This window comes from Pseudomonas sp. Gutcm_11s (assembly GCF_028649395.1).
Classification (GTDB): domain Bacteria; phylum Pseudomonadota; class Gammaproteobacteria; order Pseudomonadales; family Pseudomonadaceae; genus Aquipseudomonas.
Genome location: NZ_JAQSUW010000013.1, coordinates 147,373 through 202,417 on the forward strand (window position 1 = coordinate 147,373; position 55,045 = coordinate 202,417).

General features: G+C 64.7%; 53 protein-coding genes and 2 tRNA genes (1 of these 55 cut by a window edge). 36 read left to right on the plus strand and 19 right to left on the minus strand.

What is annotated here, in order from left to right:
• Positions 1 to 101 precede the first annotated feature (101 nt).
• Positions 102 to 605: a hypothetical protein gene (locus PTT45_RS10520; protein WP_273813192.1), complete on the minus strand. Its 504-nt coding sequence runs from the start codon at positions 603 to 605 to the stop codon at positions 102 to 104.
• 310 nt (positions 606 to 915) lie between these two features.
• Between PTT45_RS10520 and mgtE the strand changes: the two genes are divergently transcribed.
• Positions 916 to 2,358, plus strand: a complete 1,443-nt coding sequence (mgtE, locus tag PTT45_RS10525) for a magnesium transporter (protein ID WP_273813194.1) — start codon at positions 916 to 918, stop codon at positions 2,356 to 2,358.
• A gap of 53 nt (positions 2,359 to 2,411) precedes the next feature.
• Here the strand turns inward: mgtE and PTT45_RS10530 are convergent, their stop codons facing one another.
• On the minus strand, positions 2,412 to 2,738 hold the full coding sequence (locus PTT45_RS10530) for an Arc family DNA-binding protein (RefSeq protein ID WP_273813305.1): 327 nt from the start codon (positions 2,736 to 2,738) through the stop codon (positions 2,412 to 2,414).
• Positions 2,739 to 3,113: 375 nt separating this feature from the next.
• On the opposite strand from PTT45_RS10530, the gene PTT45_RS10535 reads away from it, so the two are divergent.
• Positions 3,114 to 3,190 (plus strand) — tRNA-Arg (locus PTT45_RS10535).
• Positions 3,191 to 3,302: 112 nt separating this feature from the next.
• On the opposite strand, the gene PTT45_RS10540 is transcribed toward PTT45_RS10535, so the two are convergent.
• The 3 genes from PTT45_RS10540 to mobA form a co-directional block, all read right to left on the minus strand.
• Positions 3,303 to 3,379, minus strand: a tRNA-Pro gene (locus tag PTT45_RS10540).
• Positions 3,380 to 3,470: 91 nt separating this feature from the next.
• Entirely contained in the window at positions 3,471 to 3,689 is a 219-nt protein-coding gene (locus PTT45_RS10545; RefSeq protein ID WP_273813195.1) for a YgdI/YgdR family lipoprotein, read from the minus strand.
• A 57-nt stretch (positions 3,690 to 3,746) separates the two neighbouring features.
• Positions 3,747 to 4,325, minus strand: a complete 579-nt coding sequence (mobA, locus tag PTT45_RS10550) for a molybdenum cofactor guanylyltransferase MobA (RefSeq protein ID WP_273813196.1) — start codon at positions 4,323 to 4,325, stop codon at positions 3,747 to 3,749.
• Between the two features lie 66 nt (positions 4,326 to 4,391).
• On the opposite strand from mobA, the gene moaB reads away from it, so the two are divergent.
• Together moaB and PTT45_RS10560 are read left to right on the plus strand one after the other, a co-directional pair.
• Entirely contained in the window at positions 4,392 to 4,931 is a 540-nt protein-coding gene (gene moaB, locus PTT45_RS10555) for a molybdenum cofactor biosynthesis protein B (RefSeq protein ID WP_273813198.1), read from the plus strand.
• Entirely contained in the window at positions 4,928 to 6,124 is a 1,197-nt protein-coding gene (locus PTT45_RS10560; RefSeq protein ID WP_273813199.1) for a molybdopterin molybdotransferase MoeA, read from the plus strand. Before moaB ends, PTT45_RS10560 begins: the two co-directional genes overlap by 4 nt.
• Before the next feature lie 11 nt (positions 6,125 to 6,135).
• Here PTT45_RS10560 and gliR read toward each other — a convergent pair whose 3' ends face one another.
• Positions 6,136 to 7,164 (minus strand): AraC family transcriptional regulator GliR, encoded by a 1,029-nt coding sequence (gene gliR / locus PTT45_RS10565; RefSeq protein WP_273813201.1) that lies wholly within the window; start codon positions 7,162 to 7,164, stop codon positions 6,136 to 6,138.
• A 124-nt stretch (positions 7,165 to 7,288) separates the two neighbouring features.
• Between gliR and PTT45_RS10570 the strand changes: the two genes are divergently transcribed.
• From PTT45_RS10570 to PTT45_RS10590, 5 genes are all read left to right on the plus strand, one after another.
• On the plus strand, positions 7,289 to 8,884 hold the full coding sequence (locus tag PTT45_RS10570; protein ID WP_273813203.1) for an FAD-binding oxidoreductase: 1,596 nt from the start codon (positions 7,289 to 7,291) through the stop codon (positions 8,882 to 8,884).
• A 1-nt stretch (position 8,885) separates the two neighbouring features.
• Positions 8,886 to 10,472, plus strand: a complete 1,587-nt coding sequence (locus tag PTT45_RS10575) for a glycerol-3-phosphate dehydrogenase/oxidase (protein WP_273813204.1) — start codon at positions 8,886 to 8,888, stop codon at positions 10,470 to 10,472.
• Entirely contained in the window at positions 10,469 to 12,028 is a 1,560-nt protein-coding gene (locus PTT45_RS10580) for an FGGY-family carbohydrate kinase (RefSeq protein ID WP_273813205.1), read from the plus strand. Before PTT45_RS10575 ends, PTT45_RS10580 begins: the two co-directional genes overlap by 4 nt.
• Positions 12,029 to 12,110: 82 nt before the next feature.
• Positions 12,111 to 13,037: a lipid kinase YegS gene (gene yegS / locus PTT45_RS10585; RefSeq protein ID WP_273813206.1), complete on the plus strand. Its 927-nt coding sequence runs from the start codon at positions 12,111 to 12,113 to the stop codon at positions 13,035 to 13,037.
• Between the two features lie 77 nt (positions 13,038 to 13,114).
• The gene (locus tag PTT45_RS10590; RefSeq protein WP_273813208.1) at positions 13,115 to 14,041 is read left to right on the plus strand and encodes a chemotaxis protein CheV; all 927 of its coding nucleotides are present in this window, start codon (positions 13,115 to 13,117) and stop codon (positions 14,039 to 14,041) included.
• 17 nt (positions 14,042 to 14,058) lie between these two features.
• Here PTT45_RS10590 and PTT45_RS10595 read toward each other — a convergent pair whose 3' ends face one another.
• Positions 14,059 to 15,741 (minus strand): methyl-accepting chemotaxis protein, encoded by a 1,683-nt coding sequence (locus PTT45_RS10595; protein WP_273813210.1) that lies wholly within the window; start codon positions 15,739 to 15,741, stop codon positions 14,059 to 14,061.
• 122 nt (positions 15,742 to 15,863) lie between these two features.
• On the opposite strand from PTT45_RS10595, the gene PTT45_RS10600 reads away from it, so the two are divergent.
• On the plus strand, positions 15,864 to 16,667 hold the full coding sequence (locus PTT45_RS10600) for an MOSC domain-containing protein (protein WP_273813211.1): 804 nt from the start codon (positions 15,864 to 15,866) through the stop codon (positions 16,665 to 16,667).
• Between the two features lie 58 nt (positions 16,668 to 16,725).
• On the opposite strand, the gene PTT45_RS10605 is transcribed toward PTT45_RS10600, so the two are convergent.
• Positions 16,726 to 18,654, minus strand: coding sequence for a transglycosylase SLT domain-containing protein (locus tag PTT45_RS10605; protein WP_273813213.1), 1,929 nt, complete (start codon positions 18,652 to 18,654; stop codon positions 16,726 to 16,728).
• Between the two features lie 149 nt (positions 18,655 to 18,803).
• Between PTT45_RS10605 and PTT45_RS10610 the strand changes: the two genes are divergently transcribed.
• Complete coding sequence (locus tag PTT45_RS10610; RefSeq protein WP_273813215.1) at positions 18,804 to 20,717, plus strand: ATP-binding cassette domain-containing protein; 1,914 nt, start codon at positions 18,804 to 18,806, stop codon at positions 20,715 to 20,717.
• A 20-nt stretch (positions 20,718 to 20,737) separates the two neighbouring features.
• A complete protein-coding gene (locus PTT45_RS10615) occupies positions 20,738 to 21,424 on the plus strand; it encodes a DUF6901 family protein (RefSeq protein WP_273813216.1) in 687 nt (228 codons plus the stop codon).
• Positions 21,425 to 21,454: 30 nt separating this feature from the next.
• Here PTT45_RS10615 and PTT45_RS10620 read toward each other — a convergent pair whose 3' ends face one another.
• Complete coding sequence (locus PTT45_RS10620) at positions 21,455 to 21,898, minus strand: universal stress protein (RefSeq protein ID WP_273813217.1); 444 nt, start codon at positions 21,896 to 21,898, stop codon at positions 21,455 to 21,457.
• A gap of 83 nt (positions 21,899 to 21,981) precedes the next feature.
• Between PTT45_RS10620 and PTT45_RS10625 the strand changes: the two genes are divergently transcribed.
• The 7 genes from PTT45_RS10625 to PTT45_RS10655 all read left to right on the plus strand — a co-directional run bounded on the left by PTT45_RS10625 (position 21,982) and on the right by PTT45_RS10655 (position 30,043).
• Positions 21,982 to 22,419 (plus strand): hypothetical protein, encoded by a 438-nt coding sequence (locus tag PTT45_RS10625; RefSeq protein WP_273813218.1) that lies wholly within the window; start codon positions 21,982 to 21,984, stop codon positions 22,417 to 22,419.
• Between the two features lie 355 nt (positions 22,420 to 22,774).
• A complete protein-coding gene (gene fadB / locus PTT45_RS10630; RefSeq protein ID WP_273813226.1) occupies positions 22,775 to 24,922 on the plus strand; it encodes a fatty acid oxidation complex subunit alpha FadB in 2,148 nt (715 codons plus the stop codon).
• 30 nt (positions 24,923 to 24,952) lie between these two features.
• On the plus strand, positions 24,953 to 26,128 hold the full coding sequence (gene fadA / locus PTT45_RS10635) for an acetyl-CoA C-acyltransferase FadA (protein ID WP_273813227.1): 1,176 nt from the start codon (positions 24,953 to 24,955) through the stop codon (positions 26,126 to 26,128).
• Between the two features lie 62 nt (positions 26,129 to 26,190).
• A complete protein-coding gene (locus tag PTT45_RS10640) occupies positions 26,191 to 26,445 on the plus strand; it encodes a DUF1653 domain-containing protein (protein ID WP_273813228.1) in 255 nt (84 codons plus the stop codon).
• Between the two features lie 90 nt (positions 26,446 to 26,535).
• Entirely contained in the window at positions 26,536 to 29,145 is a 2,610-nt protein-coding gene (topA, locus tag PTT45_RS10645) for a type I DNA topoisomerase (protein ID WP_273813229.1), read from the plus strand.
• Positions 29,146 to 29,220: 75 nt separating this feature from the next.
• Positions 29,221 to 29,739, plus strand: coding sequence for a DUF6586 family protein (locus PTT45_RS10650; RefSeq protein ID WP_273813230.1), 519 nt, complete (start codon positions 29,221 to 29,223; stop codon positions 29,737 to 29,739).
• 70 nt (positions 29,740 to 29,809) lie between these two features.
• The gene (locus PTT45_RS10655) at positions 29,810 to 30,043 is read left to right on the plus strand and encodes a hypothetical protein (RefSeq protein ID WP_192317222.1); all 234 of its coding nucleotides are present in this window, start codon (positions 29,810 to 29,812) and stop codon (positions 30,041 to 30,043) included.
• 60 nt (positions 30,044 to 30,103) lie between these two features.
• Here the strand turns inward: PTT45_RS10655 and sulA are convergent, their stop codons facing one another.
• Both sulA and lexA read right to left on the minus strand, forming a co-directional pair.
• Positions 30,104 to 30,571: an SOS-induced cell division inhibitor SulA gene (sulA, locus tag PTT45_RS10660; protein WP_273813231.1), complete on the minus strand. Its 468-nt coding sequence runs from the start codon at positions 30,569 to 30,571 to the stop codon at positions 30,104 to 30,106.
• 17 nt (positions 30,572 to 30,588) lie between these two features.
• Positions 30,589 to 31,200, minus strand: coding sequence for a transcriptional repressor LexA (gene lexA, locus PTT45_RS10665; RefSeq protein WP_273813232.1), 612 nt, complete (start codon positions 31,198 to 31,200; stop codon positions 30,589 to 30,591).
• Between the two features lie 243 nt (positions 31,201 to 31,443).
• Here lexA and PTT45_RS10670 point away from each other — a divergent pair, with 243 nt between their 5' ends.
• Genes PTT45_RS10670 through PTT45_RS10685 form a run of 4 tightly spaced genes read left to right on the plus strand, consistent with a single transcriptional unit; the run spans position 31,444 to position 34,484 of the window.
• Complete coding sequence (locus PTT45_RS10670; protein ID WP_273813233.1) at positions 31,444 to 32,151, plus strand: TetR/AcrR family transcriptional regulator; 708 nt, start codon at positions 31,444 to 31,446, stop codon at positions 32,149 to 32,151.
• Between the two features lie 40 nt (positions 32,152 to 32,191).
• Positions 32,192 to 32,716 (plus strand): L,D-transpeptidase family protein, encoded by a 525-nt coding sequence (locus tag PTT45_RS10675; protein WP_273813234.1) that lies wholly within the window; start codon positions 32,192 to 32,194, stop codon positions 32,714 to 32,716.
• A 19-nt stretch (positions 32,717 to 32,735) separates the two neighbouring features.
• Positions 32,736 to 33,734: a beta-N-acetylhexosaminidase gene (gene nagZ, locus PTT45_RS10680; RefSeq protein ID WP_273813307.1), complete on the plus strand. Its 999-nt coding sequence runs from the start codon at positions 32,736 to 32,738 to the stop codon at positions 33,732 to 33,734.
• A 12-nt stretch (positions 33,735 to 33,746) separates the two neighbouring features.
• A complete protein-coding gene (locus tag PTT45_RS10685) occupies positions 33,747 to 34,484 on the plus strand; it encodes an S-methyl-5'-thioinosine phosphorylase (RefSeq protein WP_273813235.1) in 738 nt (245 codons plus the stop codon).
• A 56-nt stretch (positions 34,485 to 34,540) separates the two neighbouring features.
• Here the strand turns inward: PTT45_RS10685 and PTT45_RS10690 are convergent, their stop codons facing one another.
• Both PTT45_RS10690 and mfd read right to left on the minus strand, forming a co-directional pair.
• The gene (locus PTT45_RS10690; protein WP_273813236.1) at positions 34,541 to 35,065 is read right to left on the minus strand and encodes a CsiV family protein; all 525 of its coding nucleotides are present in this window, start codon (positions 35,063 to 35,065) and stop codon (positions 34,541 to 34,543) included.
• A gap of 20 nt (positions 35,066 to 35,085) precedes the next feature.
• On the minus strand, positions 35,086 to 38,517 hold the full coding sequence (mfd, locus tag PTT45_RS10695) for a transcription-repair coupling factor (protein ID WP_273813237.1): 3,432 nt from the start codon (positions 38,515 to 38,517) through the stop codon (positions 35,086 to 35,088).
• A 153-nt stretch (positions 38,518 to 38,670) separates the two neighbouring features.
• Here mfd and PTT45_RS10700 point away from each other — a divergent pair, with 153 nt between their 5' ends.
• Positions 38,671 to 40,122 carry a glyceraldehyde-3-phosphate dehydrogenase gene (locus PTT45_RS10700; protein ID WP_273813238.1) on the plus strand — a complete coding sequence of 484 codons (1,452 nt, stop codon included), beginning with the start codon at positions 38,671 to 38,673 and terminating at the stop codon, positions 40,120 to 40,122.
• A 71-nt stretch (positions 40,123 to 40,193) separates the two neighbouring features.
• Here the strand turns inward: PTT45_RS10700 and PTT45_RS10705 are convergent, their stop codons facing one another.
• Positions 40,194 to 40,934 (minus strand): sterol desaturase family protein, encoded by a 741-nt coding sequence (locus PTT45_RS10705; RefSeq protein ID WP_273813239.1) that lies wholly within the window; start codon positions 40,932 to 40,934, stop codon positions 40,194 to 40,196.
• A 15-nt stretch (positions 40,935 to 40,949) separates the two neighbouring features.
• Positions 40,950 to 41,252 (minus strand): DUF962 domain-containing protein, encoded by a 303-nt coding sequence (locus PTT45_RS10710; protein WP_273813240.1) that lies wholly within the window; start codon positions 41,250 to 41,252, stop codon positions 40,950 to 40,952.
• A gap of 217 nt (positions 41,253 to 41,469) precedes the next feature.
• On the opposite strand from PTT45_RS10710, the gene PTT45_RS10715 reads away from it, so the two are divergent.
• Together PTT45_RS10715 and sthA are read left to right on the plus strand one after the other, a co-directional pair.
• Positions 41,470 to 42,393, plus strand: coding sequence for an FAD:protein FMN transferase (locus PTT45_RS10715; protein ID WP_443218174.1), 924 nt, complete (start codon positions 41,470 to 41,472; stop codon positions 42,391 to 42,393).
• 154 nt (positions 42,394 to 42,547) lie between these two features.
• A complete protein-coding gene (gene sthA / locus PTT45_RS10720; protein ID WP_273813242.1) occupies positions 42,548 to 43,942 on the plus strand; it encodes a Si-specific NAD(P)(+) transhydrogenase in 1,395 nt (464 codons plus the stop codon).
• A 167-nt stretch (positions 43,943 to 44,109) separates the two neighbouring features.
• Here sthA and PTT45_RS10725 read toward each other — a convergent pair whose 3' ends face one another.
• From PTT45_RS10725 to PTT45_RS10735, 3 genes are read right to left on the minus strand one after another with little or no spacing between them, the layout of a single operon-like run.
• On the minus strand, positions 44,110 to 44,829 hold the full coding sequence (locus PTT45_RS10725; RefSeq protein WP_273813243.1) for a glycerophosphodiester phosphodiesterase: 720 nt from the start codon (positions 44,827 to 44,829) through the stop codon (positions 44,110 to 44,112).
• Positions 44,826 to 45,125 carry a phosphodiesterase gene (locus tag PTT45_RS10730; RefSeq protein WP_273813244.1) on the minus strand — a complete coding sequence of 100 codons (300 nt, stop codon included), beginning with the start codon at positions 45,123 to 45,125 and terminating at the stop codon, positions 44,826 to 44,828. The genes PTT45_RS10725 and PTT45_RS10730 overlap by 4 nt, the downstream gene beginning before the upstream one ends.
• Positions 45,122 to 45,697, minus strand: coding sequence for a PilZ domain-containing protein (locus PTT45_RS10735; RefSeq protein WP_273813245.1), 576 nt, complete (start codon positions 45,695 to 45,697; stop codon positions 45,122 to 45,124). Before PTT45_RS10735 ends, PTT45_RS10730 begins: the two co-directional genes overlap by 4 nt.
• A 98-nt stretch (positions 45,698 to 45,795) precedes the next feature.
• Between PTT45_RS10735 and PTT45_RS10740 the strand changes: the two genes are divergently transcribed.
• From PTT45_RS10740 to PTT45_RS10750, 3 genes are read left to right on the plus strand one after another with little or no spacing between them, the layout of a single operon-like run.
• Entirely contained in the window at positions 45,796 to 47,052 is a 1,257-nt protein-coding gene (locus PTT45_RS10740; RefSeq protein WP_273813246.1) for a lipoprotein-releasing ABC transporter permease subunit, read from the plus strand.
• Positions 47,045 to 47,728: a lipoprotein-releasing ABC transporter ATP-binding protein LolD gene (lolD, locus tag PTT45_RS10745; RefSeq protein ID WP_273813247.1), complete on the plus strand. Its 684-nt coding sequence runs from the start codon at positions 47,045 to 47,047 to the stop codon at positions 47,726 to 47,728. Before PTT45_RS10740 ends, lolD begins: the two co-directional genes overlap by 8 nt.
• Before the next feature lies 1 nt (position 47,729).
• A complete protein-coding gene (locus tag PTT45_RS10750; RefSeq protein ID WP_273813248.1) occupies positions 47,730 to 48,974 on the plus strand; it encodes a lipoprotein-releasing ABC transporter permease subunit in 1,245 nt (414 codons plus the stop codon).
• 31 nt (positions 48,975 to 49,005) lie between these two features.
• Here PTT45_RS10750 and PTT45_RS10755 read toward each other — a convergent pair whose 3' ends face one another.
• Positions 49,006 to 49,536: a DUF2062 domain-containing protein gene (locus PTT45_RS10755; RefSeq protein ID WP_273813249.1), complete on the minus strand. Its 531-nt coding sequence runs from the start codon at positions 49,534 to 49,536 to the stop codon at positions 49,006 to 49,008.
• Positions 49,537 to 49,632: 96 nt separating this feature from the next.
• Here PTT45_RS10755 and PTT45_RS10760 point away from each other — a divergent pair, with 96 nt between their 5' ends.
• The 7 genes from PTT45_RS10760 to PTT45_RS10790 all read left to right on the plus strand — a co-directional run.
• Positions 49,633 to 51,858, plus strand: coding sequence for a DNA internalization-related competence protein ComEC/Rec2 (locus PTT45_RS10760; protein ID WP_273813250.1), 2,226 nt, complete (start codon positions 49,633 to 49,635; stop codon positions 51,856 to 51,858).
• A gap of 72 nt (positions 51,859 to 51,930) precedes the next feature.
• On the plus strand, positions 51,931 to 52,602 hold the full coding sequence (locus PTT45_RS10765) for a MotA/TolQ/ExbB proton channel family protein (RefSeq protein WP_273813251.1): 672 nt from the start codon (positions 51,931 to 51,933) through the stop codon (positions 52,600 to 52,602).
• On the plus strand, positions 52,599 to 53,030 hold the full coding sequence (locus PTT45_RS10770) for an ExbD/TolR family protein (protein ID WP_273813252.1): 432 nt from the start codon (positions 52,599 to 52,601) through the stop codon (positions 53,028 to 53,030). Before PTT45_RS10765 ends, PTT45_RS10770 begins: the two co-directional genes overlap by 4 nt.
• The gene (gene lpxK / locus PTT45_RS10775; protein WP_273813253.1) at positions 53,027 to 54,031 is read left to right on the plus strand and encodes a tetraacyldisaccharide 4'-kinase; all 1,005 of its coding nucleotides are present in this window, start codon (positions 53,027 to 53,029) and stop codon (positions 54,029 to 54,031) included. The genes PTT45_RS10770 and lpxK overlap by 4 nt, the downstream gene beginning before the upstream one ends.
• Positions 54,032 to 54,066: 35 nt before the next feature.
• Positions 54,067 to 54,252, plus strand: a complete 186-nt coding sequence (locus PTT45_RS10780; RefSeq protein WP_137971807.1) for a Trm112 family protein — start codon at positions 54,067 to 54,069, stop codon at positions 54,250 to 54,252.
• Entirely contained in the window at positions 54,253 to 55,014 is a 762-nt protein-coding gene (gene kdsB / locus PTT45_RS10785; RefSeq protein WP_273813254.1) for a 3-deoxy-manno-octulosonate cytidylyltransferase, read from the plus strand.
• Positions 55,014 to 55,045, plus strand: the beginning of a protein-coding gene (locus PTT45_RS10790) for a low molecular weight protein-tyrosine-phosphatase (protein WP_273813255.1). Its footprint extends 433 nt past the window's final position; 32 of the gene's 465 nt are visible here — the first part of the coding sequence; it begins with the start codon at positions 55,014 to 55,016; the stop codon falls past the right edge of the window. The genes kdsB and PTT45_RS10790 overlap by 1 nt, the downstream gene beginning before the upstream one ends.

Consider the following 55,045-nt stretch of genomic DNA (forward strand, 5'->3'; position numbering starts at 1 on the left):
TGGATAGAGTACCCGGCTACGAACCGGGCGGTCGGAGGTTCGAATCCTCCTGAGTGCGCCATAAATCAAAAGGCTCGCAGAAATGCGGGCCTTTTGTCTTTTCAGTGTCTCTTCTTTTCTTGCACGCAACCACCTTCATCGAAGGTGACCTGGCGCTTGTTGCCCTTCTCATCGGCGTAGTGATAGCGCGTCATGCCATCGTTGCTGGAGATCCTGTCGGGCTCGCCCAGGGCGCTCTCCACGTCGCGTTGGCTCATGCCGCCTCGTACCTGTTGGCGTATCACTGCGCGACGCTTCTCGCTGCTGGTCAGCTTGTTGCCGCAACCGTCTTGCTTGCTTCCAACCACTACCAGGCTTTGGTGTGTGTCCTTCTTGCCTCTGCTGCTCTTGGTCTTGCTGGCTTTGGCTAGCGGTACGGCCTTTCCTTTGCCGGGGGTAGGGTTGTATGCATCCTGAAGGTCCTGGTTGCTGCTCTCGGGGCAGCCGTGAAGCGTGTAGGTGATATGGCCTCTGTCGTCTTCACAGCGGAACACCGTCGAAGCGTGAGTGTCGGTAATGGGGTGGATCAGGAGCGCGCAGATTCCCGCGCAGATTGGCCGCAGCATGGTTCGTCCTCCTTGACGATGCCACCCCAGCCTAGCCTGGATTTTTTGTCGCGCCAGCGTGCCTTGTGACATGGCGCATGCGTCGGAAAACTAGATTGCGCGGCGCTCTAGAAAAGCGCTGCAAGCGCTTGTTCTGGGGCTGATTTTTTCGCTTCGAAATGAGTTGGGGTGCTATCATTCCCCTGTCAGCCTCGCCGAGGCTTGTGGATTGCCACCATGGACTTACCCAGTAGTTACTCAAAATTCCTTTCGCCCGATCTGACTGATTGAGCCCTGCGGCGCGCCCTGCTGCTGGGGTGGAGCGTGCCGTATGACTGAAGTAGAAGCCAAAAAGCCGCAAGAGAGCCTGCAGGACCGCCTCGCTCAGGTGGTCGACCTGCTGCACCGCCACAGGCTGGTGGAGAGCCTGACGCACCGTCAGGAGGGGCAGCACCACGATCGCGTGGAAAACCTGGTTCACCGTCAAAATCTCGCTGAACTGCAGCGCAAGCTCGATGAGCTGCACTCTGCAGACGTCGCCCACATTCTCGAAGCTCTTCCTCTGGGTGATCGCCTGACCGTCTGGCAACTGGTCAAGGCGGAGCGCGATGGCGACATCCTCCTTGAGGTCTCCGACTCCGTTCGTGAATCTCTAATCGCGGACATGGATGACCACGAGATTCTCGCCGCAACCAGGGATATGGATGCGGATGAGCTGGCTGACTTGGCGCCCGAGCTGCCGCGCGATGTAGTGCTCGAGCTGATGGAGTCCTTAGATGCCCAGCAGCGCGAGCGTGTGCGTTCGGCTCTCTCCTATGAGGAGGATCAGATCGGTGCGCTGATGGACTTCGAGATGGTCACCATCCGCGAGGACGTCAGTCTGGAAGTGGTGCTGCGCTATCTGCGTCGTCTCAAGGAGCTGCCGGGGCATACCGACAAGCTGTTCGTGGTTGACTACGACGGTGTGCTCAAGGGTGTGCTGCCGATCAAGCGCCTGCTGGTCAACGATCCAGACAAGCAGGTTGGCGAGGTAATGGCCAGCGACCCTGTGAGTTTCCATCCCGACGAGGATGCTCACGATGCGGCTCAGGCTTTCGAGCGCTACGACCTGATCTCTGCGCCTGTGGTGGACAAGGATGGCAAGCTGATCGGGCGTCTGACCATCGACGAGATGGTCGACCTAATTCGTGAGGAGAGTGAGAGCGAAGTGCTGAACATGGCGGGTCTGCGCGAGGAGGAAGATATCTTCGCCTCGGTGTGGAAGTCGGTCGGCAACCGCTGGGCCTGGCTGGCCGTCAATCTGGTAACAGCCTTCATTGCGTCGCGAGTGATCGGCTTGTTCGAGGGCTCCATCGAGAAGCTGGTGGCTCTGGCGGCGCTGATGCCCATAGTGGCGGGCATTGGCGGCAACTCGGGCAATCAGACCATCACCATGATCGTTCGCGCGCTGGCGCTGGATCAGGTCAGTACTGGCAATACCTCGCGCCTGCTGCGCAAGGAGCTGAGCGTGGCGCTGATCAATGGCGTGCTCTGGGGTGGGGTGATCGGTGTCGTCGCGTACTGGCTGTACGGCAGCTGGTCGCTGGGCTTGGTGATGACTGGCGCAATGACCCTCAATCTGCTGCTGGCTGCGCTGATGGGGGTGCTCATCCCTATGACCTTGATGCGTATGGGGCGCGATCCGGCGATGGGGGCCAGCGTGATGATCACTGCCATGACCGACAGCGGTGGTTTCTTCATCTTCCTTGGTCTTGCGACGTTGTTCCTGCTCTGATCGATGGGCACAAAAAAGCCGGCTTTAAGCCGGCTTTTTTATTGGGTCGAGAATCAGGCCTCTTCGGCGGTCATCTCTGCATCGTGAGCGATCAGGGAGACCAGGGCATTCTGCTGGCGGCGCGACAGTTGGCGGAAGCGTTGCAGTAGTTCGCGCTCGTGCAGCGACAGCTCGGGGCTGTCCAGGCGCAGGCTCAGCTCATCGCTCAGCGAGCCTTCTTGAACCAGGCTTTGCTCCAGGCGAGCAATTATTTCCGAGTTCATGCTGCGGTGGTGGTTGCGCGCCACATCGGCAATGCGCTCACGCATTCCGTCGGGCAGGCGGACTACAAACTTGTCAGCCGTACGGCTGGAATAGATGGCCTGTTTCATAGGGCGTATACATTAAACCGGTTAGTTCAGGAAAGCGATGCTGGCATTCAGCTACTGATTGTCGCTGCTTTGACCATGTTAGGCGCTAGCCGTTCAGCCGGTAACAGCATCGGTTCGTTTTAAAGTCGTTTGGTCGACTATTTGACGCCAATTGCACGACGTTGATTGTGGGCTTAATACAGGCTCTTTGCCAGCACCAGTTATCCGAAATGCGTGCAGTTAGGCAAAACCACCATGGCGAGCCGAGTAGGAATGACGTGTGAAGGTGCACGCTAGAGCTGTTTTGATGTGTCGGCTGGGGGCTGATATTGCTGGAGGGGTGCCGAGGGCGGGGAGGGGAATGGCATGACAAAAGGCGACATGCTCGTTAACATGCCGCCCGCTGTCCCAGTAGCTCAATTGGATAGAGCATCCCCCTCCTAAGGGGAAGGTTGGAGGTTCGACCCCTCTCTGGGACGCCATCATAGAAAAGCCCGCAAGTCATTTGGCTATGCGGGCTTTTTCGTGGGGCGGAAATGAAAAAACCGGCCACTATGGCCGGTTTTTAGATCGACTTTCGTCGATTCGGGAATTTGGTCGGAGCGACTGGATTCGAACCAGCGACCTTCTCGTCCCGAACGAGACGCGCTACCAAGCTGCGCTACGCTCCGAAGGATGGCGCGCATTCTACCGAAAAAGTTTTGCTGCACAAGGGGTTAGCTGGAAGTTTTTTGCGTTCCCACTTCCTTGTGGGCACTCGGGTCAGAGTTCCTTGACGGTGATGACCTGGTCCTTGTTCACGCGTGCCGGCTTGCCATCCAGCTCCTCGAATTCATAGAAGCCGGAGTCTTCGTCGAACTCGGGGACGTCCACGGTCTGGATCCGGGTACCGTCGTTGAGGGTGATGACGCTGGGGGTGGAGCACCCTGTCAGAGTCAGCAGGCTGGCAGTCAGCAGGGCGAGCAGGAGTCGCTGGGTCATGGATACCTCCTTGGTCTTGGGGTACGTATGACGAGCCGGGAGCCGGTGGGTTCCGCGTTAGCCGCGTAAAAGCTCGGGCGTGTTCAGATTGGTGAGACGCGGATCGTCTTCCGCACATGGACAGGGCCGTGCGCCCAGCTGCAGCAGCGCCCGCAAGGGGCTGCGCTCGCCGGCCTGCCAGAGTTGCTGTAGGGAAGGCAGCAGTTCGCGGGGAATCATGCTGAACATGGGCTGCCACTGCTCACCCTGGCGCACGATGATCGGGCTGTCGGGATGGCTCAGTGCTTCTTGGTGCAGGCTCTGCAGAAGTGCCTGGTCGATCAGCGGGGCGTCGCAGGGCAGCACCAGCAGCCAGTTGTGACGAGCGGCGCTTAGGCCTGCGAGTATGCCGGCCAAGGGGCCAGGGAAGTCGGCCTCGGCATCGCCCGTCAGCTGATCGGCAAAGGGTGTATAGCGCTCGGGATTGCGATTGCAGGAGATGATCAGATCATCGGTCAACGGCCGCACTACCCGGTGCAGATGAGCGACTAGCGGGGCGCCGCGCCACTCGATCAGCCCCTTGTCGCATCCGCCCATGCGCTGCCCGCGGCCGCCGGCCAGCAGCAGGATGGAGCAGGGGGGCAGGGCAGTGGTCATGGCGGCGCTCGGGGGTGGGGGCTGTGATATAACACCGGCCTGTTTTCGCCACAACCGGACCCTGCCATGAGCCACAAGGCCGAGGCGGCTTTCGTGCCGCTGAATATCGCCGTTCTTACCGTCAGCGATACCCGTTCCCTGGACACCGATACCTCTGGTCAGCTGTTCGTCGACCGTCTCACCGCTGCCGGCCATAACCTGGCCGCGCGGGTGTTGCTGAAGGACGATCTGTATCGCATCCGCGCCCAGGTGGCGCAGTGGATCGCCGAAGATGAGGTGCAGGTGGTGCTGATCACCGGCGGTACCGGCTTCACCGGTCGCGACAGCACGCCCGAGGCGGTGGCCTGCCTGCTGGACAAGCAGGTGGATGGTTTCGGCGAGTATTTCCGACAGATTTCGGTGGCCGATATCGGCTCTTCCACCATGCAGTCACGCGCCCTGGCCGGCCTCGCCAACGGCACGCTGGTCTGCTGCCTGCCGGGTTCGACCAACGCCTGTCGCACCGCCTGGGATGGCATCCTCGGCGAGCAGTTGGACAACCGCCATCGCCCCTGCAACTTCGTCCCGCACCTGAAGCAGGTGGCACCTTGCGGTAGCCGCGGATGAGCCTGCTGCCGGTCGAGGAGGCTCTGCAGCGCCTACTGGCGTTGGCTGACGCGACACCCATCGACGAGCGCGAGATAGTGCCGCTGGCCGCCGCTGACGGCCGCGTGCTGGCCACCGATCTGGTCGCCGGGCTGGATCTGCCGCCCTGGTCCAACAGCGCCATGGACGGCTATGCCCTGCGCCTGTCCGACTGGCAGGGTGAGTCGCTGCCGGTCAGCCAGCGCATTCTCGCCGGCCAGGTGCCGCAGCCGCTGCAGCCGGGTACCTGTGCGCGCATCTTCACCGGTGCTCCGCTGCCGGCGGGTGCCGATACGGTGGAAATGCAGGAGAACGCCGAAGTTCTGGCGGATGGTCGAGTGCATTTTCATGAGCCACTCCAGCTCGGGCAGAACGTGCGTCCCCAGGGCCAGGAGACCCGTGCCGGTGAGCTGGTGTTGAACGCTGGCACGCGCCTGGGGCCGGTGGAGCTGGGCCTGGCTGCGACGCTCGGCTGCGGGGTGCTGGCGCTGCGGCGCCGGCCGCGGGTGGCGGTGCTCTCGACCGGTGACGAGCTGGTCGAACCCGGCCAGCCTCTGGGGCCGGGGCAGATATTCAACAGCAACCGCAGCCTGCTCTGCGCCTGGTTGCAGCGCCTGGGCTGCGAGGTGCGCGATGCCGGCATTCTGCCGGACGATCTGCAGCGCACGCGTGATGCCCTGGCTGCGCTGGGCGACGCCGACCTGATTCTCTCCACCGGCGGTGTGTCGGTGGGCGAGGCCGACTTCCTTGGAAAGGCTCTGCAGGAAGAAGGCGAGTTGACCCTGTGGAAGCTGGCGATCAAACCGGGCAAACCACTGACCTTCGGGCACTTCCGCGGCGTGCCGGTGCTGGGCCTGCCGGGCAATCCGGCGTCGACCCTGGTCACCTTCGGTTTGCTCGCGCGGCCCTATCTGCTGCGTCGGCTCGGTGTGCAGCGCGTCGAGCCGCTGGCGTTCACGGTGCCGGCCGGCTTTGCCTGGAGCAAGCCGGGCAATCGCCGCGAGTACCTGCGCGCACGCCTGGAGGGCGGCCGTGCTGTGCTCTATGCGAACCAGAGTTCCGGGGTGCTGCGCAGTGCCGCCTGGGCCGATGGCCTGGTGGAGGTGCTGGAGGAGCGGACCTATGTCGAGGGCGACATGCTGCGCTTTATCCCTCTGAGCGAAGTGCTGGGGTAGACCTCGCGATCCTAAAGCGGCGCGCCCTTGCGCCGCTCGCGGTACTCGCCCGGCGTCATGCCGGTCCACGCCTTGAAGCTGCGGTGGAACGAACGCGACTCGGTGAAGCCGAGGTAGCTGGCGATGTCCTGGATCGCCAGGTCGCTGCGTAGTAGGTAGTGCTCGGCCAGTTCCTGGCGCAGCTGGTCGAGGATTTCCTGGTAGCTGGTGCCGGCCTGCTGCAGGTGGCGCTGTAGGGTACGCACCGTCATGTGGAATTTCTCGGCGACCTTTTCCTTGCGCGGCAGGCCGTCCTTGAGCAGCAGGCGCAGGGCGTTCTTCACCCGTTGCGGCAGCGGCTCGTTGTCGTCCAGCCCGGCCATCATGGTCAGAGCGTGTTCTTCCAGGGTGCGCAGCAGGTTGGCGTCGGCCTGGCGCAGGGGAATGCCCAGGTAGTCCAGCGGCACCAGCAGGGCGTTGCAGGACTGGCCGAACAGGACCGGGCAGCCGAACACTTCCTCGTAGTCCGCCTGTGTCGCCTCGGCGGGGCGCTCGTGTTCGAGCCACACCTCGCGCGGCGACTTGTCCATCTCGGCGATCCAGCGTGCATAGAGCAGCCAGGACGCCAGCACGTTCTCCACCATGTGCCGACGGATTTCCGCACCCTCATGGCGGCAGTTCCAGATCAGGCGCACATGGTCCGGCCCCATTTCCACGCGACTGGTGCCCATGTCACCGACCAGTTTCTCGTAGGGCACGATGCGGCTCATGGCCTCGCCGAGGGTGGCGCAGTTCATGGTGATGTAGCCGAGCACGCTCCATGAGCCGGGCTGCACGTGGCGCGCCGAATGCAGGCCGAACAGCGGGTCGCCGGAGACCTGCATCAGATGCTGCAGCAACCGCTCGTGGGCCTCGCTGGGGATGCGCCGGCCGTTGTCGGCCAGGTCATCCAGCGTCACGCCGGCGGCGGCGCGCGCGGCCTCCAGGTCCAGGCCGAGCTGTTCGGCATGGCGCAGGTACTTGAGCAGGGCGGGGACGGAGGTATAGCCGAGGGTCAGCATCTTTTCTTGTTGTTCTGCTTGTCTTGATTGGCGACAGCGCCTGTCCTGATACGACAGTGACCGGGTCGGGCGGCTGGCTAGTATAGGCAGCCATTGAGAATGACCGGAATAGGTGGGAGCAAGCATGCGACGTTGGAACGGATGGGGCGACGAGGCCACTGTGGTGGAGCTGCCGGCGCATGGCGCGGCCTTCCTCGAGGGGCTGGTCGGCGCAGGCCAGCGCCTGCCGGACGCCAGCCTGCAGCAGGTGTTGGCGCAGGTGCCCGAGTCGCGCCTGGGCAGCCACGCGCTGATCAGTGTCGATGCCGAAGTGCGAGTGCGCCATGCCCGCGGCCAGAGCCTGCCGGACTGGCTGGCCATGCGCTCCGGCGAGTTCGGTGTATTTCCCGATGGCGTGGCCCTACCGGAGACCCCGGCGCAGATCCGCGAACTGCTGGCCTGGGCCAGGGAGCAGGACGTCATCGTCATCCCTTACGGCGGCGGCACCTCGGTGGCCGGCCATATCAACCCGGTCGAGTCCGCGAAGCCGGTGCTGACCCTGTCGCTGGAGCGCATGACCCAGCTGGTCGACCTCGACGAACAGAGCCAGATCGCCACCTTCGGCCCAGGCGCCAACGGCCCGCAGGTGGAGGCGCAGCTGCGCGCACGGGGCTACACCCTCGGCCACTTCCCGCAGTCCTGGGAACTGTCCACCCTGGGTGGCTGGGTCGCCAGCCGCTCCAGCGGCCAGCAGTCGCTGCGCTACGGGCGCATCGAGCAGTTGTTTGCCGGCGGCAAGGTCGAGACCTTCGCCGGTACCCTGGAGATTCCGACCTTCCCGGCCTCGGCGGCCGGCCCCGACCTGCGTGAGCTGATCCTCGGCAGCGAGGGCCGCTTCGGCGTGATCTCCGAGGTGCGCGTGCGGGTGACCAAGCTGGCCGAGCAGGAGCACTTCTACTCCGTGTTCCTACCCAGCTGGCAGCAGGCCCAGGCCGGCGTTCGCGCGCTAGTGCAGGCACGTATTCCGCTGTCCATGCTGCGCTTGTCCAACGCCATCGAGACCGAGACCCAGCTGGCCCTGGCCGGCCATCCGGAGCAGATTGCCCTGCTGGAGAAGTACCTGGCCCTGCGTGGCGCGCGTGCCGGCAAGTGCATGCTGACCTTCGGCGTCACCGGCAACCGCGGCCAGAATACGCTGTCGGTGAAACAGGCGAAAAAACTGCTCAAGGGTTTCGGCGGCGTGTTCACCGGCACCCTGCTGGGCAAGAAGTGGGCGGAGAACCGCTTCCGCTTCCCGTACCTGCGCCATGGCCTTTGGGAGGCCGGCTATGCGGTGGATACCCTGGAAACGGCCACCGACTGGAACAACGTGGACAACCTGCTGAACAAGGTCGAGGCCAGCCTGCGCCAGGGCCTGGCGGACGAGGGCGAGCGGGTCCATGTGTTCACTCACCTGTCGCACGTCTATGGCCAGGGCTCGAGCATCTACACCACCTACGTGTTCCGCCCGGGCGACAGCTACGCGGTGACCCAGGCGCGCTGGGCCAAGCTCAAACATGCGGCCTGTCAGACCATCGCCGGCAACCGCGGCACCATCAGCCACCAGCACGGCGTCGGTCGCGATCATGCGCCGTACCTGGCAGCGGAGAAGGGCGAACTGGGCATGGCCGCGCTCAAGGCGATGGCGCAGCACTTCGATCCCGAAAGCCGCTTGGCCCCTGGCGTGCTGCTGGAAGACTGAGATGAGCTGGAACGCGCTGTGGCGTGAAGCCGCGCTGCCGGAACTGGCGGCGCGTGACTGGGACCTGATCATTATCGGCGGCGGCATCAGCGGCGCCGGCATCCTGCGCGAGGCAGCGCGGCGCGGCTGGAGCTGCCTGTTGCTGGAGCAGCGCGACTTCGCCTGGGGTACTTCCAGTCGTTCGTCGAAGATGGTCCATGGCGGCCTGCGCTACATCGCCAAGGGTCAGCTGGGCCTGACTCGCGACTCGGTGCGCGAGCGCCAGCGCCTGCTCGGCGAGGCACCGGGCCTGGTCGATCCGTTGCCGTTCCTGTTCCCGCACTACCGCGGCAAGTTCCCCGGCCCCAAGGTGTTCGGCGGCCTGCTCGGCGTCTATGACGCCCTGGCCGGCCAGCGCCTGCACCGCTATCACCCGCTCAGTGAGCTGCGTTACCTGGCGCCGGGTCTGAACGACGCCGAGCTGCTCGGCGGCACCCTGTTCACCGATGCCGTCACCGACGATGCGCGCCTGGTCATGCGGGTGCTGGGCGAGGCGCGGGCCGAGGGTGGCGAGGCGCTCAATGGCATGCGCGTGGTCGAGTTGAATCGCGCTGGCGAGCGGGTGAACGGCCTGGTCGCCGAGGACAGCGAGAGCAGCCAGCGCTTCATCTTCCGCGCCCGCGCCGTGGCCCAGGCCACTGGCGCCTGGGCTGACGAGCTGAGAACCAGGAGCGGCCTGGAGCATATCCGCCCGCTGCGCGGCAGCCACCTGCTGCTGCCGGCCTGGTGCCTGCCGGTGGCCCAGGCCATCAGCTTCATGCACCCCGAGGACAAGCGTCCGGTATTCGTCTTCCCCTGGGAGGGCGCCACGGTGATCGGCACCACCGATCTGGACCATGGCGATGGGTTGAACAGTGATGCGCATATTACCGCCGCAGAAGTGGATTACCTGCTGGCGGCCTGCGCCAGCGTATTCCCGCATGCCGGCATCGGGCGTGCCGATGTGCTGTCCACCTGGGCCGGTGTGCGCCCGGTGGTCAGCGAGGGGCAGGGCGGCAGCAAGAAACCGTCGGACGAGAAACGCGAGCACGCGCTGTGGGTCGAGCCCGGTTGCGTGACTCTGGCCGGCGGCAAGCTGACCACCTTCCGCCTGCTGGCGCTGGAAGTGCTGCGTGCCTGTGCGCCGATGCTCGGGCGCGAGGTGACGGATGTCGGTCAGGCGGTGTTCCGGGCAACTCCATCTGTGGCGCTGCCCGGCCTGTGCCTGAGCCAGCAGCGCCGTTTGGCGGGCCGCCACGGCCATGCGTTGCCACGCCTGGCCGAGTTGCTCGGCGAGCTTGGCAATGAGTGCGTCGGCACCAGCAACACACTCTGGGCCGAGCTGGCCCTGGCCTGCGACGACGAACTGGTGCTGCAACTGGACGACCTGCTGCTGCGTCGCACGCGCATCGGCCTGCTCCTGGCCGACGGCGCGGCCGCCGAGCTGCCGCGCATCCGCGCCCTGTGCCAGCCGCGCCTGGGCTGGAGCGATGCACGTTGGGAAGAACAACAACAACGCTATCTGGCGCTGTGGCGCCACTGCTACAGCCTGCCTGGTGAATCTTCGTGAGCGAACAACGCTATCTGCTGGCCATCGACAACGGTACCCAGAGCGTGCGCGCTCTGCTCTTCGACCTGGCCGGCAACCTGGTCGGCAAGGGCAAGGTGGAACTCGAGCCCTACTATTCCGCGCATCCCGGCTGGGCCGAGCAGGACCCGGAGTACTACTGGCAGAGCCTCGGCGAAGCCTGCCGCCAGCTGTGGGCCAGCGTCGACATCGACAAGAGCCAGATCGCCGGCGTGTCGCTGACCACCCAGCGTGGCACCCTGATCAACGTGGATGAAGCCGGCAAGCCGCTACGCCCGGCCATTCTCTGGCTCGACCAGCGCCGCGCCGAGGTCGAGGGCAGCATCCAGGGGCCCTGGGGCTGGTTGTTCAAGCTGATCCGCGAAGAAGAGACCATCGACTACTTCCGCAGCCAGGCCGAGGCTAACTGGATTGCCCAGCAGCAGCCCGAGCTGTGGGCGAACACGCACAAGTTCCTGTTGCTCTCGGGCTTCCTCACCCATCGCCTGTGCGGCCGTTTCGCCGACTCGGTGGGCAGCTGCGTGGCCTACCTGCCGTTCGACTACAAACGCCTGTGCTGGGCCAAGCCCAGCGACTGGAAGTGGCAGGCCATCCCGGTACGCCCGGACATGCTGCCGGAGCTGGTCAAGCCGGGCGAGCGCATTGGTAGCATCAGCGCCGAGGCCAGCCGGCACACCGGCATCCCCGAGGGTTTGCCGCTGATCGCTGCCGCCTCGGACAAGGCCTGCGAGGTGATCGGCGCCGGCGGCGTGGAGCCGAGCACGGCGTGCCTGTCCTACGGCACCACGGCGACCATCAATACCACCCGCTCCAAGTACCTGGAGACCATCCCGCTGATCCCGCCGTACCCGGCGGCGATTCCCGATCACTACAACACCGAGGTCATGGTGTTCCGTGGCTTCTGGATGGTCAGCTGGTTCAAGGAGCAGTTCGGCCACGCCGAGCGCCAGCGTGGCCTGGAGCTGGGCGTGGCGGCCGAGACGCTGTTCGACGAACTGGTGGAGGGCGTGCCACCTGGCTCCATGGGTCTGATGTTGCAGCCGTTCTGGTCGCCGGGCATCCGCGAGCCGGGGCTGGAGGCCAAGGGTTCGATCATCGGCTTCGGCGACGTACACACCCGCGCGCACCTGTACCGGGCGATCCTTGAGGGCCTGGCCTACGCCCTGCGCCAGGGCAAGGAGCGCATCGAGAAACGCTCCGGCACGCGCATCGAGCGCCTGCGCATCTCCGGTGGCGGCTCGCAGAGTGACGCGGCCATGCAGCTGACGGCCGACATCTTCAACCTGCCGGCCGAGCGCCCGCACCTGTACGAGGCCTCGGGCCTGGGCGCGGCCATCGACTGCGCCGTCGGCCTCGGCCTGCACCCGGACTTCCCCACGGCCATCGCCGCCATGACCCGCGTCGGCAAGGTGTTCCAGCCCAACCCACAGGCGGTGGCGATCTACGAGCGCCTGTACCGCGAGGTCTACCTGCGCATGTACAAGCAGCTCAAGCCGCTGTACGGCAGCATTCGCGAGATCACCGGGTACCCGGCCTAGCGCAAGCGCAACGGTAGTCGGCACTTTCGCGCATTCTCCGGGGTCTGCTGTACTCGGGTGAATAGCCGAGGGAGGGCGATCCGTGAGTGAACGCAAGGCACTACTGATCCTGCACGGCAAGCAGGCACAGAACGAAGAGGTACGCAGCTCCGTGCTGGCGCTGCGCGAGCGTGGCTGGCAGCTGGATGTGCGCCTGACCTGGGAAGGCGGCGATGCGCCGCGGCTGGTGGACGAGGCGCTGGCCGCCGGCTACCCGACGCTGATCGCCGGCGGTGGCGACGGCACCCTGCGTGACGTGGCCGAGGCTCTGGCGCTGGCTGGCGGGCAGGCCGCCCTGGCGCTGCTGCCGCTGGGTACCGCCAACGACTTTGCCCGCGCCGCCGGTATCCCGCTGGTGCCGGCCGAGGCCCTGGCGCTGCTGGAGTTCGAGCCACGGCCGATCGACCTGGGCGAGGCCGATGGCCAGCTGTTCCTCAACATGGCCACCGGCGGATTTGGCTCCAAGGTCACTGCCAACACCTCGGAAGAGCTTAAGAATCTGCTCGGTGGCGCCGCCTATCTACTTACCGGGCTTACCCGTTTTGCCGAGGTGCACTCGGCTTTCGGCCGATTCCATGGGCCGGGGTTCGCCTGGGAGGGCGATTTCCTCGCCCTGGGCATCGGCAACGGGCGCCAGGCCGGAGGCGGGCATGCGTTGTGTCCGCAGGCACGCATCGACGATGGCCTGCTCGACATCTGCATAGTGCCGGCGCCGCAAGATATGGTCGGTACCCTGGGCACACTGCTGTCCGGTGGCGTGTTGGGAGTGGAGGCGGTTTCCGTCAGCGCGCGCCTGCCTTGGCTGGAAGTGGAGGCGCCGGAAGGGCTGGATATCAACCTGGATGGCGAGCCGCTGGAGAGCAAGCGCCTGCGCTTCTCGGCCCGCCCCGGGGCATTGCGTTTGCACCTGCCGGACATTTCACCGCTGCTTGGTGACGGCGCTGGCGCGGCTGGGGTGCCTACGGCATGATGGCGCCAGGCCATACTGCAGTTAACGTGCAGTCTGCCGATAGCAGCTAGACTCGATTCAAACATGAGGAACATTTGATGGCCGGCATTCTCGATACAGTGGACCAGCGCACCCAGTTGGTGGGCGAGAACCGCCTGGAAATCCTCATGTTCCGCCTGGCGGGACGCCAGCTGTTCGCCATCAACGTGTTCAAGGTGCAGGAAGTCCTGCAGCTGCCCAAGCTGACCCTGATGCCGCACCGCCACCCCTACGTCTGCGGGGTGGTCAACTTGCGCGGCCAGACCCTGCCGGTGATCGACCTGTCCCAGGCCATCGGCATGCGCCCGCTGACCCCTAGCGAGAACAGCACCATCATCGTCACCGAGTACAACCGCTCGGTGCAGGCCTTCCTGGTTGGCGGCGTGGACCGCATCCTCAACCTCAACTGGGAATCCATCCTGCCGCCGCCGGGCGGGGCAGGGCGCCAGCACTACCTGACCGCCATCACCAAGGTGGACGACCAGATCGTCGAGATCATCGACGTGGAGAAGGTGCTGGCCGAGATCGCGCCGATGAGCACCAAGGTCTCCGACGAGAAGCTGGCCGATCCGGTGTTGGCCGGCGCTGTCGGGCGTGAAGTGCTGCTGGTGGACGACTCCAGCGTGGCCCTCAACCAGCTGCGCGAGACCCTGGCCCAGCTGGGCATTCGCACCCACAGCGCCAGCGACGGCCTCAAGGGCCTGCAGCTGCTGAAGAAATGGGCCGACACTGGCGAGGTGATGACCGACAAGTTGCTGATGATCTTCACCGATGCCGAGATGCCGGAGATGGACGGCTACCGCCTGACCACCGAGATCCGCAACGACCCGCGCCTGCGTGATCTGTACGTGGTGCTGCACACCTCGCTGTCCGGCAGCTTCAACGAGGCCATGGTGAAGAAGGTCGGTTGCGACAACTTCCTCTCCAAGTTCCAGCCGGACAAGCTGGTCGACGTCATCGCCGACCGCCTGCGCCGCGACGCCTGAGGCGCCGCGGCTCTTCCTCACACCCCCAGGGCGGCCGGCAATATGCCGGCGCTGATGGTGCCCCAGCGGCGCCCGTTGACCCTGACCGGGGTGTAGATCACGAATACGATGGTGCTGGTGCCGGGGATCACGAAGGTGCCCATGCTCAGGTGCTGGCACTGGCGCACGCTGTTCATCTCGCTCTCGCTCACCGTAATGAAACGCTGGTGCATGCTCTTGGCCGCGTCGACCTGCGGGTTGCCGGTCGGCGGCTGCGAGGCTGCGCTGCGCGCCGCCGGCAGGTAGCCGCGCTCGGTCATCGGCACCAGGTACAGCACGCCGTCCTTGCCGCCCTGATCCCATTCGTCGAGTAGCGGCTGGATGCGGCGGCGATAGGGCTCGACCCAGGCGACGTCGTGCTTCTGCGGGTTGGTATTGGCGATCGGTCGGTAGTTCTGGTCGAACAGGTCGACTCCGGAGCGGTGCAGTTCGTCGAGCTGCGCCTCGATCAGGTCGCGGCGCTGGAACAGCATCTCGGTGATGGCCTCCAGGCGGCCGCTGCCCAGGTGGAAGGTGCACAGCTGCTGGATCAGCAGGTTGGTGGTGTCGCGCGTGGCGTCGGCCTGGGCGAAGTTCTGCTGCATGCACTGGCCGATGGTGAAGCTGAGCTCGCGGATGCGGCTGCTGTGCTGGTGGGTCTCCTGGTTGGTGGCGTGCAGCTCCTCCAGGGCGCTGCTGACCATCAGCAGATCGTCGTTGGCCTGGTTGAAGTCGTGGACCATGAGCTCGAACTGCTCGCTGGCGACGTTGACCACCGCGCCGCTTGAGGAGCTCTGCTCGATCATGCGCTGGGTCTGCTCGTCGGCGCCGTTCATGGCCCCGGTCATTTCCTCCATCAGCACGCCGATCTGCTGGGCGGCGCTGCCGACCTTCTGCGACAGGTTGCGTACCTCGTCGGCCACCACCGCGAAGCCGCGCCCGGCCTCGCCAGCGCGGGCTGCCTCGATGGCGGCGTTGAGCGCGAGCATGTTGGTCTGGGTCGAGAAGTCCTGCACGGTGACCAGGATCTCGCGGACCTTGGCGGTACTCGCCGCGAGCGCCTCGATGTTGTGGCGGAAGCCCTCCATGGTCTGGTTGACGTCCTGCATCTGCCGGCAGGCCTCGCCGAGTTGCTGTTGCGACTGGTGGGCCATGTCCAGGTTGCGGCCGTTCATCTCGGTGATGCCGCCGGCGCGCGCGGAAATATCCTGCAGGGCCGAGGTGGTCTGCTCGCTGGCGTGGAAGATCAGCTCGGACAGGCTGTGCTGCTCCGTGGCTTCGCGCGCCGCCTGCTCGGACTGCAGGCGGCTGGTGGCCGATGCCAGAGCGATCTGCAAACTGTTGTGCTGCAGGCCGGCGATGCACTGGCGCAGGCGTGTGGTCAGGTGGTCCAGGCTGTCGGGCTCACCCTGCGTGTGGTCGCAGAGGTCGATCTGCGTGCCGCCGAGCGCGTCCAGCCGGGCCAGTACGCGTTCTGCCGGGCGTGCGCTGCCGAGGCGCCAGACTAGCAGTAGCAGGGGGCCGGCCAGCACCAGGGCAACCACGCGCAGGCTGTTGTCACCCAGTGCCAGTACGGCGGCGAGGAAGACCAACTGGCAGGCCAGCAGGGGGATGTGAGCGGTGTTCGCAGAGAGGCGTTGGGCGGTTTGCTCCAGGGGAGCGGAAAGGGTCGAACTGTTCATGGGCTACACCAAAAGCGTTTTTATTGGTTTTATGTACCGGCAATCTACGCAGAATCGTGAAACTCATCACATCGCCCTTTCGTATGAATGAAGGGCTAATCCCTGTCCCCAATGAGGCCCGCATGCAGCTCTCCGCTCTCTACCGATACCCGCTCAAGTCCGCCCGTGGCGAAAGCCTGGCCAGCTCCCCGCTGGAGGCGCTGGGCCTGCGCGGCGACCGCCGCTGGATGCTGGTGGAGCCGGAGAGCGGGCGTTTCCTGACTCAGCGTCTGCTGCCGCAGATGAGTCAGCTGAGCGCGCTGTACAACGAGGCCGGTGGCTTGAGCCTGAGTGCGCCCGGTTTCGGCAACCTCGAGGTGCCACTGCCGGAGGCGGACCAGGATTTGCGCGGAGTGACCGTGTGGCGCGACAGCCTGCGCGTGCCGGATGCCGGTGATGCCGCTGCCGAGTGGCTGAGTATCTTCATCGGCCGGCCGTGCCGCCTGGTGCAGGTGCCGGAGGCGCGTGCGCGCCAGGTCGACACTGGCTATGCCCAGCCCGGCGACAAGGTGGCGTTCTCCGATGGCTTCCCGCTGCTGCTGATCGGCCAGGCCTCGCTTGAAGATCTGTCGACGCGAGTCGGCCGACCGCTAGAGATGCTGCGTTTCCGTCCCAACCTGGTAGTGCAGGGCAGTGAGCCCTACGCCGAGGACGGCTGGAAGCGCATCCGCATCGGCGAACTGGAGTTCGAGGTGGCCAAGGGCTGCAGCCGCTGCATCCTCACCACCATTGATCCGCAGACCGGCGAACGCAACACCGACCGTGAGCCGCTGACCACCCTGAAGACCTACCGCGAGCGCAATGGCGAGGTGTACTTCGGCCAGAACCTGCTGCCGCGTGGTGTCGGTGAGCTGCGCGTGGGCATGCCGGTGGAAGTGCTGGAGTAAGGCTGACACGGTGAAAAACAAAGGGCGCCGAGGCGCCCTTTGTTGTGTGCGGAAGCGCTTACTGGTCGTCGAAGAAACGCTCGTGCCAGTCCACCAGCGGCTGCGGTGCGCCGAGTTTCTGGCCGTAGATCACCGAGTAGGACAGCACGTTCTGCACGTACTGGCGGGTCTCGTCGAACGGGATGTTCTCCACCCACACGTCGAAGGCCAGGTGGTCGGCGCCTTTCAGCCACTGGCGCACGCGCCCCGGGCCGGCGTTGTAGGCGGCGGAGGCGAGCACGCGGTTGCCGTTGAACTGGCCATGTACTTGGCTGAGGTAGGCGGCGCCGAGCTGGATGTTCTTCTCTGGCACCAGCGCCTGCTTGGGGTCGGCCAGGGGAATGCCGAACTTGCGCGCGGTTTCCTTGGCGGTGCCCGGCATCAGCTGCATCAGGCCCATGGCGCCGACCGGCGAGCGGGCGTCGGCCATGAAGGCGCTTTCCTGGCGGGTGATGGCGAACACCCAGCTGGAATGCAGGCCGCGGGCCTTGGCCTGGGTGGTCAGGTTGGAGCGGTAGGCCATCGGGAAGCGGATATCCAGGTCGTCCCAGTACTTGGCCTGGCTGATGGTGCGGATGGCCGGGAAGTACCACTGCTTGTCGTAGGCCAGCTTGGCCTGGGCCACCAGCTCGTCGCGGCTGAACAGGCGGCTGACGTGGTACCACTCGCGGCGGCCGTCGACGATCTGCCCGCGGTCGTGGAATTCCAGGGCACGGCGGATGCCGGCAGTGTTGCGCACCTTCTGCATCAGCTGCGGGTCGATGGCCATCGGCCGGTTGTTCAGGCTGTAGGGCACCTGGATGCGGTCGGCGGCGAGGAAGCCGTAGAAGTCACGCTCCTCGGCCAGCGGCTTGTACAGCGCCAGGGCCTGCTGGTCCTGCGGCTTGGCCAGCTGCAGGCTGCGTGCATGCCAGTAGCGCCAACGGCTGGTGGTGGCGAGGTCCGCCGGCATGCGGCTGGTCAGCTGGTATGCCTCGTCCCAGCGGCCGTGGCGCAGCAGCAGGCGCGCGCGCCACTCGGACACGGTGTTGTCACGCAGCTCGGGGTCGTACTGGGCCATGACCTGCAGGGCGCGGATGTCGAAGCGGCGCGCCAGGGTCAGGCCGACTTCGCGGGCGATGGCGACCTTCTCCTCGGCGGAGAAGGGCAGCTTGGCGGCGTAGACATCGAGCAGGCCGATGGCCTTCTCCGGGTCCTGGCGCGCCAGGCGGCGCAGGCCGAGGCCGGCGGCGTCGGCCATGTGCCGGTCGGCCGGGGTGAAGCGCGCGGTCTGGCTCATCATCTGCGGCTTCTGTGCGGCGTCCAGCATCAGCTGGCCCTGCTTGCCGAGATTCGGCAGGCCTTTGACCAGGTAGCTGGCCAGCCCGTAGTTGCGGGCCTCGGCGGCCAGCTTGGCGCGCTGCCAGCGGCGCTCTTCGGTCATCTGGCCATCGGCGCGCCAGGTGCCGAACAGGGTGTCGCAGGCTTCTGGCTGGGACTTGCCGACCAGCCAGAGTTTCTCGGAAGCGGCGCGCGCTTCGACCTGCATGCCCTGCTTGTACAGGTACTGGCCGTAGAGGCAGTCCAGCTCGGTGAAGTTGAGGCTGGGGTCGTAGTACTTGGCAAAGGTCTGCCACTCGCCGCGCTCGGTCAGCCAGCGCAGCCAGCGCAGCTTCATCCAGCCGGCCTGGGGCAGGTCGCCGTGTTCGGTGAGGAAGGCCTCGATCTCGTCGTTGCTGGCCCACTTCAGGCGTGCGGTCAGCTCGTCATAGGCCAGGTATGGCTCCAGCGGGTAATCGCGCAGGGCATTGGCGTAGCGCAGGTACGGGCCCTTGTCGCCGTTGGCCAGGGCGCGTTTGGCCTCGTCGTACATCTGCCGTTGCTGGGCCAGGTTGGCGGCCTGGGCACTGGCGAGGCCGAGGGAGCAGGAAAGAAGTGCGGAAAGCAGGCAGAACAGAGGGCGGCGCATGACACATCCGAGCAAAGGGGACGAAATGAAGCGTGCGCCTAGCTTAGCCTGAGTGGGTGGGGGAATGGCACCTGCAGGTGTGGCAACGTGCCGGCATCGGGGGCGTTCAAGTCGGTTAGAATGCGCGCCTGTTCACGAAGGTGGTAGTCATGACCCTGCTCAAGTTTTCCGAAGTTTCCCTGGCCTACGGCGCCATGCCCCTGCTGGACAACGTGTCCTGGCAGATAGCCCGGGGGGAGCGGGTATGCATCATCGGCCGTAACGGCACTGGCAAGTCGAGCATGCTGCGCCTGGTCAAGGGCGAGCAGATGCCCGACGACGGCGAGATCTGGCGCGCCCCGGCACTGAAAATCGGTGAACTGCCGCAGGAACTGCCGCGGGCCGACGAGCGGACCGTGTTCGACGTGGTGGCCGAGGGCCTGGCCGGCGTCGGCGAGCTGCTCGCCCGCTATCACCACCTGAGCCAGAACATCCAGGGCGAGGACGACCTCAATCAGCTGATGCACGTGCAGCAGGAGCTGGAGGCGAAGGACGGCTGGCGCTTGCAGCAGCTGGTGGACAGCACCCTGAGCCGCCTGCAGCTGCCGGCTGACAAGACCCTGGCCGAGCTCTCCGGTGGTTGGCGCCGCCGCGTGCTGCTGGCCCAGGCGCTGGTGTCCGAGCCCGATCTGCTGCTGCTCGACGAGCCGACCAACCACCTGGATATCGGCGCCATCGCCTGGCTGGAGGAGGCGCTGAAGGACTTCGGCGGCGCCGTGCTGTTCATCACCCACGACCGTTCCTTCCTGCAGAACCTGGCCACCCGGATCCTCGAACTGGATCGCGGCGGCTTGATCGACTGGAACGGCGACTACGCCAGCTTCCTGGTGCACAAGGAGCAGCAGCTGGCTGCCGAGGAAACCGCCAATGCGCTGTTCGACAAGCGCCTGGCCCAGGAAGAGGTATGGATTCGCCAGGGCATCAAGGCCCGTCGTACCCGCAACGAAGGGCGCGTGCGTGCCCTCAAGGCGATGCGTATGGAGCGCAGCGAGCGGCGCGAGCGCCAGGGCAAGGCCAATATCCAGCTGGACTCGGCGGAGAAGTCCGGCAAGCAGGTGATAGTGGCGGAAAATGTCAGTTTTGCGCACGCAGGGGGACCCTCGCTGATCCAGGACTGCACCCTGGTACTGCAGCGCGGCGACCGCATCGGCCTGCTCGGGGCCAATGGCACCGGGAAGACCACGCTACTCAAACTGCTTTTGGGCGACCTGCAACCCACTAGTGGCACGATAGTGGCAGGTACCAAATTGGAAGTGGCGTACTTCGATCAGCTGCGCCATCAGCTGGAGCCGGAAAAGACGGTAATCGACAACGTCGCAGAGGGGCGCGACTTCATCAGCATCGATGGCCAGAGCCGTCATGTGCTGAGTTATCTGGGGGATTTCCTGTTCAGTCCGCAGCGTGCGCGTACGCCGGTCAAGGCGTTGTCCGGAGGGGAGAGGGCGCGCCTGTTACTGGCCAAGCTGTTCAGCAAGCCGGCCAACCTGCTGGTGCTGGACGAACCGACCAACGACCTGGACGTGGAAACTCTCGAACTGCTCGAAGAAGTTCTGCTGAACTTCCCCGGTACCGTGCTGATGGTCAGCCACGACCGGGCGTTCCTCGACAACGTGGTGACCAGCACGCTGGTCTTCGAAGGCGAGGGCAAGGTGCGTGAGTACGTGGGCGGCTACCAGGACTGGTTGCGCCAGGGCGGCTCGCCACGGCTGTTGGGCGTTGGTGAGAGCAAATCGGGTAAAGCGGAACTGAGCGCAGTGGCACCCGCTGCGCCGGCGAAAGAAATTGTGAAAGAGGCGGCTCCGGCCGCGAAGAAGCTCAGCTACAAGCTGCAGCGAGAGCTGGAAGCCATCCCCGGGCAGATCGATGCCCTGGAGACCCAGCTAGCAGAACTGCAGGGGCAGATCGCCGATCCGGCCTTCTACCAGCAGGCGCCGGCTATCACCGGGCCGGCGCTGGAGCGCCTGCAGAGTCTGCAAGAGGAATTGGACCAGTTGCTGGAGCGCTGGGCCGAACTGGAAGCCTGAAGAGCCTGCCGGAGACATGCATGGCGATTGAGTACCGCATCACCCTGGATGACAACCATCAGTTCAGCTACAGGATAGAGCTGGACCGTCAATACGATCCCCAGGGTGCCGAGGCGACGCCGAAGTGGACGCGCCTCGAACACAATCAGTGCAGCAACTGCCCACTGAAGAAAGAGCAGTTCAGCCGCTGCCCGGCAGCGGTCGACCTGCATCGGGTCATCGAGGATTTCCACGGCCTGCCGGCGATCAAGAAGGCCCAGGTCTGGGTGCGCACGCCTGAGCGTGAGTACAACAAGCAGGTAGGGCTGGACGAGGGGCTGCGCTCGCTGCTCGGCGTGATCATGGCCACCAGCGCCTGCCCAGTGCTGGGACGCCTGCGGCCGATGGCGCATAACCACCTGCCGTTCGCCAGCAGCCAGGAATTCATCCTGCGTACCATCTCGCTGTACCTGACACGGCAGTACTTCAATTACCGCGAAGGGCGTCGTGCCGACTGGGACCTGAAGGGGCTGGTCAAGCAGTTCCAGCAGCTGCAGCTGGTCAACCAGGCGTTCTGGCAGCGCATCCTCGATGTCTGCGAGGGTGATTCCAACCTCAAGGCCTTCCTGACCTTCTTCTCCATGTCGTCGAGCCTGACGGTGTCGATGGAGACCCAGCTGCAGAAGATTCGCCCGCTGGTGATGAGCGCGGGCGACTCTCAGGAATAAATGACGAGGCCCGTGACGGGCCTCCGTTTTTTAGTCCTTGGGTTTCTTCAGGCGCACGGCCAGTACGTCGCACGGCGCGCCGTGCAATACGTCATTGGCGGTGGAGCCGAGCAGCAGCGCCAGACCGTGACGGCCGTGACTGCCGACCACGATCAGATCGCAGCCCTGTTCCTCGGCCAGGCGATGCAGCTCCTGGCGCGGTTGCCCGTAGGCCAGACAGCGTTGTTCCTCGCCAAGCTGCGGATAACGGCCGGCGAAGCTCTGCAGGCGCTCGCGGGCCTGGTCGAACTGCTGCTGCTGCAGCAGTGACAGGTCCATCGGAACGTCTCCGCCGAAGGCCATCGCCATGGGCTCGACGATGTGTACCAGCGATACCGTGGCCTCGTTGCGGGCGACGATGCCCAGGGCGCGCTCGACGACGGGGTGACACTCGTCGGTCAGGTCCACGGCAATCAGGATGTGCTTGTAGGACATCTGAGTCTCCTCCACTGAGTAAGCATGTTTGCAGTATGGTGCTGCTCCCTTCATAACACAGGCTTTCCTGGTAAGTGATAGATATGACCTGGTGGATCGTGCTTCTGCTCATTGGTGCTGCGCTCAGCCCGCTGGTCTGGCTGCGTCCTTCGCCGCGCCAGCGCGGGCAGATGGAGTTGCGCCTGGCGGCGCGGCGCCTGGGGCTCGGCATGCAACTGGGGCAGCAGCAGTGGCCGCACTGGCTGCCGGAACATCCGCCCGAGCGTTGTGCTCAATATCATCGTGGCCGTCGCAGCGGACGCAGTGACAGCTGGAGCTACTGGCAGGTCGCGCCGGGGCAGTGGTGCAACCAGTGGCGCGAGCCCTGTGTCGATGCGGTCCTGTTGCCACTCCTGGAAGGTCTGCCCAAGGACGTCTACAAGGTCGAGGCCGGCGCGCAGATGGTGTCCCTGTATTGGGGTGAGCGCGGCGGTGAGGCCGAGTTGCAGAGGGTCGCTGCGCTGCTGGCGGCGGTGGCCTGATCCAGTCGGTGAATGGCGCCTTCACTGTCGGCGGAATGGCTCTAGATCGGCCTTGGAACGGATTTCGTGGCTTTTTTGCTGCATGTGGTCATTCCGTGACGCAGCTATCGTTGTGGGCGCCTGCGACGGGCAATTGACAATTGCCGGGTTTTCACTGAATGTACGCCCACCCAAATCAAACGGGCGTATGAATTGAGCGTTTCTGCCCAGATGGCAGCGCCTTTACAGCCCGATTATCGCGTCGGCGGGTGTGTCGGATCGATTGGGACTATGCTCGACGGCTCTTGCCTAGAGCGGCCCCGGCCGGTTGGCTCCGATGTGTACAGTTCAGCTTCCATACCGTGGAGATCAGTTGATGATTTACGAAGGTAAAGCCATCACGGTTAAGGCTCTTGAGGGCGGCATCGTCGAATTGAATTTCGACCTCAAGGGTGAGTCCGTTAACAAGTTCAACCGTCTGACCCTGAGCGAGCTGCGCCAGTCGGTCGACGCCATCAAGGCCGACGGTTCGATCAAGGGCGTAATCGTCACCAGTGGCAAAGACGTGTTCATCGTCGGCGCCGACATCACCGAATTCGTCGACAACTTCAAGCTGCCTGACGAAGAACTGGTTGCCGGCAACCTCGAAGCCAACAAGATCTTCAGTGATTTCGAAGACCTGGCCGTTCCGACCGTCATCGCCATCAACGGCATCGCCCTGGGCGGCGGTTTCGAGATGTGCCTGGCCGGTGACTTCCGTGTCGCCTCCGAGAGCGCCAAGATCGGCCTGCCAGAAGTCAAACTGGGCATCTACCCGGGCTTCGGCGGCACCGTGCGCCTGCCGCGCGTGATCGGTACCGACAACGCCATCGAGTGGATCGCTTCCGGTAAGGAAAACAAAGCTGCCGACGCCCTGAAAGTAGGCGCCGTCGACGCTGTCGTCGCTCCTGCCAAGCTCAAGGAAGCCGCTCTGGACCTGGTCAAGCGCGCTATCTCTGGCGAGCTGGACTACAAGGCCAAGCGTCAGCCCAAGCTGGAAAAAATCAAGCTCAACGCCATCGAGCAGATGATGGCCTTCGAAACCGCCAAAGGTTTCGTTGCTGGCCAGGCCGGCCCGAACTACCCGGCTCCGGTTGAAGCCATCAAGACCATCCAGAAGGCCGCGAACTTCGGTCGCGACAAGGCTCTGGAAGTGGAAGCCACTGGCTTCGTCAAGCTGGCCAAGACCTCCGTTGCCGAGAGCCTGATCGGTCTGTTCCTGAATGACCAGGAGCTGAAGAAGAAGGCCAAGCAGCACGACGAGATCGCACGCGACGTGAAACTGGCTGCCGTTCTGGGCGCCGGCATCATGGGTGGCGGTATCGCCTACCAGTCCGCCTCCAAAGGCACCCCGATCCTGATGAAGGATATCCGCGAAGAGGGTATCCAGCTGGGTCTGAGCGAGGCTTCCAAGCTGCTCGGCAAGCGCGTCGAGAAAGGCCGTCTGGCCCCGGCCAAGATGGCTGAAGCCCTCAACGCCATTCGCCCGACCATGTCCTACGGTGACTTCGGCAACGTCGACATCGTGGTCGAAGCCGTGGTCGAGAACCCGAAGGTCAAGCAGATCGTTCTGGCCGAAGTGGAAGGCGTGGTGCGTGAAGACGCCATCCTGGCCTCCAACACCTCGACCATCTCGATCAACCTGCTGGCCAAGGCCCTGAAGCGTCCGGAAAACTTCGTCGGCATGCACTTCTTCAACCCGGTGCACATGATGCCGCTGGTGGAAGTGATCCGTGGCGAGAAGTCCAGCGACGTAGCCGTTGCCACCACCGTGGCCTACGCCAAGAAGATGGGCAAGAACCCGATCGTGGTCAACGACTGCCCGGGCTTCCTGGTCAACCGCGTACTGTTCCCGTACTTCGGCGGATTCTCCAAGCTGCTGGAATTCGGTGTCGACTTCGTACGTATCGACAAGGTCATGGAGAAATTCGGCTGGCCCATGGGCCCGGCTTACCTCTCCGACGTAGTCGGCATCGACACCGGCCACCACGGCCGTGACGTGATGGCTGAAGGCTTCCCGGATCGTATGGCCGTTGAAGGCAAGACCGCCGTCGACGTGATGTACGACGCCGATCGCCTGGGCCAGAAGAACGGCAAGGGCTTCTACGCCTACGAGACCGACAAGCGCGGCAAGCCGAAGAAAGTCTCCGACCCGGTCGCCTACGAGCTGCTGAAGTCCATCGTCAAAGAGCAGCGCGAGCTGACCGACGAAGACATCATCAACTTCATGATGATCCCGCTGTGCCTGGAAACCGTTCGTTGCCTGGAAGACGGCATCGTCGATACCGCAGCTGAGGCCGATATGGGCCTGATCTACGGCATCGGCTTCCCTCCCTTCCGCGGTGGTGCTCTGCGTTACATCGATTCCATCGGTGTCGCCGAGTTCGTCGCCCTGGCCGACAAGTATGCCGACCTGGGCGGCCTGTACCACCCGACCGCCAAGCTTCGTGAAATGGCCGCCAAGGGCCAGAAGTTTTTCGGTTAATCGCGCAGCGAACAGAGCGAGAGTAGAAATATGAGCCTGAATCCGAGAGACGCGGTCATTGTCGACTTCGGCCGCACCCCGATGGGTCGTTCCAAGGGTGGCATGCACCGTAACACCCGTGCCGAAGACATGTCGGCCCATCTGATCAGTAAGGTCCTGGAGCGCAACACCAAGGTCGATCCGGCCGAAGTGGAAGACGTGATCTGGGGCTGCGTAAACCAGACCCTGGAGCAGGGCTGGAACATCGCGCGCATGGCGTCGCTGATGACCCAGATCCCGCACACCAGTGCCGGCCAGACCGTCAGCCGCCTGTGTGGTTCCTCCATGAGCGCCCTGCACACCGCCGTGCAGGCCATCCAGACCGGCAACGGCGACGTATTCGTCGTCGGCGGTGTGGAGCACATGGGCCACGTTGGCATGATGCACGGTGTCGATCCGAACCCGCACATGTCCCTGTACGCTGCCAAGGCGTCGGGCATGATGGGTCTGACCGCTGAAATGCTGGGCAAAATGCATGGCATCAGCCGTGAAGCCCAGGACCAGTTCGGTGAGCGTTCCCACCGTCTGGCCCACAAGGCCACCGTCGAAGGCAAGTTCAAGGATGAAATCATCCCGATGCAAGGCTACGACGAGAACGGCTTCCTGAAGGTGTTCGACTTCGACGAAACCATTCGTCCGGAGACCACCGTCGAGAGCCTGGCGGCCCTGAAGCCGGCGTTCAACCCGAAAGGCGGCACCGTGACTGCAGGTACTTCCTCGCAGATCACCGACGGCGCTTCCTGCATGATCGTCATGAGCGCCCAGCGTGCTCAGGACCTGGGCATCCAGCCGCTGGCCGTGGTTCGCGCCATGGCTGTAGCTGGTGTCGATCCGGCGATCATGGGCTACGGCCCGGTGCCGTCCACTCAGAAGGCGCTCAAGCGCGCCGGCCTGAGCATGGAAGACATCGACTTCGTCGAGCTCAACGAAGCCTTCGCCGCCCAGGCTCTGCCGGTGCTGAAGGACCTGAAGCTCCTCGACAAGATGGAGCAGAAGGTCAACCTGCACGGTGGTGCCATCGCTCTGGGTCACCCGTTCGGATGCTCCGGTGCGCGTATCTCCGGCACCCTGCTGAACGTGATGAAGCAGAACGGCGGTACTCTGGGCGTGTCCACCATGTGCGTGGGTCTCGGCCAGGGCATCACCACTATCTTCGAACGCATCTAAGCGTTCGCAGGTGTGAAGACCGGGGCCTGGTGCCCCGGTTTTTGTTTTTCAGGAGAAATTTCATGCAACTGCAACCCGGTCTCTACCGTCATTACAAGGGCCCGCAGTACCGTGTATTCGGCGCCGCGCGTCACTCGGAAACCGAGGGGTGGGTAGTGGTCTATCAGGCGCTCTACGGTGATTTCGGCCTGTGGGTGCGACCGCTGGAGATGTTCTGCGGCACGGTCGAACTGGACGGCGAGACGGTCCCACGCTTTGCTCTGATCGAGGCCGAACCGGCAGTGATCGGACAGGACGCTGCCGGGAATCGCGCTTGACCGCGACTCGACAGCCACTATATATAGCGGTGCCTTGATAGGCTCCCGCCTCTTATTCTTCCTTTTTTGTTTTCAGGAATTCTCCAATCCATGGGCAAATCGCTGGTCATCGTGGAATCCCCGGCCAAGGCCAAGACCATCAACAAGTACCTGGGCAACCAGTTCGTGGTGAAGTCGAGCATCGGCCATATTCGTGACCTGCCCACCAGCGGTTCCGCCAGCGCCAACAAGGAGCCGGCCAAGCGCGGCAAGGCTGCGGCCGCCGAGGCGCCTGCCCTGTCGCCGAAGGAGAAAGCCAAGCGCCAGCTGTTCTCGCGCATGGGTGTCGACCCCGAGCACGGCTGGAAGGCCAAGTACGAGATCCTTCCCGGTAAGGAGAAGGTGATCGAGGAACTGCGCCGCCTGGCCAAGGATGCCGACACCATCTATCTCGCAACCGACTTGGACCGTGAAGGGGAGGCCATCGCCTGGCACCTGCGCGAGGCTATCGGTGGCGATGACAGCCGCTACAAGCGCGTGGTGTTCAACGAAATCACCAAGAAGGCCATCCAGGAGGCCTTCTCCCAGCCGGGCGAGCTGGACATCAATCGCGTCAACGCGCAGCAGGCGCGCCGCTTCCTTGATCGCGTGGTGGGCTACATGGTCTCGCCGCTGCTGTGGGCCAAGATCGCCCGCGGCCTGTCCGCCGGCCGTGTGCAGTCGGTAGCGGTGAAGCTGGTGGTGGCGCGCGAGAAGGAAATCCGTGCCTTCGTTCCGGAAGAGTACTGGGAAGTGCATGCCGACCTAGGCAGCGCCAAGGGCGACAAGGTGCGCTTCGAGGTCACCCGCGAGAACGGCGAGGCCTTCAAGCCGCTCAATGAAGCCCAGGCCATGGCTGCCCTGGCCAAGCTCAAGGCGTCGAGCTACAGCGTGGTCAAGCGCGAGGACAAACCGACCTCGAGCAAGCCTTCCGCGCCGTTCATTACCTCCACACTGCAGCAGGCGGCGAGCAACCGCCTCGGCTTCGGTGTGAAGAAGACCATGATGATGGCCCAGCGTCTCTACGAGGCTGGCTACATCACCTATATGCGTACCGACTCGACCAACCTGTCGGCCGACGCCATCGACATGGTGCGCGGCTTCATCGACAGCGAGTTCGGCAAGAAGTACCTGCCGGCCAAGCCGAACTCCTATTCGAGCAAGGAGGGTGCCCAGGAGGCGCACGAGGCGATCCGCCCGTCCGACGTCAATCTGCGCCCGACCCAGCTGTCCGGCATGGAGCGCGACGCGGAGCGCCTGTACGAGTTGATCTGGCGCCAGTTCGTGGCCTGCCAGATGCCGCCGGCCGAATACCTGTCCACCAGCGTTAGCGTCAAGGCCAGCGAGTTCGAGCTGCGAGCCAAGGGCCGCATCCTCAAGTTCGACGGTTACACCCGCGTGCTGCCGCAACAGAGCAAGCCGGGCGAGGATGATGTGCTGCCGGAGATGAAAGAGGGTGAAGCGCTCAAGCTGCTGCAGCTCGACCCCAGCCAGCACTTCACCAAGCCGCCGGCGCGCTTCTCCGAGGCCAGCCTGGTCAAGGAGCTGGAAAAGCGTGGTATAGGCCGTCCGTCCACCTATGCGGCGATCATCTCGACCATCCAGGAGCGCGGATACGTCACCGTACACAACCGCCGTTTCTACGCCGAGAAGATGGGCGACATCGTCACCGAGCGCCTCGACGAGAGTTTCTCCAACCTGATGGACTACGGCTTCACCGCCGCCATGGAAGAGCGCCTAGACGACGTGGCTCAGGGCGAGCGTGACTGGAAGCACCTGCTCGACGAATTCTACGGTGACTTCAAGAAGAAGCTGGAAGTGGCCGAGGTGGCGGACAAGGGCATGCGTGCCAACCAGCCGACACCTACCGACATCGCCTGCCGCGATTGCGGCCGACACATGATGATCCGTACTGCGTCCACCGGTGTGTTCCTCGGTTGCTCCGGCTATGCGCTGCCGCCGAAGGAGCGCTGCAAGGCCACCCTCAACCTGATCCCGGGCGACGAGATCGCCGCGGACGACGAGGGTGAGTCCGAGTCCCGCGTACTGCGCAACAAGCATCGTTGCCCGATCTGCAGCACGGCGATGGACGCCTACCTGCTGGACGAAACCCGCAAGCTGCATATCTGTGGCAACAACCCGGATTGCGCGGGCTACGAGATCGAGCAGGGCCAGTATCGCATCAAGGGTTATGAAGGTCCGAGCCTGGAGTGCGACAAGTGCGGCAGCGAGATGCAGCTGAAGACCGGCCGCTTCGGCAAGTTCTTCGGTTGTACCAATCCTGCGTGCAAGAACACTCGCAAACTGCTGAAGAGCGGTGAGGCCGCGCCGCCCAAGATGGATGCGGTGAAGATGCCGGAGCTCAAGTGCGAGAAGGTCGATGACACCTACGTACTGCGTGATGGCGCCTCGGGCCTGTTCCTGGCCGCCAGCGGCTTCCCCAAGAACCGCGAGACCCGCGCGCCGCTGGTGCTGGAGCTGATCCCGCACAAGGACGAGATCGATCCCAAGTACCACTTCTTGCTGGAAGCGCCGAAGAAAGATCCGGAAGGCCGCCCAGCGGTGATCCGCTTCAGCCGCAAGACCAAGGAGCAGTATGTGCAGAGCGAGGTGGACGGCAAGCCCACCGGCTGGCGCGCCTTCTTCGATGGCGGCAAGTGGAAGGTAGAAGACAAGCGCTGATTGCGCAGGCCGCACCTCGGCTATGAGGTGCGGCGTCCTCCCTCAGTAATCTGCAAGCGGCTGCGAGGCATTGTCATGGCCCAAGAACTCTATACCCGCACCAACCAGAAGATCTTCTTCGCCGGCCTGGCTCTGGAGAGCCTGCGCAAGGCGGAGGCTGGTGAGGCGATGAATGCCCAGGCGTTGATGCAATCCGAGCGCGAGGCGGTACTGTTCCATCTCTATGGCGCGGTGCTGGGCCTGTGTCACGAGGTCGCCGGCTACTACAAGCTGGCGGAAGCGGGCGCGCCGCGGGTCGAGCTGCTGCTCAATCAGGCGGTACTGCAGGCGTCGCCGACTCCCGAACTGGCCGAGTTGATGGAAATTGCTCAGCAGTCGGAGAGCTGGCTGGCGCAACTGTTGGCAGCCCATGCGCAGCTATTCCAGCCACCGCAGGCGCCTAAGGCCGCCAAGGTTGATCCTACTCTGCCGCTGATCAGTGCAGTCAGTGTCGAGGAGGAGCCGCAGCCTCTGCAGTACGCGGAGCTGGAGAGCTGGCGTCAGCAACTCAAGCAACTGGTATTGCGTTACCGCGAGTCGCTCAGCGAGTGCTGATTGGTTAGCCAGGCTAGGGCGCGAACGCCATGGCTGTTACACTGGCTGCCTGCTAGGAGACCTATCCATCATGTCCACTTCCTTCCTCGAAATCGTCGAACTGCCTGACGGGCGAATCATTCTGCGTCGTGCCGAGGATGAGGAAGTACTGGTGACCTTGGACTTCTCGGCGGATGCCAAGGCCTTCCTGCAGGGGCACCATGTCGAGGTGGCCAAGGCCATGCTCAATGTCGGTGTGCAGATGGCTGGTCGCTTGGCCGAGGGCGAGATGGAGCAGGATGAGCAGCCGCGCGTGCTGCACTGATTGATGGGAGCCTGCAATGGGCTGCCATGTGGGGCGCTGATACGCCCCGTATCGCAAGTCTTAATCCAGTCGAATATTCAGGCTTTGTGCGCTGCCCAGGCGTGCGGCGCTGCTCAGGCTTGCGCGCTGACTGGGCTGTAGACCGATCCAGCTCACTACCGTATGGCTTCTTCCCAGGCGCAGGGCTTCCCGTGCCAGTTCCAGAGCATCCTGGCCGGCGCGTGGCTGCAGCAGGAGCAGTCGGTCCAGATTCAGGCCAAGGCTGCGCAGCCATGCGTTGGTGATGGAGGCGGGCGGTGCAATCAGGGTTAGCCAGCGGGCATCCTGATTGCGGCTGAGCTCGCGCAGCACGGGACCAAGCAGGTGGCGACAGTTGCCCGGAGAGCCGGACAGGCGCAGCTCGCTGAAAGGTTCCGGCTCGTCCAGCCAGGGCGCAGGGGATTCATCGCCGAGCAATGGCAAGGCGGTGCCAAGGAAGGCTTCAAACAGCGGGAGTTGCGAGCGATTCAGCGACTGCGGGAACTGCATGAAGCTCTCCTTGATGCTTAGCGGCGGATCACGCCGACACTCAGGCCTTCGATTACCAGATCCTGCTCTTCCAGATTCACCTCGATGGGGGCGAATTCCGGGTTTTCGGCGATCAGCAGGACCTTGTTGCCAGTGCGTTGGAAGCGTTTGACGGTGACTTCATCGTCGATACGCGCCACCACGATCTGGCCGTTACGCACTTCGCGGGTGGTGTGCACGGCAAGCAGGTCGCCATCGAGAATGCCGATGTCCTTCATGCTCATGCCGCGTACTCGCAGCAGATAGTCGGCCTTGGGGCGGAAGAACTCCGGGTTGATCTTGCAGGAGTCCTCGACGTTCTGTTGGGCGAGGATGGGAGCGCCGGCGGCGACTCGGCCGATCACCGGCAGGCCTTCTTCTTCATTGGCAGCCGGCTCGAAGCCGGGAATGCGAATGCCACGGGAGGCACCAGGAGTCATTTCGATGGCGCCCTTGCGGGCCAGTGCTTTGAGGTGCTCCTCGGCTGCATTGGGCGATTTGAAGCCCAGTTCCTGGGCGATCTCGGCACGAGTCGGCGGATAACCGTTGTCTTCCAGGCAGCGTTTGATGAAGGCGAGGATTTCGGATTGTCGCGGCGTCAGTTTGAGCATGCTGGTGGTCTGTCTGTTTATACAGTTGCTGTGATTATATACAGTGATTCCCCGCTGGCAACACCTCTTTTCTTCCTAGGGCGAAATGGCCATTTCTACCGTTCGGCGTGGCGGCTCAGGCTTCTGCCTGGTTCGCCTATGGTTAAATGCGTGACCGGCCGGCCATGATTGGTCCTGCCAGACTTGACAGGGCAATATTCTGAAACGTATGTTTCAAACAAGTGTTTGTCAGGCGAGGAAGTCATGGCTCAATCAGAAACCGTTGAGCGCATTTTGGATGCTGCCGAGCAGCTGTTTGCGGAGAAGGGCTTTGCCGAGACTTCGCTGCGGCTGATCACCAGCAAGGCCGGGGTCAACCTGGCGGCCGTCAATTATCATTTCGGCTCCAAGAAAGCGCTGATCCAGGCGGTGTTCTCGCGTTTCCTCGGGCCGTTCTGCATCAGCCTCGAGCGCGAGCTCGATCGCCGTCAGGCCAAGCCGGATGCCAAGCCCAGCCTGGAAGAGCTGCTGGAGATGCTGGTAGAGCAGGCGCTGGCGGTGAAGCCGCGCAGTGGCAACGATCTGTCCATCTTCATGCGTTTGCTCGGCCTGGCCTTCAGTCAGAGCCAGGGGCACCTGCGCAAGTATCTGGAAGAGGTGTACGGCAAGGTCTTCCGCCGCTACATGTTGCTGCTCAACGAAGTTGCACCCAAGCTGCCGCCGCTGGAGATCTTCTGGCGCGTGCACTTCATGCTCGGCGCTGCGGCGTTCAGCATGTCCGGTATCAAGGCATTGCGTGGCATGGCGGAGAACGATTTCGGCGTGGATACCTCCATCGAGCAGGTCATGCGTCTGATGGTGCCGTTCCTCGCCGCCGGCATGCGTGCCGAGAGTGGTGTGAGCGACGAGGCGCTGGCCACTGCCCAGTTCAAGCCGCGCAGCAAGGTTCAGGTCGCCGCCAAGGCCGTCTGATGCTGTGCCCGAGCGGGGCGATGGGCTAAGCTAGCGGCCCATGCGCCCGCTCGATCTCCTGCATATCTCCATTGCCGACCAGTGCCTGTACGGTTTCGCCGACGGGCAGCTGGCGGTACGCCTGTCGGTATCTACTGCATTGAATGGTGCTGGCGAACAGAGCGGTTCCAACTGCACGCCGCGTGGCCAGCATATGGTGCGGGCGAAGATCGGTGATGGCCTGCCGCTCGGTGCGGTACTGCGCGGGCGGCGCTGGACCGGCGAAGTCTGGTCCGCGGCGCTCGATGCGCAGTTCCCCGACCGCGACTGGATCCTCACCCGTATCCTCTGGCTCAGCGGCTGCGAGCTTGGCGTCAATCGCCTGGGACAGGTCGACACCTTCCGCCGCTACGTCTACCTGCATGGCACGCCGGACACCCAGCCAATGGGCGTGCCGCTGTCCCATGGTTGCGTGCGCCTGCGCAACGCCGACCTGCTAGACCTCTTTCCCCGTGTACCGCCGTATTGCGCGGTAATGATCGACGAGGCGCCGTGCCCGCAGTGGGCCACGGCCGATCTCGCTTAAGGACGCTTCTGTGACGACCCTGTTTGGTTCCCTGATGCTGGACATCCAAGGCACCTGGCTGACCGCCGAGGACCGCCGGATTCTGCGCCAGCCCGAGGTGGGCGGCCTCATCCTGTTCGCCCGTAATATCGAAGACCCGCGCCAGGTGCGTGAGCTGTGCGCCTCCATCCGCGCCGTGCGCCCGGATCTGCTGCTGGCGGTGGACCAGGAAGGCGGCCGCGTGCAGCGCCTGCGCAACGGCTTCGTGCGCCTGCCGGCGATGCGTGCCCTGGCTGACAACGATAACGCCGAGCAACTGGCCGAGCACTGCGGCTGGTTGATGGCCGCCGAGGTGCTGGCCGTGGGCCTGGACCTCAGCTTCGCCCCGGTGCTGGACCTGGATCACCAACGCAGCGCCGTGGTCGGCAGCCGCAGCTTCGAGGGCGACGCCGAGCTGGCGACTCGCCTGGCCGGCGCCTTCATCCGTGGCATGGATGCAGCGGGCATGGCCGCCACTGGCAAGCACTTCCCCGGTCACGGCTGGGCCGAGGCAGACTCGCACGTGGCCATCCCCGTGGACGAGCGCAGCCTGGACGAGATCCGCGCCAAGGACCTGGTCCCGTTCCAGCGCCTGAGCAAGCAGCTGGCCGCGGTGATGCCGGCGCACGTCATCTACCCACAGGTCGACGCCGGCCCGGCCGGTTTCTCGCGGCGTTGGTTGCAGGAGATCCTGCGTGGTGAGCTGGGTTTCGATGGCGTGATCTTCAGCGATGACCTGTCCATGGCCGGTGCTCATGTGGTCGGCGATGCCGCCAGTCGTATCGAGGCGGCGCTGAATGCTGGCTGCGACATGGGCCTGGTGTGCAATGACCGCGCCTCGGCCGAACTGGCCCTCGGCGCGTTGCAGCGTCTCAAGGTGCAGCCGCCCAAGGGCCTGGCGCGCATGCGTGGCCGCGGCTTCGCCCGTACCGACTATCGCGAGCAGCCGCGTTGGCTGCAGGCCGTCGCCGCCCTGCGTGCGGCGCAGTTGATCGACTGACGGGGCACCAACATGACTACCTACGCCATCATCGGCGGCACCGGTCTGACTCAGCTCGACGGCCTGACCCTCAAGCAGGCGCAGAACATCGACACGCCTTACGGCGCGCCCTCGGCCGCCGTGCTGCGCGGCGAGTATGCCGGCCATGAGGTGCTATTCCTCGCTCGTCATGGCCACCCGCACCGCATCCCGCCGCACCAGGTGAACTACCGCGCCAACCTGTGGGCGCTGAAGCAGGCCGGGGCCGAGGCGATCTTCGCGGTCAACGCGGTAGGCGGCATCCATGCGGCCATGGGCAGTGGCCACCTGTGTGTGGCGCATCAGATCGTCGATTACACCTGGGGCAGGGCGCATACCTTCTTCGACGGCGAACTCGAGCATGTCACCCACATCGATTTCAGCTTCCCCTACGACGAAGAGCTGCGTGGCCGCTTGATCGCCGCGCTGCAGGCGCTGGGCTATCCGCACAGCATCCATGGTGTGTACGGTGCTACCCAGGGGCCGCGGCTGGAAACGGCGGCGGAGATCACCCGCATGGAACGAGATGGTTGCGATATCGTCGGCATGACCGGCATGCCCGAGGCGGCCCTGGCTCGCGAGCTGGAATTGCCCTACGCCTGCCTGGCGCTGGTGGTGAACCCGGCGGCCGGCAAGACCAACGGCATCATCACCATGGCCGAGATCGAGGCGGAGCTGGAGCGCGGCATTGGCAAGGTGCGCGCCGTGCTGGAGCGTGTGCTCGGCGCCTGACCTGAGCGCAAACGAAAAAGCCCCGCAGTGCGGGGCTTTTTTGTGGATCGGCGGAATCAGGGCTGGGTGACTTTCACCAGTACGCCCAGGCCGCCGTTGTCCAGGTAGGTCAGTTCGCCCAGCTTGAGGCGGGTCTTCTGCCGTACGCGCTCGCTGCCGGTGAGCAGGCCGTCGTTGTCGAAGCGGTTGATCCAGAAATCCGCCTGCAGGTCGACCAGGCGCTGCTGTTCGCTCAGGGTCACCACGCCCTCGACCGGGAAGTGGCCGAACTGCTCGTTACCGGTGCTGAGCGCGGCCTTGTCCTGCACGGCGCTCAGGTTCTGCGCCCAGGCCTTGTGCAGCAGCACTTCATAGCCGTTGCCCGGATTGAGCTTGGCGGCCTCGCCGTCCAGCGCGGTGCCGCGTTCGTTGCCGGCGATGGGCGTGGCGCCCACGGCCCAGTCGTCCGGTGCCGGTTGGCTGGAAGACAGCGCTTCGCCGCCCTGGCGGAAGACGATGAGTTCGATCTGGAACACGCCGTCGGCGAAGGCCTGCGGAGCCATCAGGCAGAGCAGCAGGAAGAGGGGGCGAAACGCGCGCATGGGTCAGTCCTTTAGGCGGATTACGGGGCGAGGCGCTCCAGCAGCGCCTCCAGGGTATTGAAACGTTCTTCCGGGCGCTCCATCGGCACCTGGAATTTGAACAGGGTGGCGCCTTCGAACTTGTAGCGGTTCGGTTGGCTCTGGATCAGCTTGATCAGTACCAGCGGGTCGACGCAGGTATCGGCGGCGAACTCGATGCGCCCGCCCTGTGGGCCGGCGTCGACCTTCTTGATGCCGAGCTTCTCCGCCTGCAGCTTGAGCAGGGTCAAGCGCATCAGGTTCTTGCTCGCCTCCGGCAGCAGGCCGAAGCGGTCGATCATCTCCACCTGCAGCTCCTTCAGGCCGTCCTCGTCGGCGGCCGAGGCGATGCGCTTGTAGAGGATCAGGCGGCTGTGCACGTCCGGCAGGTAGTCGTCGGGGATCAGCGCCGGCACCCGCAGGTTGATCTCGGCGCCGCCGCCCAGCGGCTGCTCCAGGTTCGGTTGCTCGCCCTTGCGGATGGCCTTCACTGCGCGTTCGAGCATTTCCATGTAGAGGGTGAAGCCGACCGCCTGGATCTGCCCGCTCTGGCCGTCGCCGAGCAGCTCGCCGGCGCCACGGATCTCCAGGTCGTGGGTGGCCAGGACGAAGCCGGCACCCAGGTCCTGGGCATTGGCGATGGCTTCTAGGCGCTTCTGCGCATCCTCGGTCATGCCCTTGCGTGGCGGCGTGAGCAGGTAGGCGTAGGCCTGGTGGTGGCTACGACCGACGCGGCCGCGCAGCTGGTGCAGCTGGGCCAGGCCGAACTTGTCGGCGCGCTCGATGAGGATGGTATTGGCGCTCGGCACGTCGATGCCAGTCTCGATGATGGTCGAGGCCACCAGCACGTTGAAGCGCTTGTGGTAGAAGTCGCTCATCACCCGTTCCAGATCGCGCTCGTGCATCTGCCCGTGGCCGATGCCGATACGAGCTTCCGGAACCAGTGCGGCCAGGTCGGCGGCGCACTTCTCGATGGTCTTCACGTCGTTGTGCAGGTAGTACACCTGGCCGCCGCGCAGCAGTTCGCGCAGCAGGGCTTCCTTGATCGTCGGATTGTTCTGCTCCATGACGAAGGTGCGCACCGACAGCCGGCGTGCTGGCGGGGTGGCGATGATCGACAGGTCGCGCATGCCCGACACTGCCATGTTCAGCGTGCGTGGGATCGGCGTGGCGGTCAGGGTGAGGATGTCGACTTCGCTGCGCAGGGCCTTGAGCTGCTCCTTCTGGCGCACGCCGAAGCGGTGTTCCTCGTCGATGATGCACAGGCCCAGGTCCTTGAAGCGCACATCGTCCTGCAGCAGCTTGTGGGTGCCGATGACGATGTCGATCTTGCCCTCGGCCAGCTTGGCCACGGCCTCGTTGACTTCCTTGGTCGACTTGAAGCGGCTCATCACCTCGACCGTTACCGGCCAGTCGGCGAAGCGGTCGCGGAAGCTGTTGTAGTGCTGCTGGGCGAGCAGGGTGGTCGGTACCAGTACCGCCACCTGGCGGCCGCTGTGCACGGCGATGAAGGCGGCACGCATGGCCACCTCGGTCTTGCCGAAGCCAACGTCGCCGCACACCAGACGATCCATCGGCTTGGCCGCCAGCATGTCCTCGCGCACCGCGTCGATGGCGTTCTGCTGGTCCGGGGTCTCCTCGAAGGGGAAGCCGGCGCTGAAGGTGGCGTAATCGGCGGCCGGGTCCTTGAACGCATAGCCTTCGCGGGCGGCGCGGCGGGCGTAGATGTCGAGCAGCTCGGCGGCGACGTCGCGCACCTGCTCGGCGGCCTTGCGCTTGGCCTTCTGCCAGGTCTCGGAACCCAGGCGGTGCAGCGGGGCCAGGGCGTCGTCGCTGCCGGTGTAGCGGGCGATCAGGTGCAGGCTGGCCACCGGCACGTAGAGCTTGGCTTCCTCGGCGTACATCAGGGCGAGGAATTCGGCGGCCTGGCCGTCGAACTCCATGGTCACCAGGCCCAGGTAGCGGCCGACGCCGTGGTCGATATGCACCACCGGCGCGCCTTCGCGCAGCTCGGTGAGGTTCTTGATCACGTTGTCGCCACCGTCACGTGATTTTTCGCGGCGGCGGCGCTGCATCACGCGCTGGCCGAACAGCGGGCTCTCGGCGACCAAGGCGATCTTGTCGAGCAGCAGGCCCTCGTCCAGCGGCGCGATGCAGATAGCCAGGCGATCCTTGCTGGCGGTGAACTCGGGCCAGTCGGCGACTTCACGCGGCTTGAGCTTGAGGCGCGCCAACAGCTCCAGCAGCACTTCGCGGCGGCCGGCGGACTCGGCGCTGAACAGCACGCGCCCCGGATATTCCTCGATGAAGCGGCGCAGGGCGGCCAGCGGTTCGCTGGCTTTGGCCTGGATCGCCAGGTCGGGCAGGGCGCGGGCGTCGAAACGCTCGCGGCCGACGCCGACTTCCACGTCTTCCTGGCTGACCACCACGCGCGGCCAGTTCTTCAGGCGGGCGAAGCAGTCTTCTACCGGCAGGAAGATGTCGGCCGGCGGCAGCAGCGGGCGCTCGGGGTCGACGCGGCGATCCTCGTAGCGGTTGCGTGCGTCGGTCCAGAACTGCTCGGCGGCCTGCTCGATGCCTGGCAGGGAGAACACCTGGGTGTCGCCTGGCAGGTAGTCGAACAGGGTGCCGGTTTCCTCGAAGAACAGCGGCAGGTAGTACTCGATGCCGGCTGGGGTGATGCCGGAGGCGAGGTCCTGGTAGATCGGGCAGCGACGGAAGTCGACGTCGAAGCGCTCGCGGAAACGCCCGCGGAAGTCGGTGACGGCCTTCTTCTCCAGCGGGAACTCGCGGGCCGGCAGCAGGCGGATCGACTCCACCTTGTCCACCGAGCGCTGGGTTTCCGGGTCGAAGGTGCGCAGGGTCTCGATCTCGTCGTCGAACAGGTCGATGCGGTATGGCGTGTCGCTGCCCATGGGGAACAGGTCGATCAGCGCGCCGCGCACGGCGAACTCACCATGCTCGTAGACGGTATCCACGCAGCGGTAGCCGGCGGCTTCCAGGCGTGCACGCATTTCCTCGACATCGAGCTTCTGGCCGACATCCAGCAGCAGGCCGGAGCCGAGCAGGAAACGGGTTGGCGCCAGGCGGTGCAGGGCGGTGGCGATCGGCACCACCAGCACGCCGTGCTTGATCTCCGGCAGGCGGTAGAGCGTGGCGATACGCTGGGAAATGATGTCCTGATGCGGCGAGAACACGTCGTAGGGCAGGGTTTCCCAGTCCGGGAAGTGCAGCACCGGCAGGTCCGGGGCGAAAAACGCCAGCTCTTCCTGCAGGCGCTCGGCGCTCTGGCTGTCGGCGGTCAGCAGCAGGGTGAAACGCTTGGCGGCGCTGGCGGCCTCGGCCACAGCCAGGCTCAACGCGGCTCCGGGCAGGTTGCCCCAGTGCTGTTTGCCGGCGGCGCCCGGCAGTTTCGGCAAGTGCAGTACGGACACAGGTGTCGCGGCCCCAGGCGAAAAAGAAGGCGGCAATTGTAACGAGGCGAGGCATCCACTGTCAGTTACGACGGGCGCACATTGCTCAGCGCAGTGGGCGCCGTCATAATGTAGCCCCTTTTTTCAGCCCCTACATGTGGAAGGTAATTGCCCGTGACCCAGAAGCCCGACCAGTGTCTCGGTGAGTGGATCGATCGTGAAGCCCTCGCAGAAGCGATGATTCCTATGATTGGTCAGCTCTACCGCAACAACAGCGTGGTGACCTCGATCTACGGCCGTGGTCTGATCAACCGTTCGGTGATCGACATCCTCAAAGCCCATCGTTTTGCCCGTCACCGCCTGGCTGACGAAGGCAACGAGCTGTCGGTGCACGATACCTTCCCGATCCTCAAGGCCATGAGCGAGCTCAAGCTGGGCGCCGCCTCCGTGGACCTGGGCAAGATGGCCAGCAAGTTCAAGACCGAAGGCAATGGCCGTGCCGTCGAGCAGTTCGTCAAGGACGAGCTGGCCGACGTGGTTGGCAAGCAGAACGGCGCTGCCCGCGAAGGCACCGACGTGGTCCTGTACGGTTTCGGCCGCATCGGCCGCCTGCTGGCGCGCATCCTGATCGAGAAAACCGGTGGCGGCGACGGCCTGCGTCTGCGCGCCATCGTTGTACGCAAGGGCGCCAGCAATGACCTGGTCAAGCGCGCCAGCCTGCTGCGTCGCGACTCGGTACACGGCAAGTTCGATGGCACCATCACCATCGACGAAGAAAACAACACCCTGACCGCCAACGGCAACCTGATCCAGGTGATCTATGCCAAGTCGCCGACCGAAGTCGACTACACCCAGTACGGCATCAAGAATGCCCTGCTGGTCGACAACACCGGCGTATGGCGTGATGCCGAGGGCCTGGGCCAGCACCTGGCCTGCCCGGGTGTCGATCGCGTTGTCCTGACCGCACCGGGCAAGGGTGCGCTGAAGAACATCGTGCACGGCATCAACCACAGCGAAATCACCGCTGAGGACAAGATCATCTCCGCCGCTTCCTGCACCACCAACGCCATCGTGCCGGTGCTCAAGGCGATCAATGATCAATACGGCATCGTCAACGGCCACGTCGAAACCGTTCACTCGTACACCAACGACCAGAACCTGATCGACAACTTCCACAAGGGCGATCGCCGTGGCCGCAGCGCCCCGCTGAACATGGTGATCACCGAGACCGGTGCCGCCACTGCCGCCGCCAAGGCCCTGCCGGTCCTGAAAGGCAAGCTGACCGGCAACGCCATTCGCGTACCGACGCCGAACGTCTCCATGGCCATCCTCAACCTGAACCTGGAGAAGGCCACCACTCGCGAAGAGATCAACGAGTACCTGCGCCAGATGGCCATGCACTCGGACCTGCAGAAGCAGATCGACTTCGTCCAGTCGCAGGAAGTGGTCTCCACCGACTTCGTCGGCTCGCGCCACGCCGGTGTGGTCGATGCCGAAGCCACCATCGCCAACGACAACCGCGTCGTGCTGTACGTGTGGTACGACAACGAGTTCGGCTACAGCTGCCAGGTGGTTCGCGTGATGGAAGACATGGCTGGGGTCAACCCGCCGGCCTTCCCGCGCTAATCCGCGAGAGCAGTAAACAGAACGGGAGCCTAGGCTCCCGTTTTGCATTTCAGCGGCCGCTATTTTGCCAGTCACCCTTTGCTGGTCTTGAACAGCAGATCCAGCAGGCGATTGGTGAAGCCGTAGTTCACGTTGCCGAGGGTGTGATGGAAGCGGTGGTAGGTCGGATGATTGATCAGCTTCTTGAGCCAGTGCTGGTCACTGAGGCTGGGCATCAGGTCGTAATTACAGTGGATGCAGGTGGTGTAGACCATGCCTACGGCATGCAGCACCAGTGCCGTGCCCACTCCCAGAGGCATCAGCAGCATGAACAGCGGCAGTGTGCCGGCGATGATCATCGCTTCGATGGGGTGCACGCTGTAGCTGGAGTAGGGGGTGACCCTGACCGATAGGTGATGCACGCGATGAAAGCGGGACAGCGCGCGGGTGTGCAGCAGCCTATGGGTCGCGTATGAATAGATGTTGTTGAACACGACGAAACTGCTGATCTGCAGTGCGGCCTGCAGCCAGCTTGTGGGCCAGATCCCGACGCAGAGCCAGCGGTAGCTGAGGGAGGCCAGGCCTAGAATCAGGCAGGCGATCAGGCCGTTGCGGATTTCTCGCTGCAGTTGGCCTGGCTGGGCGGGGCGCTGATCCAGTGGTCGGCCGATGCCCAGCATGGGCATGATCTTCTCCGTCAGCAGCAGCCCGATGCCACCGCCGAGCAGGTAGATAAGGCAGTGCACGCCAATGGCCACGAGCAGGGCAACTGGCAGACTGGCCTGTAGCCAGGCGCTGAGTAGCGTTTCAAAAGACTCCAGCATCCATTGCATTGTGTCTTCTCAGGGTTAGAAAGGCAGCTTGCCTGACAACATCTGGGCAAACATGCGCAGATTGGCGCGGGCCGTAAGGATGGGGTGCTTGAACTCGATCTCGTCGGAGGGCTCCACCCAGCGGTGCCCGATCCATATTGCCAGCAGCCCCACTGCCGGGGCCAGGCCAAGGATTGCATAGTGATGAGTGAGGAGCGCCCACACGACGATGCCTGCAGCGATAGCCCAGCCTAGTAAATGAATCCGTCGATTCCAGGGTTGCTGGTGCGACTCCATGTAGAGTGAGTAGAACTCATCGAATGAGCGAAAGGGCTGCATGGTTTTCCTGTTGGGGCTGGCTGTGGCTGGTGGTCAGGATAGCGCTACTGGCTAGAAGGTGATGTGTTTGTACAGTTCTTCAATTTTTCGCTGCGCTAGCATTCTGCACACTGCCATTTCTGGGGGTGCTGGGTTGGTCAAATATGTTTCTCTACTGCTCGTTGTAGTGGTTCTGAATGCGTGCAAGGCACCTGTCGAAGAGTTCGGCGGGCCGGCCATGGGCAGCCATTACTCGTTGAAGTATGTGCAGACCGAAGGCGTGCCGCCGCAAGAGCGCCTGCAGGGCGAGGTGGAAGGGTTGCTGAGCGAGGTCGATCAGCAGATGTCGACCTGGCGCGCGGACTCCGACCTGTCGCGTTTCAATCGCTTGCCGGCCGGTGCCTGCATGCCGATGCCTGAGCCGGTGCTGGAACTGGTGCGTCTCGGCGTCGAGCTGTCCACCGCCAGCACTGGCGCCTTCGACCTTACGGTACAGCCGCTGATGGACCTCTGGGGCTTCGGTGCGCAGTCGCGTGGTCATCGGCTGCCTGCGGACGAAGAGATAGCCGCGGTCATGCCTGTGATCGGCCAGCGCCACCTGCGCATCGCCGATGGTCGGTTGTGCAAGGATGCCGCCGTGCGCCTCGACCTGGATGCCATCGCCGCTGGCGCAGCGGTGGATCGCATTGCCGCGCGCCTGGTCGAGCTGGGCGTGCACAGCTTCCTGCTGGAGATTACCGGCGAGCTGAAGGCGGTGGGGCGCAAGCCGGACGGCTCACCCTGGATCATCGCCATCGAGGCGCCGCGTGACGACCGCCGCGAGGAGCAGCTGCGGCTGCAGCTGGATGGCCTCGGACTGTCCACTTCGGGCGACTATCGCAATTACTTCGAGGTCGGCGGCAAGCGCTACTCGCATACCTTCGATCCGCGTACTGGCAGGCCGGTGGAGCACGATCTCGCCTCGGTCAGCGTGGTGGATGCCTCGGTGCTGCGCGCCGACGGTCTGTCTACCATGTTGATGGTGCTGGGGGCGGAGTCGGGCATGGCCTATGCCGAGCGCGAGGGCGTGGCCGCGCTGTTCATTCAGCGCAGCGGCAAGTCCTTCGTCACCCGGGCCAGCCCGGCCTTCGTCGCGCGCTTCGGTGAGCCGGGGTCCATGTAGTGGATAGAAAGCTCGCCTACGACGCGACCAAGCGCTAATGTGCGCGGCAAAATCACACGGCTAAGCTATGTGAAGCATTTCGAGATCGCGGCCATGGGGTGCTGCGGTCGATCCGGGCGCCGCTGGAGCGCCCGGCGCGCGATGAGGAGTAAGCATGGCGGTCTACAACTACGACGTGGTGGTGCTGGGCTCGGGCCCGGCGGGCGAAGGCGCGGCGATGAACGCGGCCAAGGCCGGGCGCAAGGTGGCGGTAGTCGACAACCGTCCTCTGGTCGGCGGCAACTGCACCCACCTCGGCACCATCCCGTCCAAGGCGCTGCGCCACTCGGTGCGCCAGATCATGCAGTACAACACCAATCCGCTGTTCCGCCAGATCGGCGAGCCGCGCTGGTTCTCCTTCCCGGACGTGCTCAAGAGCGCCGAGCGTGTGATCTCCAAGCAGGTCGCCTCGCGCACCGGCTATTACGCACGTAACCGCGTCGACGTGTTCTTCGGCACAGCCAGCTTCCATGACGAGCAGACCGTGGAAGTGGTCTGCGCCAGCGGTGTGGTGGAGAAGCTGGTGGCCAAGCAGGTCATCATCGCCACCGGTTCGCGGCCCTATCGCCCGGCCGACGTGGACTTCAACCACGCGCGTATCTACGACAGCGACACCATCCTCAGCCTGACCCACACCCCGCGCCGGATCATCATCTATGGCGCCGGCGTGATCGGTTCCGAGTACGCCTCGATCTTCAGTGGCCTGGGCGTGCTGGTCGACCTGATCGACAACCGCGACCAGCTGCTCAGCTTCCTCGACGACGAGATATCCGACGCCCTCAGCTACCACCTGCGCAACAACAACGTGCTGATCCGTCACAACGAGGAGTACGAGCGCATCGAGGGTCTGGACAACGGCGTGATCCTGCACCTCAAGTCAGGCAAGAAGATCAAGGCCGACTGCCTGCTGTGGTGCAACGGCCGTACCGGCAACACCGACAAGCTGGGCCTGGAGAACATCGGTATCAAGGTCAACAGTCGTGGCCAGATCGACGTCGACCAGCAGTACCGCACCTCGGTGTCGAACATCTTCGCCGCTGGTGATGTGATCGGCTGGCCGAGCCTGGCCAGTGCCGCCGCCGACCAGGGCCGCTCGGCCGCCGGTAGCGCGGTGGAGAACGACAGCTGGCGCTTCGTCGACGACGTGCCGACCGGCATCTACACCATTCCGGAGATCAGCTCGATCGGCAAGAACGAGAAGGAGCTGACCCAGGCCAAGATTCCCTACGAGGTCGGCAAGGCCTTCTTCAAGGGCATGGCGCGTGCGCAGATCTCCCACGAGCCGGTGGGCATGCTGAAGATCCTGTTCCACCGCGAGACCCTGGAAATCCTCGGCGTGCACTGCTTCGGCTACCAGGCCTCGGAGATCGTGCACATCGGCCAGGCGATCATGAACCAGAAGGGCGAGGCGAATACCATCAAGTACTTCGTCAACACCACCTTCAACTACCCGACCATGGCCGAGGCCTATCGGGTGGCTGCGTTCGACGGTCTCAACCGGCTTTTTTGAGCGGCTCCGACCGGTGGCCTGAGCCGGTCGGGGATCCCCTCAACGACTCCCGCACCTGGCGCTGGCCGAATCGGGAGAGCTTCTGACCAGGCGCGATGCTGCAAAAAGAAACCGGCCCTCGGGCCGGTTTCTTTTTGTCCGCGTTCTTTTGTCCGCGAGAAGCGTGCTCAGCGCTTGAGCGTGTCGACCGCCAGCCCGGGGAAGTCGGTAATGATGCTGTCCGCGCCGAAGTCGGCCAGGCGGCGCATCAGGGCTGGCTCGTTGACCGTCCATACCGACACGTGCAGGCCGGCCTTCTGCGCCTTGAGCAGGCGTTCCGGGGTGCACAGGGTCCAGTTCAGCGCGAGCATCGAGCATTCGTGGTGGGCGGCGACCTTGAGCGGGTCCAGCCAGTTGTATTCGGCCACCAGACCCCGCGACAGCTCCGGTGCCAGGCGGCGCAGGGCGCGCAGCACTTCGCGCGAGCTGCTGGTGACGGTGATGCGGTCCTTGATGCCGAAACGCTCGGCCAGGGCCTGGATGGCCAGCACGGTGCGTGCGGCGCGCACTCGCGAGGCGCTCTTCACTTCCAGTTGCCAATGCTCGAAAGGGCACTGCTCGAACAATGCTTCCAGCTTGGGAATGGGGCAGGGCGTCTTCCAGCCGGGGCCGCCCAGGCGGGCGTCGAGGGTGACCAGTTCGGCGGCCTCGTGCTCCACCACCTTGCCGCGCCGGCCGGTGGTGCGCTTGAGCGTCGGGTCGTGGATCACCATCAGCTCGCCGTCGCGCGACAGGTGCAGGTCCAGCTCGCAGCGGGTGACGCCGTGAGCGAGACATTGCTGGAAGCTGGCGAGGGTGTTTTCCGGTGCTTCGCCCTTGGCGCCGCGGTGGCCGTAGATGAGGGTCACTGTTGATCCTTGATGGGGTAGTGCTGCTGGTGATGCAGCACGCTGTTGATCACGTGGTCGTATTCGAAGTAGACGCTGAAGCTGCGGTAGTCCCAGCGGGTGATCGGCGGCTGCCCCACCGGTGCATGTTCCTCGTCGGCCAGGCCGAAGCGCTCCAGTACCGAGCGTTTGGACTCGCCCTTCTGTGGCAGGTGGGCGACGGACTCACCCTGCTGGCCGATGGGGATCTCGATGGTTTCGGCCTGGGCCAGCGGCGCCAGCAACAGGGCGCAGAGCAGGGCGCAAGGCAGCCTCATCGTTGCTGCTCCTTGGCGATGCGTCGCTCAAGGGCCTGTCTCTGCAGGATATGGCGGGCCAGCAGCTGGCGCTGGGCGTCGGTCAGTGCCTCGAACTCGGTGCCGATCTCGAACTGGCCATTGTCGCGGGGCTGGCAGTGCACGACCTGGGCGCGCAGCAACAAGCCCAGGGCCTGGGGCATGAGCACCATCTTGATCGCCAGGTGGCTGCCGGCTGGCACTGGCTTGGGATTGTTGAAGCTGATGCCGCCCTCGGAGATGGACACCCTGCGCGGTGCGCCGATGTCGCGCAGCAGGCTCTGAGCCACGGCCTGGCCGAGCAGGTCGATGCGCTTGTTCATCACCTTCAGGTAGTTGGCCAGGGTGCGGTCGCGCTCGCTGATGTGGCGCAGCAGGTGCTGCGACTCGAAGTCCATCAGGTGCAGATCGCTGAGCAAATTGAACAGCGGCGAATTGTCGTGCAGTGGGTCACTTGCGTGCGCCTCGGCTCCGGAGAGCAGGCTGAAATCCAGTGCGATCGTATCCTCGATACGATAGTATTCGCGGCGATCATCGACGTCTTGATTCGACATGGCGAACCCATGGCAGCAGTGGTGGTCTGAGTGTAAGGCCGCGCGCCAGGCCTCGCCACAAGGACGTTTCTCTCTTTTCGCCAGCGAACCCCTCACTCATGTTCAGACCCCTGCCGTTCTTCATCGGCGTGCGCTACACGCGGGCCCGACGCCGCAGCCTGTTTGTCTCCTTCATCTCCCTGACTTCCATTATCGGCCTCGCCCTCGGCGTGCTGGTGATGATCGTCGTGCTGTCGGTCATGAATGGCTTCGACCGTGAGATGCGTGACCGCGTGCTGGGCATGGTGCCGCATGCGACCCTCGACAGCCCTACGCCGATCCAGGATTGGCGCACCATCGGTGAAGGGCTGCTGCGCCACCCGCAGGTGGCGGCCGTGGCGCCTTTCACCCAGATGCAGGGGCTGCTGACCAACAACGGCCAGGTGCAGAAGGTACTGATCAACGCCATCGATCCCGCCGAAGAGGGCAAGGTGTCGATCATTGGTGACTATTTCCTCAAGGATCAGGGCTCTCTCGATTCACTCGAGGCGGGCGGTTTCGGCATGGTCATCGGTGACCTGGCGGCGAAGAAGCTTGGCTTGAAGATCGGCGACAAGGTCACCTTCGTCGCGCCCGAGGTGGCGGTGACGCCCGCCGGCATGTTCCCGCGCATGAAGCGCTTCACCGTGGTCGGCATCTTCCACGTCGGCGCCGGCGAGATCGACGGCCACGTGGTGATGGCTCATGTGCAGGACGCTGGCCGCCTACTGCGCCTGAAGCCGGGTGAGGTGCAGGGCATCCGTCTCAAGCTGCATGACCTGTTCCAGGCGCCGCAGGTGGCCTGGGAGCTGGCCGGGCTGCTGCGCGACCAGGACTTCTACGCCCGCGACTGGACCCGTACCCACGGCAACCTGTACCAGGCCATCCGCATGGAGAAGACCATGATCGGCCTGCTTCTGCTGCTGATCGTCGCGGTCGCCGCTTTCAACATCATTTCCACCCTGGTGATGGTGGTGACCGACAAGAAGTCGGACATCGCCATCCTGCGCACCCTCGGCGCCACCCCGCGGCAGATCATGGCCACCTTCATGGTCCAGGGCACCGTGATCGGTGTGGTCGGCACCCTGCTGGGCGGCGTGCTCGGCGTGCTCGCGGCGCTGAACGTGAGCGCGGCGATCAAGGGGCTGGAGAGCCTGCTGGGCATCCAGTTCCTCAATGCCGAGGTGTATTTCATCGATTACCTGCCGTCGCAGGTGCAGGTCAGCGATGTGGCGCTGGTCTGCGGCGCGGCGCTGGTCCTGAGTTTCCTTGCCACCCTTTACCCGGCCTGGCGTGCTGCGCGCACCCAGCCTGCGGAGGCTTTGCGTTATGAGTGACAAGTCCGTGCTGAGTTGCCGCAACCTGGGCAAGAGCTACGAGGAAGGCCCGCAGACCGTCGAGGTGCTGGCCAATGTCGAGCTGGAACTGTTGCCCGGTGAGCGCGTCGCCATCGTCGGTACCTCCGGCTCGGGCAAGAGCACGCTGCTGAACATGCTGGGCGGCCTGGATACGCCGAGCCGCGGCAGCGTCTGGCTGGCCGGCGAGGAACTGTCTGCACTCAACGAGAAGGCCCGCGGCCTGCTGCGCAACCGTGCGCTGGGCTTCGTCTACCAGTTCCACCACCTGCTGCCGGAGTTCACCGCGCTGGAGAACGTGTGCATGCCGCTGCTGATCGGCAAGACGCCGATCCCGGAAGTACGCCAGCGTGCCACCCAGCTGCTGGAGCGGGTCGGCCTCGGCCATCGCCTGTCGCACAAGCCGGCCGAACTGTCTGGTGGTGAGCGCCAGCGCGTGGCCATCGCCCGCGCCCTGGTCAACAACCCGGCGCTGGTGCTGCTCGACGAGCCGACCGGCAACCTCGACCAGCACACCGCCCAGGGCATCCAGGACCTGATGCGCGAGCTCAGCTCCTCGTCGCAGACCGCCTTCCTGGTGGTGACCCATGACCCGCAACTGGCAGGGCAGATGGATCGCGTGCTGCGCCTGGAAGATGGTCGACTGGTAGCTGCCTGATATGTTCAGACCTCTCTCGCTCTTCATCGGTATTCGCTACACCCGCGCCAAGCGGCGCAACCACTACATCTCGTTCATCTCGCTGGCATCGATGATCGGCCTCGGCCTCGGCGTGCTGGCGATGATCGTGGTGCTGTCGGTGATGAACGGCTTCCAGAAGGAAATGAGCTCGCGCATCCTCGGCATGGTGCCGCACGCGACCCTCAGCGCCGAGCAGCCGCTGGACGATTGGCAGGCGGTTGCCGCGGCAGCGATGAAGCACCCCGAGGTGGTCGGCGCCGCGCCCTTTGCCGAGCTGGATGGCATGTTTTCCTACAAGGGCACCATGCAGCCGGTACAGGTCAACGGCATCGACCCCGCCGAGGAGCAGAAGGTCTCGATCCTCGGCCAGCACATGGTCCAGGGCAAGCTGGCCGACCTCAAGGCCGGCGAGTTCGGCGTGGTCATCGGCGAGATCACTGCGCGGCGTTTCCGCCTGAATGTGGGCGACAAGCTGACCCTGATCGTGCCGGAACTGAGTGGCGCCGCGGGTGGCATCACGCCGCGCATGCTGCGCCTGTCGGTGGTCGGCGTGTTCAAGGTTGGTGCCGAGCTGGATGGTAGCCTGGCGCTGATCCATATCGCCGATGCCTCCGGTATCCAGCGCCTGGCCGAGGGCCAGGTGCAGAGCGTGCGCATCTCCCTCAAGGACCTGTACCAGGCGCCGCAGGTCTCCGCTGCCATCGCCGGTGAGCTGGGCGCGGGCTTCAAGGCCGTCGACTGGACGCGCACCCAGGGCAGCCTGTTCAGCGCCATGCAGATGGAGAAGACCATGATCGGCCTGCTCCTGCTGCTGATCATCGCGGTAGCGGCTTTCAACATCATCGCCACGCTGATCATGGTGGTCGCCGACAAGCGTGCGGATATCGCCATCCTGCGTACCCTTGGCGCCACGCCGGGGCAGATCATGACGGTGTTCATGGTCCAGGGCACGGTGATCGGTTGCATCGGCACCTTGGTCGGCGGCGTGCTGGGCGTGATCGTCGCGCTCAACATCAGCGGCTGGGTCGCCTGGCTGGAGAAGGCGGCCGGTACGCACGTGTTCAGTTCCGACGTGTACTTCATCAGCAGCCTGCCATCCGACCTGCGTGGCCTGGACGTGCTACTGATCTGCGGCGCGGCGCTGACCATGAGCTTCCTCGCCACGCTGTATCCCTCCTGGCGTGCGTCGCGCACGCAGCCGGCCGAGGCCCTGCGCTACGAGTAAGAAAAACGCCGCTGAACAGCGGCGTTTTCTTTTACTGGTCGGCAGCTTGCCGGCGGCGCTCGGCGCGCTTGCGCCAGCTGTGCGCCACCCACCAGCGCCAGTACAGCATGGTGGTGGCATAGGCCAGGGCGCCGAGCAGCGCACCGGTGACCACCGAGCCGAGCAGGAAAGGCTTCCAGACAATGCTCAGCTCACCACTGATCCAGTCCCAGGTCAGCTCGTCCGGTAGCTCCATCGGCGGGATGCCGAGCAGCCAGGCGCCCATCTTGTAGGTGCAGTAGAAGATCGGCGGCATGGTGAAGGGGTTGGTCAGCCATACCAGGCCTACCGAGATCGGCAGGTTGGCACGGATCGGAATCGCCAGGCTGGCGGCGATCAGCATCTGCGCGGGGGCCGGGATGAAGGCAGCGAACAGGCCCGCGGCCATGGCGCGCGCCACCGAGTGGCGGTTCAGGTGCCACAGGTTGGGGTCATGCAGCAGGGCGCCGAGAAAGCGCAGCGACTTGTGTTCCCGGATCATTTCCGGATTGGGCATGTAGCGTTTGAACAGGCGACGAGGCATGGGCAGTCTCGAAAAACACGAGCGGCTATTATGCACCGATGGTCGCAGGCGGGTTTGGCCGCATTGTGACAACCGATAACCCAGGATGGGGAAACGATGCGCACAGGGATGCTCGCGCTGGCTGCAGGCCTGGCCTGCCTGCCATTTATGCCGCGGCTGCCGGAGACATGGCAGCTGCTGGCGTTGCTGCCTGTCGCGTTGATGCTGCTGCCCTGGCGCAGCTATCCCGTCTCCTTCTTTCTTCTTGGCTTCGCCTGGGCCTGCTGCAGTGCGCAGATGGCTCTGGATGATCGCCTTCCTTTAGAACTCGACGGACGCACGCTGTGGCTGGAGGGGCAGGTCGTGGGCCTGCCGGAGATGGGCGAGGGCGTGGTGCGATTCCAGTTGAAGGGCTCTGTCGCCCGCGCGCATCGCCTGCCGCAGCGCATGCGCCTGGCCTGGTACGACGGCCCGCGCCTGCAGGCTGGCGAGCGCTGGCGTTTGGCGGTCAAGCTCAAGCGCCCGCGCGGCCTGGCCAATCCGCAGGGGTTCGATTACGAAGCCTGGCTGTTGGCACAGCGCATCGGCGCCACCGGTACGGTCAAGCAGGGCGAGCGCCTGGGCGCGTCGGACGGTCCGGCGGCCTGGCGTGATCAGCTGCGCCAGCGCCTGCTGGGGGTGGAGGCCCATGGTCGTGCGGGTGGCCTGGCTGCCCTGGTGCTGGGTGACGACTCCGGCCTGAGTCGCGCCGACTGGCGGGTGTTGCAGGACACCGGCACCGTGCATCTGCTGGTGATCTCCGGCCAGCATGTGGCCATGCTGGCGGCGCTGCTCTATGGCCTGGTCGCAGGCGCTTTCCGCCTGGGCCTGTGGCCGCGCGCGTTGCCCTGGTTGCCGTGGGCCTGTGCCCTGGCCTTCATCGGTGCGCTGGGATACGGCCTGCTGGCGGGCTTCGAGGTGCCGGTGCGGCGCGCCTGCGTGATGGTCGCCCTGGTCCTGCTCTGGCGCCTGCGCTTTCGTCATCTCGGCCTGTGGTGGCCCTTGTTGCTGGCCTTCGTTCTGGTGCTGCTGGTTGAACCACTGGCCAGCCTGCAGGCGGGCTTCTGGTTGTCATTCGGGGCCGTGGCTGTGTTGGTCTGGGTATTTGGCGGGCGGCTCGGCGCCTGGTCCTGGTGGCAGGTGTGGTGGCGCGCCCAGTGGACCCTGGCGCTGGGGCTACTGCCGCTGTTCTTCGCCCTCGGTTTGCCGCTCAGCCTGAGTGGCCCGTTGGCCAATCTGGCCGCGGTGCCCTGGGTCAGCCTGCTGGTGGTGCCGCTGGCGCTGCTGGGCACGCTGCTCTTGCCGGTGCCCTGGCTGGGCGAGGCGATTCTGTGGTTGGCCGGTGGCCTGCTAGAACTGCTGTTCCAGGCGCTGGCCTGGATAGCCGCAGTGCTGCCTGCCTGGTTGCCTACCGCGCTTCCGCCGTGGGCCTGGCTGCTGGGCAGCCTGGGTGTTGTGCTCTGCCTGCTGCCGGCCGGTGCACCGGTGCGCGCATTGGGCCTGCCTTTGCTGCTGGCGCTGTTTTTGCCGCCGCGTGAGCGGCTTGCGGCCGGCCATGCGGAAGTCTGGCAGCTGGATGTCGGCCAGGGACTGGCGGTGCTGGTGCGCACCCGCGAGCATGCGTTGCTGTATGACGCCGGGCCGCGCTTCGCCGACTTCGATCTGGGCGAGCGCGTGGTCCTGCCTTCGCTGCGGCAGCTGGGCGTTGATCGGCTTGATCTGATGCTGCTCAGTCACGCCGACAGCGATCATGCGGGTGGTGCCCAGGCCGTGGCCCGGGGCATGACGGTCGGCCAGGTGCTGAGTGGCGAGGCTGGCGGGCTGCCGGTCGAGTTGCAGGCGCAGCCCTGTATCGATGGTGCCAGCTGGAACTGGGATGGCGTGCGCTTCACTACCTGGCGCTGGGCGCAGGCCGGGGAGGGTAACCAGGCCTCGTGCCTGCTGAAGATCCAGGCCGAAGGAGAGAGTCTGCTGCTGACCGGTGATATCGACGAGCGAGCCGAGCGGGCGCTGATCGAGCAGGGGCGCGATCTGCGCGCCGACTGGCTGCAGGTGCCGCACCATGGCAGCCGTAGTTCCTCGTCTGCGGCTTTTCTCGATGCGGTGCAGCCGCGAGCGGCGCTGCTGTCGCGTGGCTGGCACAACCCCTTCGGTCATCCGCATCCGCGCGTGGTGGCGCGTTATCAGGCGCGCGGAGTCGCATTGCACGACAGCGCCGAGCAGGGTGCGTTGCGTCTGCTGCTGGGGTCTGGAGAGGGCGTTGAAGGCTGGCGCCAGCGCGCGTATTTCTGGCGGGAAAAATGAGAACCGGGATGGTCTGCGCCGACGTGACCCTATGCTAGAGTGGCGCCACTTTTCCGAGGGGGATTCTCTACCGTGTGGGAGCTGGTCAAATCTGGCGGCTGGATGATGCTGCCGATCATTCTGAGTTCTATCGTCGCCGCCGCCATCACTGCCGAGCGTCTCTGGACCCTCCGCGCCGCCCGTATCGCGCCGCCTCATCTGCTGGGCCAGGTGTGGCTGTGGATCAAGGAAAAGAAGCTCACCAACGACAAGCTCAAGGAGCTGCGCGCCAACTCGCCGCTGGGGCAGATTCTCGCCGCCGGCCTGGCCAACTCCAAGCATGGTCGCGAGATCATGAAGGAGTGCATCGAGGAGGCCGCCGCCCGCGTCATCCATGATCTGGAACGCTATCTCAATACCCTCGGTACCATCGCCGGTGTTGCGCCGTTGCTCGGCCTGCTCGGCACCGTACTGGGCATGATCGATATCTTCAGTGCCTTCATGGGCACCCACATGGCCAACGCCTCGGTGCTCGCCGGTGGTATCGCCAAGGCTCTGATCACCACCGCCGCCGGCCTGTTCGTGGCCATCCCGGCGCTGTTCTTCCACCGTTTCCTGGTGCGCCGCGTCGACGAACTGGTGGTCGGCATGGAGCAGGAGGCGATCAAGCTGGTGGAAGTGGTGCAGGGCGACCGTGACGTCGACCTGGGCAACGGCAGCGCCCCCGCGCCGAAGGAAGCTCGCAAAGAGGTCAAGAAGGCGTGAAGTTCCGACGCAGACAGCGGGAGAACAACGTCGAGATCAACCTGGCGTCGCTGATCGACGTGGTGTTCATCCTGCTGTTGTTCTTCGTGGTCACCACCACCTTCACCCGCGAGACCCAGCTCAAGGTCGACCTGCCGGAAGCCGCCAGCGGCACGCCGCCGGAAGACACCGCGCTGAAGCAGATGGAAGTGCTGATCAGTGCCGAGGGTAGCTACTCGCTCAATGGCCAGGCATTGCTCAAGAGCGATCTGGACGGCCTGATGGCGGCACTGGGCAAGGAGTCCGCTGGCGACAACAGTCTGCCTCTGTCCATCAGCGCCGACGCTAAGACCCCGCACCAGGCGGTGATCACCGCCATGGACGCCGCCGGCAAGATGGGCTTCTCCCACCTGCGCATCACCACGGTCGAGGCCGAGGCTAAGCCTTGAGCCTCGCCGACCGGCTGACCGCCGCCTGGTACGACGGCCATCCCGCCCTGACCCTGCTGCGCCCGCTGGAGTGGTTGTACCGGCGGGTGGTGCAGGGCAAGCGCCGCGCCTTCCTGGCCGGTGAGGGTGACATCTATCGTTCGCCTGTGCCGGTGCTGGTAGTCGGCAACGTCACGGTTGGCGGTACCGGCAAGACTCCCATGATTCTCTGGCTGATCGAGCACTGCCGTGCACGTGGCTTGCGCGTCGGCGTGGTCAGTCGTGGTTATGGCGCGACGCCGCCGGAGCTGCCCTGGCGCGTGCGTGCCGAAGATCCGGCGAGCCATGCCGGCGACGAGCCGCTGCTGATCGTGCAGCGCAGTGGCGTGCCGCTGGTGATCGACCCACAACGTGCCCGCGCCGTGCAGGCACTGCTGGAGCAGGAGTCGCTGGATCTAATCCTCAGCGACGATGGCCTGCAACATTACCGCCTGGCTCGCGATATCGAACTGGTGCTGATCGATGCCGCGCGTGGCCTGGGCAATCGCCGCTGCCTGCCTGCCGGCCCTCTGCGCGAGCCGGCCGAGCGCCTGGCCGAGGTCGACGCGGTGCTGCGTAACGGCGCGGCCGAGGATGGCGAGGAGGGCTACGCCCTGCAGCTGCGGCCGACCGCCCTGGTCAATCTGCTCAGCGGCGAGCGTGTCGGCCTTGAGCATTTCGCGCCGGGCCAGCAGGTCCACGCGGTAGCTGGTATCGGTAACCCGCAGCGTTTCTTCAATACCCTCGAAGCGCTAAACTGGCGGCCGATCGCGCATCCTTTCGCCGACCACGCCAGCTACAGCCCCGAGGCCCTGCAGTTCAGCCCGGCGCTGCCGCTGCTGATGACCGAGAAGGATGCGGTGAAATGCCGGGCCTTCGCCGCCGCCGACTGGTGGTACCTGGCGGTGGATGCGGCGCCGTCGCCGGCCTTCGTCGCCTGGTTCGATGAGCGCCTGGATCGCCTGCCGTCCGCCCGGCCCTGAGTTTTCGCGTTTTTCCACCTCTCCGAGGATTCCCCATGGACCCCAAACTGCTCGACATCCTGGCCTGCCCGGTATGCAAGGGCCCGCTGCAGCTTTCCGAAGACAAGTCCGAGCTGATCAGCAAGGGCGCTGGCCTGGCCTATCCGATTCGCGACGGCATCCCGGTGATGCTGGAGAGCGAGGCGCGCACCCTAACCACCGATGAACGCCTGGACAAGTAGATGACTGCCTTCACCGTTGTCATTCCCGCCCGCTACGCCTCCAGCCGCCTGCCCGGCAAGCCGCTGCAGGACATCGCCGGCAAGCCCATGGTGCAGTACGTGTGGGAGCAGGCGAAGAAGAGTTCCGCGAGCCGTGTGGTAGTGGCTACCGACGATGCGCGCATCTTCGAGGCTTGCCAGGGCTTCGGTGCCGAAGTGCTGATGACACGCGTCGACCACAATTCCGGTACCGACCGTCTGGCCGAAGTGGCTACCCAGCTGGGGCTGGAGAGCGACGCTATCGTGGTCAACGTGCAGGGTGACGAGCCGCTGGTGCCTCCGAGCATCATCGACCAGGTGGCCGCGAACCTGGCCGCCAATCCGCAGGCCGCCATCGCCACGCTGGCCGAGCCGGTCGAGGATGTCACCGCGCTGTTCAATCCCAATGTGGTCAAGGTGGTGGCTGACAAGACTGGCCTGGCCCTGACCTTCAGTCGTGCGCCGCTGGCCTGGGCTCGTGATGCCTTCGCCAAGAGCCGCGACGTGCTGCCGGAGGGCGTGCCATATCGCCGCCACATCGGCATCTATGCCTACCGCGCCGGCTTCCTGCATGACTTCGTGGCCTGGGGCCCGTGCTGGCTGGAAGACACCGAATGCCTGGAGCAGCTGCGTGCGCTCTGGCACGGCGTGCGCATCCACGTGGCCGATGCCCTGGAAGCGCCGGCTGCCGGAGTCGACACGCCGGAAGATCTGGAGCGGGTGCGACGCCTGCTGGGGGCCTGATGCGCGTCCTGTTCGTCTGCATGGGCAATAT

What these genes read in the sequence shown, in the direction of transcription:
- PTT45_RS10650 (WP_273813230.1), top strand. Translation starts at nt 29,221, where the DNA reads ATGGCCCAAGAACTCTATACCCGCACCAACCAGAAGATCTTCTTCGCC.
- PTT45_RS10735 (WP_273813245.1), bottom strand. Translation starts at nt 45,697, where the DNA reads ATGTCGAATCAAGACGTCGATGATCGCCGCGAATACTATCGTATCGAG.
- PTT45_RS10760 (WP_273813250.1), top strand. Translation starts at nt 49,633, where the DNA reads ATGCGCACAGGGATGCTCGCGCTGGCTGCAGGCCTGGCCTGCCTGCCA.
- PTT45_RS10670 (WP_273813233.1), top strand. Translation starts at nt 31,444, where the DNA reads ATGGCTCAATCAGAAACCGTTGAGCGCATTTTGGATGCTGCCGAGCAG.
- PTT45_RS10570 (WP_273813203.1), top strand. Translation starts at nt 7,289, where the DNA reads ATGCGACGTTGGAACGGATGGGGCGACGAGGCCACTGTGGTGGAGCTG.
- PTT45_RS10780 (WP_137971807.1), top strand. Translation starts at nt 54,067, where the DNA reads ATGGACCCCAAACTGCTCGACATCCTGGCCTGCCCGGTATGCAAGGGC.
- lexA (WP_273813232.1), bottom strand. Translation starts at nt 31,200, where the DNA reads ATGCTCAAACTGACGCCGCGACAATCCGAAATCCTCGCCTTCATCAAA.
- PTT45_RS10615 (WP_273813216.1), top strand. Translation starts at nt 20,738, where the DNA reads ATGGCGATTGAGTACCGCATCACCCTGGATGACAACCATCAGTTCAGC.
- PTT45_RS10640 (WP_273813228.1), top strand. Translation starts at nt 26,191, where the DNA reads ATGCAACTGCAACCCGGTCTCTACCGTCATTACAAGGGCCCGCAGTAC.
- moaB (WP_273813198.1), top strand. Translation starts at nt 4,392, where the DNA reads ATGAGCCACAAGGCCGAGGCGGCTTTCGTGCCGCTGAATATCGCCGTT.
- PTT45_RS10605 (WP_273813213.1), bottom strand. Translation starts at nt 18,654, where the DNA reads ATGCGCCGCCCTCTGTTCTGCCTGCTTTCCGCACTTCTTTCCTGCTCC.
- gliR (WP_273813201.1), bottom strand. Translation starts at nt 7,164, where the DNA reads ATGCTGACCCTCGGCTATACCTCCGTCCCCGCCCTGCTCAAGTACCTG.
- PTT45_RS10610 (WP_273813215.1), top strand. Translation starts at nt 18,804, where the DNA reads ATGACCCTGCTCAAGTTTTCCGAAGTTTCCCTGGCCTACGGCGCCATG.
- PTT45_RS10685 (WP_273813235.1), top strand. Translation starts at nt 33,747, where the DNA reads ATGACTACCTACGCCATCATCGGCGGCACCGGTCTGACTCAGCTCGAC.
- mgtE (WP_273813194.1), top strand. Translation starts at nt 916, where the DNA reads ATGACTGAAGTAGAAGCCAAAAAGCCGCAAGAGAGCCTGCAGGACCGC.
- PTT45_RS10755 (WP_273813249.1), bottom strand. Translation starts at nt 49,536, where the DNA reads ATGCCTCGTCGCCTGTTCAAACGCTACATGCCCAATCCGGAAATGATC.
- PTT45_RS10620 (WP_273813217.1), bottom strand. Translation starts at nt 21,898, where the DNA reads ATGTCCTACAAGCACATCCTGATTGCCGTGGACCTGACCGACGAGTGT.
- PTT45_RS10690 (WP_273813236.1), bottom strand. Translation starts at nt 35,065, where the DNA reads ATGCGCGCGTTTCGCCCCCTCTTCCTGCTGCTCTGCCTGATGGCTCCG.
- PTT45_RS10740 (WP_273813246.1), top strand. Translation starts at nt 45,796, where the DNA reads ATGTTCAGACCCCTGCCGTTCTTCATCGGCGTGCGCTACACGCGGGCC.
- fadA (WP_273813227.1), top strand. Translation starts at nt 24,953, where the DNA reads ATGAGCCTGAATCCGAGAGACGCGGTCATTGTCGACTTCGGCCGCACC.
- lolD (WP_273813247.1), top strand. Translation starts at nt 47,045, where the DNA reads ATGAGTGACAAGTCCGTGCTGAGTTGCCGCAACCTGGGCAAGAGCTAC.
- PTT45_RS10750 (WP_273813248.1), top strand. Translation starts at nt 47,730, where the DNA reads ATGTTCAGACCTCTCTCGCTCTTCATCGGTATTCGCTACACCCGCGCC.
- sulA (WP_273813231.1), bottom strand. Translation starts at nt 30,571, where the DNA reads ATGCAGTTCCCGCAGTCGCTGAATCGCTCGCAACTCCCGCTGTTTGAA.
- PTT45_RS10600 (WP_273813211.1), top strand. Translation starts at nt 15,864, where the DNA reads ATGCAGCTCTCCGCTCTCTACCGATACCCGCTCAAGTCCGCCCGTGGC.
- fadB (WP_273813226.1), top strand. Translation starts at nt 22,775, where the DNA reads ATGATTTACGAAGGTAAAGCCATCACGGTTAAGGCTCTTGAGGGCGGC.
- mobA (WP_273813196.1), bottom strand. Translation starts at nt 4,325, where the DNA reads ATGACCACTGCCCTGCCCCCCTGCTCCATCCTGCTGCTGGCCGGCGGC.
- PTT45_RS10590 (WP_273813208.1), top strand. Translation starts at nt 13,115, where the DNA reads ATGGCCGGCATTCTCGATACAGTGGACCAGCGCACCCAGTTGGTGGGC.
- PTT45_RS10545 (WP_273813195.1), bottom strand. Translation starts at nt 3,689, where the DNA reads ATGACCCAGCGACTCCTGCTCGCCCTGCTGACTGCCAGCCTGCTGACT.
- PTT45_RS10705 (WP_273813239.1), bottom strand. Translation starts at nt 40,934, where the DNA reads ATGCAATGGATGCTGGAGTCTTTTGAAACGCTACTCAGCGCCTGGCTA.
- PTT45_RS10560 (WP_273813199.1), top strand. Translation starts at nt 4,928, where the DNA reads ATGAGCCTGCTGCCGGTCGAGGAGGCTCTGCAGCGCCTACTGGCGTTG.
- topA (WP_273813229.1), top strand. Translation starts at nt 26,536, where the DNA reads ATGGGCAAATCGCTGGTCATCGTGGAATCCCCGGCCAAGGCCAAGACC.
- PTT45_RS10595 (WP_273813210.1), bottom strand. Translation starts at nt 15,741, where the DNA reads ATGAACAGTTCGACCCTTTCCGCTCCCCTGGAGCAAACCGCCCAACGC.
- kdsB (WP_273813254.1), top strand. Translation starts at nt 54,253, where the DNA reads ATGACTGCCTTCACCGTTGTCATTCCCGCCCGCTACGCCTCCAGCCGC.
- PTT45_RS10730 (WP_273813244.1), bottom strand. Translation starts at nt 45,125, where the DNA reads ATGAGGCTGCCTTGCGCCCTGCTCTGCGCCCTGTTGCTGGCGCCGCTG.
- PTT45_RS10575 (WP_273813204.1), top strand. Translation starts at nt 8,886, where the DNA reads ATGAGCTGGAACGCGCTGTGGCGTGAAGCCGCGCTGCCGGAACTGGCG.
- PTT45_RS10675 (WP_273813234.1), top strand. Translation starts at nt 32,192, where the DNA reads ATGCGCCCGCTCGATCTCCTGCATATCTCCATTGCCGACCAGTGCCTG.
- PTT45_RS10520 (WP_273813192.1), bottom strand. Translation starts at nt 605, where the DNA reads ATGCTGCGGCCAATCTGCGCGGGAATCTGCGCGCTCCTGATCCACCCC.
- PTT45_RS10715 (WP_443218174.1), top strand. Translation starts at nt 41,470, where the DNA reads ATGGGCAGCCATTACTCGTTGAAGTATGTGCAGACCGAAGGCGTGCCG.
- PTT45_RS10710 (WP_273813240.1), bottom strand. Translation starts at nt 41,252, where the DNA reads ATGCAGCCCTTTCGCTCATTCGATGAGTTCTACTCACTCTACATGGAG.
- sthA (WP_273813242.1), top strand. Translation starts at nt 42,548, where the DNA reads ATGGCGGTCTACAACTACGACGTGGTGGTGCTGGGCTCGGGCCCGGCG.
- PTT45_RS10655 (WP_192317222.1), top strand. Translation starts at nt 29,810, where the DNA reads ATGTCCACTTCCTTCCTCGAAATCGTCGAACTGCCTGACGGGCGAATC.
- PTT45_RS10625 (WP_273813218.1), top strand. Translation starts at nt 21,982, where the DNA reads ATGACCTGGTGGATCGTGCTTCTGCTCATTGGTGCTGCGCTCAGCCCG.